The sequence below is a fragment of the Pseudoblastomonas aquimaris genome (assembly GCF_035481675.1).
Classification (GTDB): Bacteria; Pseudomonadota; Alphaproteobacteria; order Sphingomonadales; family Sphingomonadaceae; genus Alteriqipengyuania_B.
Genome location: NZ_JAYJJW010000001.1, coordinates 1 through 56543 on the forward strand (window position 1 = coordinate 1; position 56543 = coordinate 56543).

Sequence of the window (56543 nt, forward strand, 5' to 3'; positions counted from 1 at the left end):
TGGTCGAGGGCAGCGAGGAAGGCTGGTTCGCGGTGACCGCGACCGAGGTATCGGTGGGCACGCAGGAAAGCGGGTTCGATGTCGACAATGTCGACTTCGCCAACACCGAGTACGGCCGGATCGAGGGCTACAAGTACGAGGACCTCGACGGGGTGCTGGGCGGCACGACCAAGGCATGGGCGGGCGTGACGATCTCGCTGCTCGACGGCGACGGCAACGTGATCCGCGAGACCCAGACGGATGCGGACGGCTATTACAGCTTCGAGATGCTGGTGCCCGGCACCTACCAGGTGGCCGAGACGCTGCCGGACGGCAGCTATGCGATCAGCGACGAACTGGTGGTGTTCGCCGACCAGACCAGCGGGTTCGACGTCGACGCCCACTTCACCAACGTGCGCTATGGCAGCATCAGCGGGACGAAGACGGAAGACGTCGACGGGGATCTATCAACCACGGACGACCAGGTCCTGGTCGAAGGGTGGACGATCAACCTCTACGATGCCGACAACAACCTGGTCGAAACCACGCAGACCGATGGCGACGGGGCCTATGAATTCGCCAACCTGCGCCCCGGCACCTACTACGTGCAGGAGGAAACCCGCACGGGGTGGACCGCGCTGACGGCGGTGACCGTCACGCTTGCCGGGCAGGAATCCGGTTTCGATGCGACGGTGAACTTCTTCAATTTCGAGGACATGTCGGTCAGCGGCTACAAATGGGCCGATATCGACAACGACGGCACCTGGGACGAGGCCGACACGGCCGTGCTGGGCGGGTTCACCATCGTTCTCGACAACGATGACGATCCCACGAACGGCTATCTTACCACGACGGTGACGGCTGCCGACGGGTCCTATTCCTTCACAGGACTGAACCCGCTGTCCTTCGATGGCGCCTTGCTGAACGATGCCGACGGCATCCTGCATGTCTACGAGCTGCAGCACGACGGGTTCATCCAGACCTATGGCGGGTTCACCTTTACGCTGGAAAGCGGCGGCATCGTGGCCGGGGAAATCGGCGAAACGATGGACGGCAATTTCGGCAATCACATGCTGGAAGGCGCCAATCGCACGCCGGGTTTCTGGCAGTCGACGCTGGGCCAGTCGCTCTATGACGGGAACGACCTAAACAACGGCGACGCCAACGGTGACGGCAAGCCGGAAGGCAACAAGGACTTCTCCGAAGAGGGCTGGTCCGAAACCGACCTGATGACGAAATACGGCATCGATACCGATGGCGACGGCGACAACGACGCGTTCTTCCTTTGGGATGGAAACGGTGACGGGGTGTGGGATGCCGACGGCGACGGGTCAATCGACCTTGGCGACATCGTCCTGAGCGCGGAGCAGCTCGCCAGCTGGGTCGGCGGGGGCGAGAAAGGGGGCGGGCGCGACTACGCGCAGATCCTCGAACGCGATGTAGGCGCCGTGTTCCTCAACACGTTGAACAACCATTCGCTGGCGACGCCCGAAGAAACCACCGCCGACCCGCTCACCGGCATGTCGGCACTCGATCCGGAAATCGCTGAGTCCTATGCCAAGGCGATCGCCTTCATCCTCGACTACGATGGGGGCACGAATGGCGATGCCATCGCCTTCGACGGCGAGGCAGCGGGCGGCAAGAAGGCCCAGCGCGCGGACTGGATCGATGGCGGCAGCGAGGCGCATATCGAACTCGCCGCCTTCAACGAAAACGGCGATGCCATGGTCGGCGGCTCGATGGAGCAGATCCTGATGGACGGCGACGATTACGGCATGGCGCAGGCGGTCGCTTATCGCCAGATCGAAGCCAATGCGGAGGCCGCGTTGGAGGCTGCTTTCCAGAGCCCGGCGCAGACAGACGTCTCGATGGTCCCGGCCGGCATGTTCGACATGAGCAATGAACTGAGCATGGTCCAGACCACGCAGATCGCCTGAGAAGCGTTCTATCGGCGGTAGAAGTCGCTTCAGAAAGGCAGGGTCGGCGCCTTTTCGCCCGCGGCGAGAGCGGGTGCGGCTGCAGCGCGCCGGATCAGGAGGTCGGCCGAGGCGAGCGCATGCTGGAGGCCGGAGTCCTGGTTGCCGAGCGGCCTCGCGTTGCCCTCCGCATCGAGCCTGGCCCGGACGAAGGTCTCGCGGCCGTCGCAAGCCGGGAGGGGCGCAGCGAGCGCATGCGATCCCCAGTTGCATGCGGCTGCAAACGGGCGGCCGGTCATGCCGGCGAGGAGGGGCGCGAGGAACAGCCGAGCGGTGACCATCGCGCTGGTGGGATTGCCGGGCAGGCCGATGACGCTTGTGTCGCCGACCCGGCCGAGCCACACCGGCTTGCCGGGCTTGATGGCGACTTTCCCGAAAGCGAGATCGAGGCCGAGCGGGGCGAACATCGCCTTGGCGAAATCGCGTTCCCCCACGGAGGCGCCGCCGGTGACCACGACGAGATCGTGATCGGCGACGGCCCGCGCCGCTGCGCTTTCCAGCGCAGGCAGGTCGTCTCCCAACCGTTCGGCGGGCGAGGGGAGGCCGCCCCATTCGATCACGAAGGCCGCAAGGCCCGCTGACAGGCTCTCCGGTATCGCGCCCGGTGTGGCGCGCGCTTCGCCGGGCTCGGCCAGTTCGTCGCCGGTGGAAAGAAGCGCCACCCTTGGCCGGCGCCAGCAGGTTACCTGTGCATGGTCCGCAGCAGCAGCCGCCACAAGCTGCCGTGGGCCAAGGACGGTGCCGGCGGGCAGCAATGCGTCGCCGCGCGAAAAGTCGCTGCCACGCTTGCGGACGAAGCGGGCGGAACTGTGGGGCGCGGCAAAGGTCGCCGCATCGCCGGACCGCTCGACCTCTTCCTGCATGACCACGCGGTCTGCTCCGGCGGGCAACGGCGCGCCGGTGAAGATGCGCGCGCAGGCACCCTCCGGCAATGTTCCCGCATCGGCGACGCCTGCGGCATTCTCGAACGCGACCGGCAGCGTCACCGGCAAGCCGGAAAGGTCGGCCTCGCGCACCGCGTAGCCGTCCATCGAGGACACATCGGCAGGCGGGGCATCGACCATCGCCAAGACAGGTTCGGCGAGGACCCTGCCGTGCGCCTTCGCCAGCGCAACCGGCTCCCGCCCGAGCGGCCGGGCCAAAGCTTGCAGGCGCTCGGTCGCTTCGTCGAAAGAGATCATTCGCCGGACCAGCTGCCGCTCTTGCCGCCGGTTTTCGAGGTCACGCGGATCGCGCCGATGGTCATTTGCTTGTCGATAGCTTTCAGCATGTCGAACAGGGTCAGGCAGGCGACGGAGACGGCGGTCAGCGCCTCCATCTCGACGCCGGTCTGCCCTTCCGTGCGTGCCTCGGAAGTCACGCGATAGCCCGGCAATGCGGGATCAGCCTCGATCTCCACCAGCACCTTCGCCAGCGGCAGCGGATGGCAAAGCGGGACGAGGTCGCTCGTCCGCTTGGCGCCCATCACCCCGGCAAGTTCCGCCGTCGCGATCACGCCGCCCTTGGGCGTGCGGCCTTTTGCCACGGCGGCCAGCGTATCGGCCGAACAGCGCAGTTCGCCGCTGGCGGTCGCGGTGCGCGGCGCGACGGGCTTGCCCGAAATATCGACCATCCGCGCGCGGCCATCTTCGTCGAGGTGGGAAAGGCCGCTCATCCGTGGTCCTTTGCGAAACGCGGGATCATGCCGACGATGGAGCAGGGGCGATAGCGGCTGTCGAGTTCGTATTTCAGGATCTTCTCCCACCCGTCGCGGCAGGCCCCGGTGCTGCCCGGCAGGCAGAAAACGAAGCTGCTGCCGACCTGCCCACCCAGCGCGCGCGATTGCATGGTGGAAACGCCCACGGTCTCGCGGCTGACGGCGTGGAACAGGGCGGAAAAGCCATCCATTTCCTTCGTCAGTATGGGCCGGATCGCTTCCGGCGTCACATCGCGCGGGGCAAAGCCGGTGCCGCCGGTTGTCAGAACGATGTCGACGCCCTCGTTCTCCGCCCATTCGGCGACCTGCGCACGGATCGCGGGCGCATCGTCGGGCAGGATCATGCGGGCGGCGAGGGAATGGCCTGCTTCCTGCAGGCTGTCGGCAAGATACCGGCCCGACGTGTCGGTCTCCATGGTCCGCGTGTCGGATACGGTCAGCACCGCGATGCACAGCGGCTGGAATTCGCGGCTTTCGTCGATGCCGGGCATCAGCGTTTCTCCCAGGTGACGGACCCGTCGGAATAGTCGAATGTGAAAACCGTATGGCCGCAATCGCGGCGTCGGCGGTGCGCGGGCATCGGCACCGTCGGCAGCCCGGCGTCCAGGGCCGCGCGGGTCAGGATTTCCGAGATGAGCGCGCCTTCCGGCCACCCCGTGCAGAGGCGCGTGTTGCCATGCCTCCAGCAGGCCACCGTACCGTCCTCCGCGACCAGTTCCGCATCAGCCTCGCCCTCAAAATGGTCGAGCCAGCGCGTAACCGCCCAGCCGTCGCCCTCGTGCGCTATGCCGCGCCCGAGCGTTTCGGACAGCAGGATTTCTCCGCCGAGCAGGTCGGCCAATGGCTGGGCGTCGGGAATGGCGAAGTCCGGGTCGCGCGTGCCGGTGCGCGGCCCGATGACCAGCTGGCCATCGAGCTGCGCCAATCGCTGCGCAAAGCCATCCGGCAGGATCGGCAGGCACGGGATTACGACGAGCGGATACAGCGCAACATCCGCTGCCGGGCTGACGATGTCGACATTCAGCCCCAGCCGCCGCAGCGCCTCGTAGCTGCGGAAAGCGGCCCACAGGGCGGAGCATCCTTCGCCCTGCGGCTGGATCTGGGTGACCCACTCCGCATCGTAGGCGAAGACGAGCGCGGCGTGCTTCGGCGCTTCGCCCAATGTGCCGATGGCCGCGATATCCTGCGCCGATTGCGCCACTTCCCCATGGGCCGGTGCGGGCGACGCATCTGTGCGCAGGATGCCGGCGTGCATCTGTTCCTGCGCTTTCGGGAACTGGCGCCAGCGGAAATAGCTCACCATCTCCGCGCCGTGCGCCATCGCTTCCAGCGTCCACAGGCGCACCATGCCGGGTGCGGGCGCGGGATTGTGCCGTGCCCAGTTGACCGGGCCGGGTTGCTGTTCGAGCACATTCCACCGCCCGCCGTTCGTCGTCCCGCGATAAAGATCGTGGTGGAAGGCGGCGATGTCGGGATGGCCGGAGCGCGCGAATTGGCGCTTCTCCGTGTCGGAGAAGCGAAACATCTCGAGGAAGCCGAGCGGGTAGCTGTCCCAACCCATCACATCGAGATCGCGGCCGAGATCGTGGTGGTCGTATCCGGTGTAGAAACCCATCGCGTTGTGCATGATGTCGCGGCCCGGCGAACATTCGCGCAGGATTTGCGACTGCGTGCGATTGAAGTCGATCACCCGGTCGGAAGAATAGCGGCGAAAGGCGAGCCAGTGCGCCGGGTTCGCCTCGGTCACGGTCAGGTTGGGCAGCTCGATCTCGGCGAAATCGCGATATTCCATCGACCAGAAGACGTTGCCCCATGCCTCGTTCAGCGCGCCGATGCTGTCATAGCGTCCGGCCAGCCAGCGGCGGAAACCCTCTCTCGCGGCGGCGGAAAAGCTCTGTACCGTGTCGTGGCAACCGTACTCGTTATCCGTCTGCCAGCCGACGACCGCGTCATGCCGTCCGTAACGTTCCGCCACGACGCGGGCGATGCGGGCGGCCTCCGCGGCGTAGCCGTCGTGACTGAAGCAGTAATGGCGGCGGGAGCCGAAACCGCGCGGCCTGCCCTCGCGGTCTAGTGCGACCATGTCCGGCATCCGGTCGACCAGCCATTTGGGCGGGGTGGCGGTGGGGGTGCACAGGATGAGCTTGTGCCCGGCGGCGGCGAGGACCTCGATCGCCTCGTCCAGCCATTCCCAGTCGAAACTTCCCGGCTCGGGCTCGATCCGGCTCCACGCGAATTCGCCCAGGCGCACGCGGTCGATGCCGATTTCCGCCATCATCGCCGCGTCCTGCGCCCAGCGTTCGCGCGGCCAGTGTTCGGGGAAATAGCAGGTGCCGAGATGCATGGGGCGACCCTATGGAAGCGTCAGGCGAAATGCCATTGCGAAAGCGCTTCTCCCTCCCGCGAAATGCGGCCCGGCCGCCCGACCGGTTCGGTCCGGCCGTCCGTCAGCGCTGCGATGGTCGCGCCATCGTCCGCCGGCACGATGGCGAGGGTGCGCGCACCGTCCGGCGTCAGGGCAACGACGGTGCCGAGCCGCGCCGACCCGTCGCGGGCATAGTGGACGGTGAACGTCTCCAGCATCGCCGCACCTGCGTAAGTCTCGTCCAGCGGCGGCACCGCGCCGCGCGCCGCGTCGGCCCTTGCCTGTACGTCGAAATCCTGCGGGAAGGCGGCGCCGGTGGCCCGTCCCGACAGCATGATCGCATGGTTATGCGTGGCGTAGCCGCCATTGCCGAACAGCAGGCCGGTCTCGCCCGTGCCGCGCAGCGTGTGGACCATCGCGGCGATGGCGTGGCTCATGTAATTGCCGATCGGCCCGCCGCCGAACGTGAGGCCTCCGAATACAGTCGCGGGGCGCTGCGCCGGCCAGCCAATGATCCGCCGCGCCATCTTGGGCACGCAGGGGAAGCAACTGTAAAGCTCGACATGGTCGATCGCGTCGGCGGCGACATCATTGCGCGCCAGCGTTTCTTCCAGCACCGCCGCCATTCCGGGCGAGGCGTGATAATTCGCGCGGGCGAGGATGTCGGTCGGCTCGTTCGCGCCCGCGCCGTGGCCGATATGGACCAGCCGCGCTTCGTCCAGCCCGCGTCGCCGCGCTTCGGCGAGGCTCGCGACGATGAAGCCTGCGCCCATGTTCACCGCGGCATTCGCGACCTGCAGCTTGGTATAGGGAAAGGCGATCGGCCGGTTGTCCGCATCGGGCGCCACGATTTCCTGCGGGCCGAAGGGCGTGCGCATCCACGCGGCCGGATTGGCCGCCGCGACCTCGCTCATGTGCGACCAGATCGTGCCGCTTTCGTGCTGCGCGTCGGCGAGCGACTGACCCCACGCCGCGCGGCAGGCATTCTCGTAAAGCGGGTAGACGTCGACCGGCACCACCAGCCCGTGGCTCTGGGCATATCCCGTGTGCTTGCGATGCGGCGCATCGCGCAAGGCATCCTTCTTCGGCGCGTCCTTCGTCGCGCGCGCTTTCGCCAGCTGCCCTGCCGTCCGCAGCGCCTCCCCGCCGGTGACCGCGCAAATCCTTGCCTTGCCCGCGCCGATCCGGTTCGCCGCTTCGTTGAGCAGGCGGACCGGCGTTTCTCCGTGGGGCGGGGTTTGCTCGGTGGTCGCCGCTGACATGCCGAGTGCCTCTGCAACCGCGGGGTCGAGCGGGTTCAATTGCGGCCAGGAAATCTGCCCAATCACGGCGAGGTGGTCAGCCGCCGCCAGCCAGCCACCGCCCGCATCGGCATTTGCCCGGCGCAGCGCCTCGACCATCAGCCCGCCGCTGTCGAGCCCGTCCCCGGCATGCTCCGGTCGGTCGCTCACCTGCCCCACGCCAACGATGACGGGGATGCGTTCGGGATCGATGGTCACTGCGGGGTCCTCGTTGCAAAAGCGTGGCAAGGGGGGACTTTACCCGCCCCGCTCTAACGTTTAAACGATCGATTAAATTTCGCCAACCGCCAAGCCAACGGAGCCTCCCCATGTCCGCTCTCAACATTCCCGATCCCGATTTCATGCAGGACGAGGAAATCCGCATGTTCGACGATGCGGTCGACAAGTTCTTCAAGCAGCACTTGCCCGAAAAGCGCCTGAAGGAATGGGAAGAGAACGGCCAGGTCGACCGCGAGTTCTGGCACGAGGCGGGGCAGGCGGGCCTGCTCGGCGTATCGGTGCCGGAAGAATACGGCGGCCATGGCGGCGATTTCCGGCACGACCTCGTCGTCGTCAACCAGACGGCGAAGCACGGGGCGAGCGGCTTCAACGCCTCGCTCCATAATTGCATCTGCGTGCCCTACGTCGTGCGCTACGGCACGGAAGAGCAGAAGAAGCGCTGGCTGCCCAAGATGGTGAACGGCGAGCTGGTGACCGCCATCGCGATGAGCGAGCCGGGCGTCGGCAGCGACCTGCAGTCGATCACCACCACCGCGCTGAAGGATGGCAACGGCTACCGCGTCAACGGATCCAAGACCTTCATCTCCAACGGGCAGGTGGCCAATTTCGTCATCACCGTGGCGAAGACCGATCCGAACGAGCGCGCGAAGGGCATCAGCCTCGTCTGCGTGGAGACGGAGGAAGCGGAGGGCTTCGCGCGCGGCAAGAAGCTCGACAAGATCGGCCTCGACAGTTCCGATACGTCGGAGCTGTTCTACGACGACGTCTTCGTGCCCGGCGACAACATCCTCGGCGGCGAGGAAGGCAAGGGTTTTGCCCAGCTGATGGGCGAGCTTGGCCAGGAACGCCTGATCATTGCCGCAGGCGCGATGATCGCGATCGAAAAGGCGCTCGATACGACCATCGAATACGTGAAGGGGCGCAAGGCGTTCGGCCAGACGATCTGGGACTTCCAGAACACGCAGTTCGTGCTTGCCGACCTGAAGGCACGCGGCATGGCCGCCAAGGTCTTCGTCAACGATTGCATCGCGCGCCACCTGGAGGGCGAACTGACGCTGGACGCGGCGGCGGCGGCAAAGCTGGTCGCCACGGAATTGCAGGGCGAGACGGTCGACAAGTGCCTGCAGCTGCACGGCGGCTGGGGCTACATCAACGAATACCCCATCGCGCGGCTGTTCCGCGACAGCCGCATCACGCGTATCTTCGGCGGATCGAACGAGATCATGAAGATGCTCATCGCCCGCAGCATGTGATGGCGCTCAGGTGAAATGCAGCCGGCGGTACTTGCCGCCGAAATAAAGCAGCGGGTCGCGGTTCGGTTCGAAGCGCACCCGCTCCACCTCTCCCACCAGGATCATGTGATCCCCGCCGTCGTGCAGAGCGTGGCGGCGGCATTCGAAATTGGCGAGGCTGCCGGGGATGATCGGTACGCCGTAATCCCATGTCTCGAAGGCAAAACCGTCGAACCGGTCGGCGCCCTTGGTGGCGAACAGCTGGGACAGGTCCTTCTGGTCCGTGCCAAGCACGTTGACCGCGAAATGCTCCGTGTTTTCCAGGACCTTGGTGGTCCCGGCATTCTTTGCGGGGCAGACCAGCAGCAACGGCGGGTCGAGACTGACCGAGGTGAAGCTGTTGGCCGTTAGGCCGACCGGCTCGCCGTCTTCGGCCAGCGCCGTCACCACCGTCACGCCGGTGGCGAAGCAGCCCATCGCGTCGCGCAGCACCCGCGGGTCGGTCCCGGCAATGAATTCGCGCGGCGAGGTCATGGCGTGTCTCCTGCCCGCCGCGCCCTTGCGGCGCAAGTCATCAAACGGGCCATCCGGGACGGGAAGCGCAAGCAAAAGGGGCCGGACGATCGCTCGCCCGGCCCCGTTTCGCGTCCGCCGGTGGGACTTACTTGTACTTGGCGTACTGGAGGTCGAAGCGGTCGGCTTCCATGACCTTGGTCCATGCGGCCACGAAGTCGCGGGCAAACTTTTCCTCGTTGCCGTTCTCGGCATAGACTTCGGAGATCGCGCGCAGCTGCGAGTTTGAGCCGAAGACGAGGTCGGTGCGCGTGGCGCGCCACTTCTCTTCGCCTGATTTGCGGTCGCGGCCGATGAACTCCTCGTCGCCGCTCTCGTCGACCACTTCCCAGACCACGCCCATTTCGAGGAGGTTGACGAAGAAGTCGTTCGACAGCGTGCCAGGGCGCTCCGTCAGGACGCCGATTGTGTTGCCGTGTTCGGCGTGCTTGCTGACCGCGCCCAATGCCCGCATGCCGCCGAGCAGGGCGGTCATTTCGGGGATCGACAGGCCGAGCAGGTCGGCACGGTCGATCAGCATGTCTTCCGTCTTCACCGAAGCCTTGGTCTTCAGGTAGTTGCGGAAGCCATCGGCGAACGGCTCCAGCGGCTCCCAGCTTTCGGCGTCGAACTGGTCTTCGGTCGCATCGCCGCGGCCGGTGGACACCGGAACGGAGATGTCGAAGCCGCCGTCCTTGGCTGCCTTCTCGACCGCTGCGGCGCCGGCCAGCACGATGGCATCGGCCATCGACAGGTCGCCGCGCAGTTCGTCGAGCTTGGCGAGTACGTTGCCGAGTTCATCGGCATCGTTGACGGCCCAGTTCTTGATCGCATCGAAGCGGATGTGCGCACCGTTGGCACCGCCGCGGTGGTCGCTGCGGCGATAGGTGGAGGCCGAAGCCCACGCCGCCTTGACCAGTTCGCGTACCGACAGGCCGCTGTCGATGACCTTGGACTTGAAGTCCGCCACGGCGCTGTCCGAGGCTTCCTTGCCGGCGGGGATCGGATCCTGCCAGATCAGGTCTTCTTCCGGCACTTCGGGGCCTTGGTAACGGACCTTCGGGCCCATGTCGCGGTGGGTCAGCTTGAACCATGCGCGGGCGAAGGCGTCGTCCAGCGCCGACTGGTCGTTGAGGAAACGCTCCGAAATCTTGCGATATTCCGGGTCGCGCTTCAGCGCCATGTCCGCCGTCGTCATGATGGTCGGCACCTTCTTGGACGGATCGCGTGCATCGGGGGCCATGTCGGCCTCTTCCGGATCGATCGGGGTCCACTGGTTGGCACCGGCCGGCGACTGCACGAGTTCGTACTCGTACTTGAACAGCAAGCGGAAATAGTCGTTGCCCCACTCGGTCGGGTTCGGGGTCCACGCACCTTCGATGCCGGAGGTCGTGATGTGGCCCTTGCCGATTTCTTCGGGGTCGGTCAGCCAGCCGAAGCCCATGGTGTGAAGGTTTTCGCCCTCGGGTGCCTTGCCGAACGTGTCGGAAGGTTTCGCGCCGTGGCACTTGCCGAAGGCGTGGCCGCCGGCGGTCAGGGCAACGGTTTCCTCGTCGTTCATGGCCATGCGGGCGAAGGTTTCGCGCATGTCGCGGGCCATGCCTTCGGGATCGTGCGGATTGCCGCCCGGACCTTCCGGATTGACGTAGATGAGGCCCATCTGGATCGCCGCGAGCGGGTTTTCCAGCGCCTTGCCTTCATCGGGATTGATGCGCGTTTCCGCGCCCGTATCCACCCATTGTTCTTCGGTGCCCCAATAGACCGTTTCCGGCTCGAACACGTCCTTGCGTCCGCCGCCGAAGCCGAACACTGGGCCGCCCATGCTTTCGATGGCGACGTTGCCGGTCAGCACGAACAGGTCAGCCCAGCTGATGTGCTTGCCATATTTCTGCTTGATCGGCCACAGCAGGCGGCGCGCCTTGTCGAGGTTGCCGTTATCCGGCCAGCTGTTGAGCGGGGCGAAACGCTGCTGCCCGCTGGAGGCGCCGCCGCGACCGTCGCCGGTGCGGTAGGTGCCGGCTGCGTGCCATGCCATGCGGATGAAGAAGGGGCCGTAGTGGCCGTAGTCTGCCGGCCACCAGTCCTGGCTGTCGGTCATCAGCGCGGTAAGGTCTTCCTTCAGCGCCTTGTAGTCGATGGCGTTGAAAGCTTCGACGTAATCGAAATCCTCGCCCATCGGGTCGGCGCTGCGGCCTTCCTGCGTGAGGGGGGACATGTCGAGGCTGTCCGGCCACCATTCGCGGTTGGTGCGGCCGAACAGCTTGCGCATGTCGTTGTCGCCGCTGAAGGGGCAGCCGCCCGAGATCGAGCCTGTCTTGACGTCCATGGGGAATTCTCCTCTCGTTGGGGAATCGGGTCCGATTCCGAATTGCTAGGGGGCTGGTACGACCCCCTCCGGTAATCTGTCCAATCGATTGATTGAAACTTACTAATCGAATGCGCCGCGTGCTTGATTGTGCCCGCGGGTGCGCCCAAAAGTGCCGTTTATGGAACGAGCCGACATCATCATCGTGGGCAGCGGGCACGGCGGGGCCGCCGCCGCCATCGCCCTGCGCCAGCGCGGGTTCGAAGGAACCGTCGCCATCGTCACGCGCGAAAGCGAGCTGCCGTACGAGCGCCCGCCCCTGTCGAAGGAATATCTCGCCGGGGAAAAGCCGTTCGAGCGTATCCTGATCCGCAAGCCCGAATTCTGGGAGGAGCGGGATATCGCGGTGCTGCGAGGCCGCGCGGTAACGGCCATCGACCCACAGGCACGCCGCCTTACCCTGAGTGACGAGAGCGTGATGGAATACGGCCGGCTCATCTGGTCGGCTGGCGGCGATGCCCGGAGGCTCGATTGCCCGGGCAGCGAACTTTCCGGCATCCACGCCGTGCGCGACCGACGCGATGTCGATGCGCTGAAGGCAGAGCTGGACAGCGGTCTCAAACGCGTCGTGGTGATCGGCGGCGGCTACATCGGCCTGGAGGCGGCGGCCGTGCTGACCAAGCTCGGCTGCAGCGTCACCGTGCTGGAGAACCAGTCCCGCGTGCTGGCGCGCGTCGCCGGGGAAGACCTGTCGCGTTTCTTCGAAGCCGAACACCGCGCCAATGGTGTGGACCTGCGGCTGGACACGGTGGTGCAGGAAATCGTCGGCAAGGATGGCCGGGTGAGCGGCGTCATGCTGGCCGGCGGGGAGACCATCGCGGCGGACATGGTCATCTTGGGCATCGGCATCGTGCCCGCCGTGGGGCCGCTGCTGGTTGCCGGCGCAAGCGGCGCCAACGGCGTGGATGTCGACGAATACTGCCGCACCACGCTGGAAGATGTCTACGCCATCGGCGATTGCGCCGCCCATGCCAACGGCTTTGCGGACGGGCAGGTCATCCGGCTGGAATCGGTCCAGAACGCCAGCGACATGGCCACGACTGCGGCGAAGGCGATCATGGGGGAGGAAGAACCCTACGCCGCGACGCCGTGGTTCTGGTCCAACCAGTACGATCTGAAGCTGCAGACCGTCGGCCTCAATCATGGCCACGACGAAGCCGTGACCCGCGGCGATCCGGACAGCCGCAGCTTTTCGGTCGTCTATTTGCGCGGCGGCAAGGTCGTCGCACTCGACTGCGTCAACGCGGTGAAGGATTACGTCCAGGGCCGCAAGCTGGTGGAAGCGGGGGCAACCGTCGCGCCGGACAAGCTGGCCGATGCCACCGTGCCGCTGAAGGAGATGCTCTGATCAGAGCGTGGCGGGCTCTTTCGCGGCGCGGACGTGCTGCCAGATGGAGGAGACAACCACCGATCCTTCGCCCACGGCAGACGCGACGCGCTTGACCGAACCCGCCCGGCAATCGCCGACAGCAAAGATGCCCGGGGCCGAGGTGGCGTAATCGTTCGCCGCACCCGCCGCATCGCCCGTCTTCACGAAGCCGCGCTCGTCGGTTTCGGCGTGGCCTTCCAGCCAGCCTGTGTTGGGCGCCGCCCCGATCATGATGAACAGGCCCTTCGCGTCGATCGTCCGCACTCCGTCCGGCCCTGCGATCGTGATCGCTTCCAGCCGCGTGTTACCGTGCAGCGCGGTGCAACTGGTGCCGTAATCGATCGTGATGCGCGGGTCGCTTTCGAGCCGGCTGGAGAGGTAGTCGCTCATCGAATCGGCGAGGCTGTTGCCGCGGATGAGGACGTGGACGTGATCGGCGCTGCGGCTGAGATACATCGCCGCCTGCCCCGCTGAATTGCCGCCCCCGATGACCACGGCCGTGCCGCCCCGGCACCAGCGCGCCTCCATTTCGGTCGCGGCGTAGAACACGCCGGCGCTTTCGAATTCTTCCAAGCGGTCGAGCGGCAGGCGGCGGTATTGCACCCCGGTGGCAACGAGCACCGCGCTGGCGCAGATCGTGTCGCCATCGTCCAGCGTCGCGCAATAGCGCCGGTCCGACAGCCGCTCCAGCTTCTCGACCCGGCGTGGCATCGCAAAGCGCGTGCCGAACTTCATCGCCTGGATCTGCCCGCGCAGCGTCAGGTCGGCGCCGGAAATCCCGGTCGGGAAGCCCATGTAGTTCTCGATCCGGCTGCTGGTCCCGGCCTGCCCGCCGATCGCGCTGTCTTCCACGACCAGCGCCGACAGGCCTTCCGAACCGGCATAGACCGCCGCCGCCACGCCTGCCGGGCCGCCGCCCACGATGAGGAGGTCGATATCGCCCGTGTCGGTCACGTCGAGATCGAGGCCGAGCATCTGCGCGACCTTGCGCGGGGTGGGGTCGGCCATAACCTCGTCCTTGCCGACGAAAACCGCCGGTTCGTGGTCCGAGAGATTACACAGCCTCGCGGTTTCGTCCGCATCGTCGTCGAGCGCGAAATTGAGGTGGGGTATGCGGTTGCGGCTGAGGAAGCTGGCGACGCGCTGGACAGCCGGATCGCGCTCTGCGCCCACCACCTTGATCGCGCTGTCGCTGGCTTCGAAGGTGCGGCGGCGGCGGGCGGTGAACACGCCGATGATATGGTCGGACAATTCGGGAATGCGCGCCATCAGGTCGAGCATGTCCTTGCGCGGCACCTCCACCGTTCGCGTATCGACCGCGGCGCGCATCGGCAGGATCGTCGCCCCGCCGTTGAGGAAATTGATGTCGCCCATGAATTGCCCGGGGCCAAGGCCGCTTTCGAGTAGCCGGGCTTCGGAATAGGGGTCCTTCACCTCGATCTCGCCCTCGAGCACCAGGACGAAGCGGGTCAGCGCCTCGCCCGTGGCGGCCACGATTTCGCCGGCGGCATAGCTGCATTCGGTGCCGGCCTCGCGAATCGCCGCGAGGTGCTCTTCCGACAGGGGCACACGCTTCATCTGAGTCAGATCGAAACCGATGGTCTCCACTTGCGTCAATCTCCTATCGTGTTTCGGGCGGGATAGGCCGGAAGGGGGCCGTCAGCGACCGGGCAAGCGCAATATCGCCTTGGGCACGCGGGTCGGCAACCCCGATATCGATGGCGTCTTGCGCAGGCGTGTCCCTGAGGGTGCCGTGCAGGCGGTCCCAAAAGGAAAAACCGCTCGTCCAGTTGCTGTCACGTTCGGCCTTCACGCTCGAATGGTGGATCCCGTGCATCTTCGGCGTGGTGAGGGCGAGGCTCAGGCGCTCGTCCCAGCCCGCCGGCAGGCGCAGGTTCGAATGGTGGAACAGGATGCTGGCGTTGAAGAACTGCCGCCACGCGAACAGGCCTGCGGGATCGACGCCGGCCAGCCGGACCTGCACCAGCCGCCATGGCAGCGAGACCAGCATGTCGAGCGCGTGGAACCGTACCGCCGTGCTTGCGTCCATGTCCTCGTCGATATGGTGGACGCGGTGCCAGCGCCACAGGAACGGCAGCTTGTGGGTGGCGACGTGCCAGAGGTAGAAGCCGTAATCCATCGCCAGCACGCCCGCAGCGAGCGAGAGCGGTTTCGGCACGCGCTGGGCGATCCCGCGCCCGCCGGCTGCATTGGCACGGGCGATGCGCTGGGTCAGCGGTTCTTCCACCAGGGCGATCACCAGCGCACAGCTGGCGCCCATGGCGGCGTTGCGGATGTTGCGGGCAAGGTCGGGACGGGTCCGGCGGCGCAGCGGGCGCTTTCTTTCGGCAACCAGCAGCGCGCCCACGGCACCCGCGGCGAGCGCGCCGAAAAGATGCTTTCCCGACACTTTCATGACAATTGCCATGCCCGATAGCGCGGGGGCTTCCAACCCGCTAAAGGCCCGCCCGATGCAACCGCGCGTGGTCATTTTCGCAAAGTATCCGAAGGCCGGCGCGGTCAAGACGCGGCTGGCGGAAACCATCGGCGATGCTGCCGCCCTGTGCGTCTATCGCGCCTTGCTCGATCACACGCTGATCGAGGCACGATCGAGCGGTTTGCCGGTCGAGCTGCGGTACGACGGCGCGGAGGCGGCGGATTTCGCGCAGCTGGTACCGGGCGAGATCGAGCTGGTGCCGCAAGGCGGTGGCGATCTCGGCGAACGGCTGGCCCGGGTCGAAGCGCCGGCGCTGGTCATCGGCAGCGACTGTCCCGGCCTTACCGCGAAGAAGCTCCGCAAGGCGGCAAAGGCCTTGGCGGAGGACGACGCGGTCATCGGCCCGGCGACCGACGGCGGATACTGGCTGATTGGCCTCGCGCGGCAAATGCCGTTTCTGTTCGAAGCGATGCCGTGGAGCGAGCCCGGCCTCCTTGCCGCGACATTGTCGAAGCTGGACGAAGCGGGCATAGGGTACGCCATGCTCAAGGAACTCGGCGATATCGACACGGAAGACGACCTGGAGCACTGGCCCGACTTCCGCCCCTGACGCCGCGATGGCCGTCACCCTCCTGATACCTGCTCTGGACGAGGCGAAGGCGCTGCCTGCGCTGGTGACCCATGTGGCCGCGCTCGATCCGCAGCCTGCCGAGGTGCTGCTTGTCGACGGTGGGAGCGGAGACGAGACCGTGGCTATTGCCCGGGACGCGGGGTGGCGCGTCATGACGGCGCAGCGCGGGCGCGCGCGGCAGATCAACGCCGGGGTGGAGGCGGCGCGCAGCGAGCTCGTCTGCGTCCTTCACGCCGATACCGAGCCGCCGCGCGACATCGTGGCGGAAGTGGAGCGGATGCTGGCCGATCCGGAAGTGGCGCTGGGCGGGTTCACCACCATCCTGCGCGGGCCGGACGGCGCGAGGCGGTTCACCAGCTTCCACAACAGGATCAAGACCTGGTACGCGCCGCTGCTGCTGCGGCCGCATCTCTACGCAAAGGGCGTTCGGCTGCTGTTCGGCGATCACGCGATGCATTTCCGCCGCGCCGACTATCTCGCCGCAGGAGGCTGCGATCCGGGGACGCCGGTGATGGAGGAAGCGGATTTGTGCATCCGCATGGCCCGTTTCGGGCGCGTGCGGCTCAATCCGCGTAGGATCTACACGTCGGACCGCAGGGTGGCCGAGTGGGGCGAGCTGAAGGCAAACTGGATATACTTCAAGGTCGGTATCATGTGGGCGTTCGGTGCCCGCGCGCGGCTGGCGCAGCATTACCCGGATATCCGCTAGGCTGCGGGCAGGAAGCCCTCGGCAATGCAGAATTCGATCAGCCGCTGCAGGTAGGCCGCTCCGGTGGGCGGGCAGGTCCGGCCGGTGACGGCGCGCAAGCGCGCATCGTCGAAGCGTGGATCGCGCTGGAAGTAGCTCGCGTAGAGCCCGGCGACACGGCGATATAGGCGCCGTTCCAGCGCGGGCAGGGCGGCCGGGTCGAAATCTGCAGGATCGACGAGATCAGGCGCGCTGAATTGCGGGAACGCGCCGATGGCGGACGCAAAGGTCTCGACCGGCACCGGCTGGCCGGAAACAAGGTGATAGGCCGCGTTCTTCGCCGTGTCGAAATTTTCGGCCAGGTCGGCCAGCGCGCCGCAGACGTGGTCGATCGGGACGAAGTCCAGCGTGGCGCCGCGGCGGGCTTCCATGTGTTTCACCCGCCCTTCGGCGATCAGCTTGAAGGCGGCATAGATCGTATCGAAGTGCCGGATCGCACCGGTCGCGCTGTCGCCGGTGACGATGGAAGGGCGCGCGATGATCCAGTCGAGCCCGCTTTCCCGCACCAGCCGCTCCGCCGCAGCCTTGCTCGCCTCGTAGCCGTTGGCAAACCCGTTTTCCGGCAGCGGGTCGCCTTCCGCAACACGCCCGTTCCGGTCGCCGCAGACATATGCGGTGCTGACGTGCAGCAGCCGCATCCCGCCAAGCCGCGCCAGGGCGACAGCGTTGGCCGCGCCCCCGCGATTGGTCCGGTCGTATTCTTCGTCCGGCAAGTCGAAGCGCGTGGTCGCCGCGACATGGACGAGCATGTCATGCGAAGCGGCCAGCCGCCCGGCCAGCGCTTCGTCCAGCCCCAGCAGCGGCTCTGCGATATCGCACGCGATGGCATCGGCGATTGCGACCGGGGAGCCATCGTTCGCCAGCACCTCGCGGTTGCGATGGACCAGCGCCGTCACCGTGTGCCCGCGTGCCACCAGCCGCGCCGCCGTCTCCCCGCCCAGCAAGCCTGCCGCGCCCGTCATCAGGATTTTCATGAAACCGGTTGGCCTTTTGCCGCGAATATGGTGGTCGGGACGCAGGACAGCGCCTCTTGCGGCTGCTAACAGGGATGGCGATGGATTTCACCCATGACGTAATCGTGATCGGCGGCGGCGCTGCGGGACTGACCGCAGCGGGCGGCTGCGCGCTGTTCGGGCTGGAAGTCGCGCTGATCGAGGCCGGTGAGATGGGCGGCGAGTGCCTCAACAATGGCTGCGTACCGTCCAAGGCGCTGATCACGGCAGCCCGCCGCGCTGCAGAGGCGCGGGAGGCGACCCGTTTCGGCGTTACGCTGCAACCGCCGCAGGTCGAATGGAGCGGCGTGCACGGCCACATCCGCGACGCCATCGCCGCGATCGAGCATCACGACAGCCAGGAAACCTTCGAGGGCATGGGCTGCGAGGTCATTCGCGCGCGTGCCACGCTGACGGGCAAGCACACGGTCGAAGCCGGCGGCAGGAGGCTAGCCGCCCCGCGCATCGTCATCGCCACGGGTTCCAGGCCGTTCGTCCCGCCCATCGAAGGTATCGATGACGTGCCCTATCTCACGAACGAGAACCTGTGGGACGTCGGCGACCTGCCCGGGCACCTCGTCATCATCGGCGGCGGCGTGATCGGCATGGAAATGGCGCAGGCCTTCCGCCGCCTCGGCAGCGACGTGACGGTGATCGAGCCGGACAAGCCGATGGGCCGCGACGACCCGGACAATGTCGCCGTGGTGGTCGGGGCGATGGAGGAAGAAGGCGTTCGCTTCGTAAAGGGCAAGGCGAAAAAGGTCTCTGGAACCGCCGGCGCTCTCTCCGTTGAGATCGACAATGGGGAGAGCGTGACGGGCACCCACCTGCTGGTGGCCGTGGGCCGCACTGCGAACACCGCGGGGCTCGGCCTCGAGACGGTCGGTATCGACACGGCCAGGAACGGCATTGTCGTGGACGAGCGCCGCCGGACTTCGGTGAAATCGATCTACGCCATCGGCGATTGCCGTGACGGCCCGCGCCTGACCCATGTGTCGGGATACGAAGGCAGCAATGTCGCGCTGGAGATCGTCTTCGGCCTGCCGACCAAGGTCGATTACACCGCGCTGCCGTGGTGCACCTACACCTCGCCCGAAGTCGCGCAGATCGGCCTCACCGAAGGCGAAGCGCGCGCGAAGCACGGGGACAAGGTGACCGTCATCACCAAGCCGTTCGGCGACAACGAACGCGCGCTGACCGAAGGGCAGGAGAAGGGCCAGGCCAAGATCGTGTTCAAGGGCAAGAAGGTGGTCGGTGCCAGCATCGTCGGCAAGCATGCGGGCGAATTGCTGCTGCCCTACACGCAGGCGATTACGGGCAAGTCGTCCAGCTTCGCGCTGGGCAGCGCGATCATCGCCTATCCCACCCGCAGCGAGATCACGAAAGCCGCCGCGTTCGACGTGTGGGAGCCGACCGTCTTCGGCGCGATCCCGAAGAAATGGGCGGCATTCCTCGCCAGAATGCGGCGGCGCTTCGCATGAACGTGCGGACGAAGAGCCGCAATGCGCCCACCGGGCCATCGCCGTTCCAGGTCGCCGGGGCGGCCTTGCCGGCGGGCAAATTCTCCGACCCGGACGTGACGGCGAAGGGCGAGGCGCGTGCTTCGGTCCCCCTGGTGAAGCTCGAGACTCTGTGGCTCAATACCGGCACGCTGTGCAATCTGGCCTGCGCGACCTGCTATATCGAGAGCAGCCCCACCAACGATGCGCTGGTCTACCTCGCGGCGGACGAAGCCGCGCGCTTCCTGTCCGAGGCAGAGGGGTTGGGCACGCGCGAGATCGGCTTCACCGGCGGCGAACCGTTCATGAACCCGCAGTTCCTCGCCATGCTGGAGGATGCCCTGCAACGCGGGTTCGAGGTGCTGGTGCTGACCAACGCGATGAAGCCCATGCGCCGGCACGAAGCTGCGCTGCTGGCCCTCCAAGAGCGTTTTGGCAGCAAGCTGACCCTGCGCGTCAGCCTCGACCACCATACGAAGGCGGGGCATGAGGGGGAACGCGGGCCGAACACGTGGGACATCGGCTTGGGTGGGCTGAAGTGGTTGTCGCAGAACGGCTTTTCCATCGCGGTCGCCGGGCGGCTGCTTCCGGGCGAGGGGATGGAGGACGCGCGCGAAGCCTATGCCGCGCTGTTCGATGCCGAGAATATCCGCATCGACGCCGCCGACCCTTCGCGACTGGTGCTGTTCCCCGAAATGGACGCGACGAAGGACATCGCGGAAATCACGACCGATTGCTGGGGCATCCTCGGCAAGTCGCCGGAAGAGGTGATGTGCGCCAGTTCCCGCATGGTCGTCCACCGCAAGGGCGAAGACCGCCCCAGCGTCGCCGCCTGCACGCTGATCCCTTATGATCCCGGGTTCGACATGGGCGCGACGCTGGAAGAGGCGTCGGGCGCGATCAAACTGAACCACCCCCACTGCGCACGCTTCTGCGTTCTCGGCGGGGCCAGTTGTTCGGGTTAGTAAGACCAAGGCATCGGTGACCAACCTACCGCTTTCAAGGAACTGCACGTAACCCAAAGAAATCTTGACCGGCTGCATCGCTTAGGCACGGGCCAAGCATCCGCGCGTCTCCCCGACCCGCATCGTTGTAGATCGAATAGCAGTATTCTTGGGCATATTGCCAAAGCTCGGGATGATGGAAGATATTAAATTCGTTTGTGAGTGGCCCAAATTCGTGGTCGTCGACTTTCAGGCCATTACTCTGAATGAATTCTGCGTAAGAGATAGAATTGCGAGCCACAACCAATGATCGGTCTTGTTCATCAAAACAACGATCTAATAAAGATCCTTGAGGTTTTCTTCTGAAGCAGAAAGCATAAGCGCGATTTCGACTGTCAGTGAAAGTTTTCTTGTATTTGGAATCGGAAAATTTGATTTTTTTGGTTGGCCCGAGAAAAGAATTCATCTGCGCTTCGGCTATTTTGCGATCAGAAACCTTGTCACCGCTAGTGCACCCATTGAGCAATGGCAGAAAAGCCAGCATTGTAATGCAAATTGAAGGCAATCTCATCCTGGCAGACTAGGCTTCCAGTTTAGCCGCGCCAAGAGCGGTCTCAATCGATTGAAAATCGGTCAAGAGATGCAATTGCGCCTTTCATCACAAAACCCGCCCGGCCACCGCGTCCAGTTTCGCCAGTAGCGCCGGGTCGCGCGCATCGGGCGCGGTTATCAGTGCGTGGTCCAGCACCGTGTCGAGCGGGGAGGGCTCGCGCGTTTCCGGCAGCGCGGCGATGAACTGCTCCACTGCCTTGCGCGCGGTGGTGCCGTTGGCCTGCATCTGCTCGATGACGCCGCTGACTTCGACGAAAGCGGCATCCTCGCGCCAGCAATCGTAATCGGTGACCATGCCGACAAGGGCGTAGGGCAGCTCCGCCTCGCGGCAGAGCTTCGCTTCGGGCATTGCGGTCATGCCGATCACGTCGGCGCCCCATTGGCGGTAGAGGTGGCTTTCCGCGCGGGTCGAGAACTGCGGGCCTTCCATCGCGAGATAGGTGCCGCCCTGCGCCACGGCGCCACCCGCGTTCTCCACCGCCGCGCCGGCCATGGCGGACAGGCGCTGGCAGACCGGCTCGGCCATGCTGACATGGGCGACCATGCCGGTGCCGAAGAAGCTGGAGGGGCGGGATTTGGTCCGGTCGATGAACTGGTCGACCACCACGAAGCGGCCTGGCTCCAGTTCCTCACGCAGGGAACCGACCGCGCTGATCGCCAGCACGTCGGTGCAGCCGGCGCGCTTCAGAACGTCGATATTGGCGCGTGCGTTGAGGTCCGACGGGGCGATGCGGTGGCCACGGCCATGGCGGGGGAGGAAGCGCAATTGCACGTCGCCGATGCGGCCGCACAGGACCTCGTCCGACGCTTCGCCCCAGGGCGAGTTGATGCGGATCCACTGGCGGTCTTCCAGCGCCTCTATGTCGTAGAGCCCGCTGCCGCCGATGATGCCGATTGTCCAGCCGTCCGCCATTGCCATTCCTGCCTGTTGGTTGCGCCGACAGGGTAACTGGCGCGCGGTGCTTAAGGAACCCTCAAGCGCAAGGCATCGTCACGCGATTTCGCTGGCCTTGGCGATGGCGGTGATGCCGCGCTTGCCGTCCTGCCGGCCGAGCTGCACCACCACGTCGATGACGTTGGCCGCATAGGCGATCGTATCTTCGCGGGTGAGGCCGATGCCGGTCTGCATGACCATCAGGCTCAATTGTTCCAGCGCCCCGCGCAGCGAATTGGCGTGGATGGTGGAAAAGCTGCCGGGGTGGCCGGTATTGATGGCGCGCAGGAAGCTGACGCTTTCCGCGCCGCGCAATTCGCCCAGCACGATGCGGTCGGGCCGCAGGCGCAGGGCGGACTGGAGCAGTTCGTTGGCGGTGACCTTCGCCTCGCCCAGTTCGCCCTTCACCGCGACCAGCCCGACGCCGTTTTCGCCCGGCAGTTTCAGCTCGGGCGTATCCTCGACCACGATCACGCGCTCGCCGGCGGGGATTTCCCCCAGCATCGCGTTGAGGAAAGTGGTCTTGCCGGTGGAGGTGCCGCCGGAAATCAAAATCGTCTTGCGCTGGCGGATCGCCTCGCGAAGGAAGGCGACCGGCTCTGCCTGCGGATCGGGCATGTCCGGTTCTTCGGGCGGATGGAGCGGGCCTGCGTCATAGGCATCGAGCGGCAGGTCGAGCCGGCGGTGGCGGCGAATCGCCATCGCCCAGTGATCGCGCGTCGCGGGCGGGCCGCAGAACTGCACGCGCGCGCCAGACTGGCCGCGTTCGGACGGCAGCACGGCGCCCAGCAGCGGGTGTTCGCGGTTGATGCCCTGGTGGCTGACCCGCGCGACCTGTTCGGCCAGGCGCTGGACCAGCTTGTCGTCGATATGGGCCGCATCGATCCGCTGCATTCCGCCCAGCGCCGCATCCTCCACCCACACGACGCCGGGGCCGTTGACGAGGATTTCGGTGACCGTGTCCTTCTCCAGCCACGGCTTGAACGGGGCCAGATAGGCGTCGAGATAGACCGAGCCGCTCTGGATTTCCGGCGTCGCCGCGATGCCGCTGTCGGCGTCGGGCGCCAGCGAGTGGATTTCGGCAGACACGGCGGGTGCCTTACTGGACCGAACTGAAATCGAGATCGCGGGCGGTGAACACGCGGATCGGTTCGCCCATCTTTACTCGCACTGTCGGTGGGATATCGCCGTTCTGCTGCAACGCGGTGCTGGCCGCGCTCGACCCCCCGCCGAGGATGACCGAACTGCCGCCGGTGGCAAGCGTCGTCAAGCCGCCAATGACCGACAGCAGCATGGCCGAACCGAAGCGCTGGAAGAAGTGGTTGTCGACCTTGCCGGGCAGGCCGCCCGAGCCGTCGAAGCCAGTGGCGGGGCTGGCGATATCCACGCTCACCCCGTCGGGCCGGATCAGCCGCGTCCAGATGACATAGGCGCGCTTCTGCCCTGCCTGCAGCCCGCTCTGGTACTGGCCGATCAGGCGGCTGGAACGCGGCACGAGCACGCGGGTGCCATCGTAGCTGCGCACGTCCTGCGATACCACGGCGCGCACGAAGCCGGGCACGTCGGTGTCGATGGCGGTTTCCAGCACTGCGGGTATCAGCGTGCCCTGCGTGACGGTGGTCTTGGGGTCGAATGTTGCGACCGCAGATGCGGGGCCGCCGCCAACTCCGCCGACCGCGCTGGCGAAATCGCCCGCGCTCCCGGTGACCGAACCGGTCGTAGGGCGCGTACCGGCCGCTGCGGGCTCAGCACCGGGCGAGCTGACGGCAACCGGCTGGCCGCCGCCGTCGAAGACCACTGTGGGTGAGGAATAGGGGTTTACCGCCGTCACCGTGTTGGGCTGCGGCACCGTGCGCGCAAACACGGGCTGCGGCGAGGTGATGGGGGCGGGCGAGGTGCCGACCGGAGTTACCGGCACCGGCGTGGTCGTGACCGGAGTGGTCGCAACCGGCACGGTTTCGACTGCGGGCGCGGCTTCGACCGGGGCGACTTCCTCCTGCGCCTCGCGGCCGCTGTTCATGCCCCATAAGGTTGCAGCCCCCAGCAGTGCGACGACGGCGACGCCCGCAAACAGCTGCAGCCCGTCCGAAGCGCCGCCTTTCTTCGCGACCTGCGGCAGTGACTGGCGGGTGGCGAGGTCGATGACCTCCGCTTCGCCGGTTTCGCGCGGATCGTTGGCCGCTTCCGGCGTGGCTTTCAGCTTGGCATTACCAAGGCGCATCATTCCATCTCCTCGGTCGCGGCGAACTGCGCCGCGCGTTCGCGGGTCACTTCGGGCCCCGGTCCGGCGTAGACCAGCTCCGCTTCCTGCTGCCCGTTGCGCAGGATCAGCTTGGCCGGCACGCCGTCGACGACCAGCGTCTCCCCGCGCACCGCGTAATTGACCGGACCTTCCACGCCCTTGCGATTCTCGACCAGAATGGCGGGCACGGCGCGGTCGCGGTCCCACGACAGGAACACCGCATCGCCATCGTCATAGATGCGCTCCGGCATCAGCGCGGAATCGCCGCTGCGCTGCCAGGCGAAGTTGACCGCATTGGGGTCCGTCACGGCGTAGGGATCGCTGGCGGCGGCCAGTTCCACCGGGTTGGCGCGGGCCGGAGCGGGTGCAGCTTCGGCCAGCTCTTCCTCGTCCGGCATCAGCTCGATGGGATAGACGAAGCGCATGACGTAGATCGGGCGGGCCTCGCCTGCGACGAGGTCGAAGAAATAGGTGTGGCGGTTGGTGACCACGGTCATGTTGGTGAGGCCGCGCGGTTTCAGCGGCTTCACGAACAACAGGTCGGCGCGCTTGTTGGGCGTGACCTGCCAGGCGGTGGAATCGCCGATGGCGACGTTCTCGATCGTCTCGCCTTCGCCAAACTGGATCGTCGCCTGCACGTTCACCTGGCCCCGGATGATGACGACTTCGGTCGGATCGTAGAGGCGTTGCTGCAGGCGCGGATCGTCGGCGCTGGCGGGCGCTGCGGCGGCGAGCGCCAGCATGGCGGCCATTGCATGAAGGGCGGGGAGGGGGCGGAACATCATCGTTTCTCCGAAGCGCGGGCGGCGGGCCTGCCGACCGGCGCGGACTTGAAGCGGCTGCCGATACCGCGTGCGCGGCTAATTGCGGCTGAACCGGCCTGCGGGCTTTCGCCGGGGCCGGTCGCGTAAATCCTTGTGGTGCGGTTGCCGCCACCCCCGGTCGCGCCCGCACTGTCGTTGGCGACGGGGGCAAGGGCGCCTGCGGAAACGTCGATCCGGCGACTGCCGCCCGGGCCCATCGCCGCGGCTGCGGTCGAATTCGCCGGGCCGGTCACGGCGGCGGGATTGACGGTGATCGGTGCGTTTGCCGCTGCCACTGCGGCGGTGTTGATGCCGCGGTCGATATCGCGCGGCGCGGCGAGGCCGAAGATGTTCCAGCCCGCCACCATCGTGCCCGCGACTTTCACGCCCATCACCATCAGCGCGCAATGGACTGCGCCGACCATGAAGAAAGCCATCGCCGCGCGCGGGTCGATCTCTCCGGGCGTTGCGCGCAGGGCGTTGATGACCGGGATCGACAGCTCCAGCATCAGGCTGCCGCCGATGACCGCGAACAGCGGCGTGAGCGCCAGCATCATCACGCCGCGCAGCCAGCCGACGAACATGCCGTGGGTGCCGCGAAACAGCGCCATGACGAGGAAGATGGGGCCGAGTGCGACCAGCACGGCGAGCGCGATGCGCGCCGTCACCAGTACGCCGACGGTGCCGAGAAGGAACAGCGTGGCCCCGAACCACATCAGGCCGGATGGGCTGAAGACGCTGCTCGGCACTTCCGCTCCGTCCCCGCCTGCGACCTCTGCGACAGACGCGAAGACGATGTCGATCTTCTGTGCGAAGACGAGCGTGGCGCTCTGGTCCGATCCCATGAGCTGTGTCGCGATCCAGTCCGGACCGCCGCCGGCCACGTCCCACACCAGCGTCTGGAAGGCGACCCAGCTGGTCACCAGCGTGACGATGAAGCCGAGCGTCATCATCCGCGGCGTGAGCTCGGCAATGCCGAGGCGGCTGCGTCCTGTCAGAAGGAGGAAGCCAAAGACGGCGATGAACAGCGTCAGCACCAGCGTCAGGATCGGCGCCATTGCCCCGCCGCTGGCGAATATGTTGAAGAACGCGCTCTGCGTCATTTCCTGCGTGACGCAGTCGATCCCGGCGAGGCTGCCGGAAATCGAGCCGCCGACCTGCGCGGCCGCCTGCTGGCACTGGCCGGCAGCCGTCGTCGCGGCCTGAGCTGTGACCTGCGCCGTGGCAGGTGCAGCGGCGACCACGGTCATTCTGCGGCGTCCCTGATGTCGTAATCCGCGTCCGTTTCGCCCGTCCCGGGCCACGGGTGGCCGGTGAGGGCGGGGAACCACTTGGCAGGCGCATCGCCCAGCGTTTCGCGCAGCGTGTCGAGCCTGCGCACGGAGCTTTCGCGGCCCGACAGGATGGTGAGCACTTCGGGCGCGCTGCCGAGGTCGAGCCGCACCACCACGCTGGCATCGGGCTGGCGGATCAGGAAGGCGCGGCTGTGCGCGGGCAGGCTGCGGATCACCGCCAGCTCGTGCTCCGTCAGGCCGAAGCCGTCGCAGTAATCCTCCGCCTTGGCGCGGGCATTGGGCATGAACACCATCGTCGCGGTCTGTTCGACCAGCGCGGCGGCGATCTTGCTGTCCAGCGCATCGCGAGCGGACTGGGTCGCGAACCCGACCAGCGCATTGCGTTTCCGCAGCGTCTTCAGCCAGTCGCGGATACGCGCGGCGAACACCTCGTCGTCGAGCGCCTTCCAGCCCTCGTCGATCAGGATCATCGTCGGTTCGCCATCCAGCCGTTCCTCGATCCGGTGGAACAGGTACATCATCGTCGGCGTGCGCAGCTTCGGGTTTTCCAGCAGCGCGGTCATGTCGAAACCCAGCGTCTTGTGGCTGAGATCGAGCTGGTCGGTGGCGTTGTCGAACAGCCACGCGTTCTCGCCGCCCTCGATCCAAGCGGACAGGCGATCGGCCAGGTCGCCCGGCTGCGGACGGCGCGCGCCCGACAGCAATTCCCTGAAATGCCGCAGCCGCCGAAGCGACGCATCGTTCATGTAGGCCGCATCGACCGCGCCTGCGATCACGCCCTCTTCCTCCGGCCCTTCGGCCTTCAGCAGCACGGTGAACCAATCGCGAAGGAAAGCGCGGTTGCCGGGCGTGTCGGGCAGCTGGAGCGGGTTGAAGCCGGTCGGCAGGCCGCTGGCGATGCGGTCATACGTGCCGCCGATGCCGCGGATGAACAGCTCCGCCCCGCGGTCCTTGTCGAACAGGATCGTGCGCGGGCTGAATTTCTGCGCCTGCGCGGCGAGGAAGTTCATCACCACCGTCTTGCCCGAACCCGACGGGCCGATGACCGTGAAATTGCCAAGGTCGCCGTTGTGGAAATTGAAGAAGAACGGCGTGGAGCTGGTGGTCTGCAACAGCGTGACCGCTTCGCCCCAGTGGTTACCGTCCGCCTGGCCCAACGCGAAGCCGTGGAGCGAGCCGAAGCTGGCCATATTGGCGGTGGAGATCATTGCACGGCGGACGAGGTAGCCCTCGTTGCCCGGGAACTGGCCCCAGAAGGCAGGCTCCAGGTTGGTATCCTCGCGCACCGCGATGGCGCCGCTGTCGGCGAGCGCGGCGGCGGCGGAGGCTGCCGCATCGTCGAGGCCGGGCAGGTCGCGTTCGCGCACCAGAACGGTCAGGTGGTGGTCGCCGAAACCGACCGCGCCGTTGCCGAGGGCATCGCGCGCGGCGAGCATGTCGGCGCGTTCGGCGCGCGCTTCCTCGTCGGCGGACTTGAGGCGGCGCAGCGCCAGGTCCATCCGCTCGCGCGCGGTGGTCCGCTCCTGCGGGGCGAAGCTTTCGGTCACCACCATTTCGTGCGGCAGGCGCAGCAGCCCGTCGATCAGCCCGGGGCTGGTCGCGTCGGGATAGTCTTTCAGGCTGAGGATGCTGGCGAAATCGACGCCGTTCGCACCGCGCAGCTCCATTGCGTCGAGGCCGAAGCTGGCACGGCGATAGGGCAGCATGTGGCCGATATCGGCTTCCTCGTCGGGCCGGCGCACCGGGCGCATCTCGCCGTTGTAGAGCGCGCTCAGGAGCTCGAGGATTTCGGAATAGGTCTTGCCCGCATCGCCTTCGTAATCGGCGAGCATGCGCGCGCCGTAGCTCGACAGGGCGGTCGCAAGGCCGCCGGCGGCAGCGCGCAGGCCGCGCAAGTCCTTGGGATCGGCGACGATGTCCTTGCCGCGCTTCCTGAAGCGCTTGGACAGTTTTTCTGCCAGGCCCGCCTTGCCGCGCGCGGGGCGGCGGACCAGGGTCAGGAACTGGTCGTTCACGAACAGCGAACCGTTCGCCAGCCGGTCCTTCCAGCGCGCGTCGATATGCGCGGCAAGCGGATCGTCGAACTTCGCGTCGAGCTCCACCTCAACACGGCGGCGGATGACGTGGTGATAGAGCACGAAGCGCGCATCGAGCTGGCTGCGCAGCAGCACCTCGCGCGTGGCGGCGTGGGCGTTCAGCGCCTCGCTATCCTCCGTCTCGAAAAGGAGGCCGGGGACCTGCAGCGCCATCATCAGCGACCCGTCGCGCAGCATGATCGTGCTCTCGTCGATCTGGCGGGCGTAGGGCAGCCGGTCGCCGACGCGCGATTCCTTGCTGTTCCAGGCCGCCGCGCCTTTCCACTTGGTCATGGGGCCACCGCCTTCTTCGCACACTCAGGCCGCATAGGAATTGCACCCCCAGTGGCGATAGTTCTTCACCCGCGGGCAGCGGCTGACCTTGGTGATCCACAGGTCGAAGACGCGCGGTTCGCGCAGGCACGCGAAGTAGCCGATCACGTGCATCACGACTGCGGCCAGCAGGGCCCAGAAGCTTCCGGTGATCAGGAACAGTTCCGTCGTCACCAGCGCGTTGATGATGAAATAGTTGTAGGTCACGCCCGCAAACATCTGCGGCCGGGTCAATGCCCTGTGCACGGGATGGCGGACGAGCTGGGTCATCGGGGCTTAGCCTGCCGCGCCCTGAATACCGGCGACGATGCTGACGCTGCCGAACAGGATGAAGCAGCCGATGATCACGGTCGCGCCGAAGCGCCAGTTCATTCGGCCGGTTAGCATCATGAAGCCGACGGCGGCCACGGCCATTACGGCGACGGCGGTGGCAACGCTGCCGAGCAGGGTACCCTGCAGCCAGCTGAGGGCCGAGACGATCGGGCCGGAGCCTTGCGGATCGGCGGCCTGGGCCTGCGCCATGGTCGGCAGGATTGCGGCCAGCATGGCCAGGACGGGTGCTATCGCACGCATAAAATCATTCACTCCGGCTGTAGTTGGAAAGGCGGCCCATGATGGCAGCTACGTAATTCTGGGTTTCGCGGATGCGGGGGATGCCGCCGGCGCGGCGCACGCGGGCGGGCCCGGCGTTGTACGCGGCCAGCGCCAGTTCGAGATCGCCGAACGTGTTGAGCTGGATGCGCAGGTACCGTGCCGCGCCTTCCAGGTTGGCGAAGGGATCGTCGGGGTTCACGCCCAGTTCGCGCGCGGTCCCGGGCATCAGCTGGCCCAGGCCCCGGGCACCGACGGGAGAAATCGCCGCGTGGTTCCAGCGGCTCTCCTGCCACACCAGCGCCTCGATCAGCGCGGGGCTGAGGTCGTAGCGATCGGCGAGGTTGGCGACATGCGCGGCGTAGACGTCCGGCACCACGCCGGGGGCGATCGACAGGTCGGCGATGGCGACGGTGGGCACACGGATGTCGGCGGGCACTTCTGCGGTCGGGGCGGCTCCGGGTGCGGCGCTTGCCGGGGCGATGGTCATGACGCCGGATACGTCGCCCGCTCCGCCCGCGACCCAGCGCGCGCCCTCCGCGCCGATCTCGATCACGTCGGCGTGCGCAGGGCTGCCCAGAACGAGCATGGCACTGCCGGCGATCGCCATCAGGCGACGTGTTCGAATCATCGGACCCTCCAATCCCAAGCGCACTGCATACCAGACGTGACGCCCCTGTGACACTTTTCACCGTGGGACCGTCTGCCGTGCGGCACGCGCCGGGACGCAAATGGGGGCGGGCCCGCAGCGCGAACCCAGCCCCCATGCCCCGCCTCCATAAGAAATTCGGGATGAATGCGCAATAAACCGCGCAGGATCATGGTTAACCGGCGGGCGGTTTCGGTGCGGCAAAAGAAAAGGGCCGGACATCGCTGCCCGGCCCCTTCGCTTCGATCGGTGCGATCCAGTCCTAGAAGCTGATCCCCGCCGCAATGCCGTAGCGCCGCGGATCGAGAGTGAAGATATTCGTGAACAGGCCGGAGGACTGGTCCGTCACATAAAGGCCGGTCACCGCGTCTTCGTCCGTCAGGTTCTGGCCGAAGACCCGTACGAACCAGCCGTTGTCGCTGGCCAGCTGGATCTGGGCATTGACCTGCGAATAGCCGTCGATCGAGTTGATCGGGGTATTGAAGATGCTGCCGAAGCTGCTGCCGGTATAGGTATAGTCGGCGCGCGGCGTCAGCGTGACATCGTCGTTGATATAGATGTCGTACTGGATGCCGGCGGCGAACTTGTATTCCGGGGCACCGGGCAACTGATTGCCCTTGATGTTCGACGGGATGCCCGAGAGGAACACGTCGATCCCGTTGGGATCGAACGCCGCCCCGTTGGCAGCGGCCACGCCCTGCAACGCCGAGCAGATCGAGAACGCCCCGGTCGAGGCGATGCCGCCGTCGGACGGGAAGGCGGTCGGACCCTGCAGCCCGGCACCCGGGTTGACCCCCGGCAGCAGGCCGCCGTTGATCAGGTTGTTGACCGTCGTCACGAAGGCCTGGGCACCGGCGGCGTTGCCGTCCGTCCCCGGCGCGACAGCGCAGTTCGAACCGTTGGTGATGTCCTTGATGATGACCGCATCACTGCGGCCGGCACCGAAGTCGCGCGGGTTGGACAGGAACTTGTCGTCCGTAACCTCCGTGTTGAGGTAGCTGGCCGAGAAGTTCATCGTCAGCTGGGGGGTCGGGCGGACGATCGCCTCGGCCTCCGCGCCCCAGATATCGGCGCTGACGTTGTCGTTGACCGAGGTCCGGTTGACGATGCGCGACAGCTGCAGGCTGTCGTACTTGTAGTAAAAGCCCGTCAGGTTGAGCGTGCCCCAGCCGAAGGTGTTCTTGGAGCCAAGCTCGAACGCGTCGACGAATTCCGGTGCGAAGGTCTCCTCCACGCCCAGCCCGGCCTGCAACGGCGGGTTGATCCCGCCCGACTTGTAGCCGCGCGAATAGGATGCGTAGATCAAATTGTCCGGGGTCAGCTTGTAATTGATGACCCCGCGGCCGGTGATCTCCTGGAAACTGGCCTGGCGGAACGCTTCCTGCTGGATGCCGTCCGTGCCCTGGTCCGCGTCGTAGCCGCCGACGAAGGGCGAATCGAACGCATCCACGGTGCCGTAGGGCACGAGGAAGTTGAACAGGGTGGAACGGGCGCGCACTTCCTTGTCATCGTCGTTGTAGCGCAGGCCCACCGTCAGGCTGAGCTGGTCGCTGACATCGAAATACGCCTCGCCGAACACGCCGAAGCTCTTGAGGCGATAATCGGTCGTGTTGTTGCGGAAGTACGGCGAGGCCAGGAAGCTTGGCGGCAGGCCGTTCGATGCGGCCGAGAACGCACCGACGACGCCGGCGAAATAGTCGAGGCCGAAGCTGTTGACGTAATAGCTGTTCTCCGTCGTCGTGTAGTCGGCATAGATACCGCCCACGAGGAAGTTGAACGGCCCGGGAAGGTCGGAACTGACCAGCCCTTCGAACACCCACGCGTTGTTGGTCTGGTTCGAACGGTCGAACGACAGCGGGGTGTCGGCGCAGATCGCGTCGCCGCCATAGGCGCCCGTGTTGGTTTCGACGGGCGCGGACGTGCAGACCACGCCGTTCGGCCCGTTGGGGATCAGCACGTTAGCGACCGGGCCAAGGTAGGTGGAAAGGCCCGGGATCAGCCCGTCGAGCCCCCCGGCCGCACCGAAGGCAAGGGTGTTGAGCGGCACGGTGTAGGCCGCGCGGTTCTGCAGCGCGAGGTTGTAGTCCTGCGAACTGTCGACGCCGCTTTCCTGGTACTGGCCCGACAGCTTCAGGTTGAAGTTATCGCCGAGACCCTGGTTGAGCTGCAGTTGCACGATCGTCTCGTCGGCCATGTAGCGCGGGCGATAGGCGGTGGAGACCACGCGCGGATCGTCCGTGACCGACGAATTGATGAAGGCGCTGGGGCCGTAGACGCTGCCGAGCGAGAAGGCTTGCGGCAGGCCTTGGACCGCGAAAGTCTGGCTGGACGCAAGCAGGCTGGGCAGGGTTGCATTGCTGTTCGGGGCCGAGGCGCCGAGGTTGCCGTTGAGGCAGCCGAGCACGCCGGTGGGGTCGAACTGGCACAGCTGCTTCTGGTTGCGCAGGCGGTCGTCGTTCTCCTCGAAATACTGGACCATGAAATCGATGGTCGTATCGGCCGACGGTTCGATCCGTAGCGAGCCGCGGATACCGCCGAGATCGCGCCCGTCGATGTCCGAACCGTCGAACAGGTTTTCGGTGAAGCCTTCGCGGTTGACGTAGTAACCGGCCACGCGGACGGCGGCGATATCGGCCAGCGGCAGGTTGTACATCGCCTTGACCTTGAAGGCGTTGTAATTGCCGTATTCCGCCTCCACCGACGCGGCGACGTCAGACGGATTGGGCCGTGCGGTACGGAAGTTGACCACACCGGAGGTGGCGTTGCGGCCGAACAGCGTGCCTTGCGGGCCGCGCAGGACCTCCACCTGTTCCAGATCGTAGAACTCGCCTTCGAACAGTCGGGTGCCGAACAGCGGCGCTTCGTTGAGATGGATGCCGGTCGCCTGGTCGCAGGTCACGCCCACGCACAAATCGCCGATCCCGCGGATGGTGAAGCTGGACGAGGTGAAGTTCGTCTTGGTGAAGGTGATGTTGGGCAGGGCCAGTTGCAGGTCGGACGTGTTCTCGATCTGCTGGGCCTCGAGCGCTTCGGCGCTGACGGCACTGACCGACAGTGGAACGTCCTGCAGGCGCTGGGCCTGGCGCTGGGCGATCACGACGATCTCGTTGGTAGGGAATTCGGGTTCGTCCTCTTCCACCGCGTCCTGAGCGTAGGCGGGGAATGCGATTGCGCCGGCACACACGCCGGCCAGCAGGGTAAGCTTGGCCCTCATGGTATCCTCTCTCCTCAATGCCGCCACCTTTGCGGTGATCTGCGTTGCGGAATAAATCAGTAAACCAGCGGCTTGGCAATGCAATTAAACGGGCAGTTAACAGGCGCGCCCCGCAAGAAGGTTGCGCGCGTGGCCGGTGCGCTTGATTTCGGAGCCGGAGCGCGCCAACCGCGTTGGTAACGCAAGATACCAGTTCAGGAGAGTTCGCATGCGCAAGGTCGACCATTTCATCGCCGGAAACCCCGGTGGAACCGGCGGGCGGACGCACAAGATCTGGAACCCGTCGACGGGCGAGGTGCAGGCAGAGGTGCCGCTGGGCGGGGCAGACCTGCTGCAGACGGCGGTCGACGCGGCCAAGAAAGTGCAGCCCGAATGGGCCGCGACCAATCCGCAACGCCGCGCCCGCGTGATGTTCGATTTCAAGCGGCTGGTCGAAGAAAACAAGCAGGCCCTGGCCGAGCTTCTCTCCAGCGAGCACGGCAAGGTCGTCGACGATGCGCATGGCGATGTGCAGCGCGGGCTGGAAGTCATCGAATTCGCCTGCGGCATCCCCCAGGCGCTGAAGGGTGAGTACACGCAGGGCGCCGGTCCGGGCATCGATGTCTATTCCATGCGCCAGCCGGTCGGCATCGGCGCGGGCATCACGCCGTTCAATTTTCCGGCCATGATCCCGATGTGGATGTTCGGCATGGCGATCGCGGCGGGCAACGCCTTCATCCTCAAGCCGTCCGAACGCGATCCGAGCGTGCCGGTGCGCCTCGCGGAGCTGTTCCTCGAAGCCGGCGCGCCCGAGGGGCTTCTGCAGGTTGTCCACGGCGACAAGGAAATGGTCGATGCCATCCTCGACCATCCCGATATTCCGGCGATCAGCTTCGTCGGTTCGAGCGACATCGCGCAATATATCTATTCGCGCGGCACCGCGAATGCGAAGCGCGTCCAGGCCTTCGGCGGCGCGAAGAACCACGGCATCGTGATGCCCGACGCCGATCTAGACCAGGTGGTGAACGACCTTGCCGGGGCCGCCTACGGCTCGGCGGGCGAACGCTGCATGGCGCTGCCGGTGGTCGTGCCGGTGGGCGAAGACACGGCCGACAAGCTGCGCGAAAAGCTGATCCCCGCAATCAACGCGCTGCGCGTCGGCGTCTCCAACGATCCCGATGCGCATTACGGCCCGGTCGTGACGCCCGAACACAAGGCGCGCGTCGAAGGCTGGATCGACACGGCCGAGAAGGAAGGCGCCGAAGTCGTCATCGACGGTCGGGGCTTCAGCCTGCAGGGGCATGAAGACGGTTTCTTCGTCGGCCCGACCCTCCTCGACCGGGTGACCCCCGACATGGAAAGCTACAAGGAAGAAATCTTCGGCCCCGTGCTCCAGATCGTGCGCGCGAAGGATTTCGAGGAAGCTGTCAAGCTGCCGAGCGAGCACCAGTACGGCAACGGCGTAGCCATCTTCACCCGCAACGGCCATGCCGCGCGCGAATTCGCGTCCAGAGTGAATGTCGGCATGGTCGGCATCAACGTGCCGATCCCCGTGCCGGTCAGCTACCACAGCTTCGGAGGCTGGAAGCGCAGCGGCTTCGGCGATATCGACCAATACGGCATGGAAGGCCTCAAGTTCTGGACCAAGGCCAAGAAGGTCACCCAGCGCTGGCCCGACGGCGGCGGTGACGGCTCCAACGCATTCGTCATCCCGACGATGGGCTGACGGGTATGCGCGCATTCTTCGCCGTGGCGATCGCCTTGGTGCTCGGCGCGTGCGCCGCTGCGAATGCGCCCGCTACGAACGTTCCTGCCGGCGACGGCAAACGCATCGCGCTGACGTTCGACGACTTCCCGCGCGGTGCCGGTGCCTTCATGACGCCGGACGAACGCGCGGATCGCCTGCGGGCCGGACAGCGCTCAGCGGGCGTGGAGCAGGCGGCTTTTTTCCTCAATCCTGCAAATCTTGCCGACCGACCGAACGGGCTCGCGCATATCGCGGCCTATGTTGCCGACGGACATGTCATTGCCAACCACTCTGCCACCCATCCGCGGCTGAGCGAGGTTTCTGTGGCAGAATATCTCGCCGACATCGACACCGCCGAAACGTGGTTGAAAGGGCGCACGAATTACCGCCCGTGGTTCCGCTATCCCTATCTCGACGCAGGACGCGGAGATGCGGCGAAGCGCGACGCGGTGCGGGCCGGCCTGGCCGCGCGCGGCCTTGCGAATGGCTACGTTACTGTCGATGCATCCGACTGGTTCTATGAACAGGCGACGACCGACGCTGCCCGCGCGGGGGAGGCGATGGACATGGATGCGCTTCGTGACCTCTATGTGGAAAGCCACGTGGAAGCGGCGGAGTTCTACGACGCCCTTGCACGCCAGGCCACCGGACGTTCGCCCGCTCATGTCATGCTGCTGCACGAAACGGACCTGGCGGCACTCTTTATAGTCGATCTCGTGGCCGAACTGGAACGGCGCGGGTGGACGATAGTGGAGGCTGATGAAGCCTATGCCGATCCGTTCTCCACCCATGCAGCAACCTATGATACGCCGAGCGCGCAAGGCACCCTCACCGAACAGGTCGCGTGGCAGCGCGGCCTGCCCGCCCCACGCTGGTACGCGCGCAACGACACGTCGCTTGCCCGCGCCGAATTCGACCGGCGCGTGCTGGCTAAGGAGGAATGAGTGACGATGGGCATCAAACTTGGCCTTTTGCTCGCAGCGGCGTTGCCACTTGTTGCGTGCTCCAAAGAAAGCGCTGTCTCGTCCGAAAAGCCGATACCGGTCGAACCGGATGGCGGAATTGGCGATGGCGCACCGCCGCTCCCCGATAGCGGAGACGAAACGACGGGCGTCGCACAGATACCGGAGCGGTTCCGCGGCGTGTGGGATGCCGACGGCGGCACCTGCGACCCTTATTCCGACATGCGTCTCGAGATTGAGGCGGACCAGGTTCTCTTTTATGAATCCGGCGGCCAGGTTCGCTCGCTCCAGATCGAAGGCGATTCCATGCGGCTCGATCTCGCCATGTCCGGCGAAGAAGAAACGTGGCGATCGTTGCTGCAGTTCACCCTTCGCGACGACGGGACACTGCATATCGTCGATGCCGCAACACCGGACGCGCAGGACCGCATTCCGCGCAAGCGCTGTACGTGACCACGCGCCGGCGCACGCACTCCGGTTCTCCTTACGAGGCCGAGTTTGGTTTCTGCCGCGCGATCAGGGTCGGCGACCGCATCCTCGTGGCCGGGACGGGCCCGGTGCAGGACGACGGATCGACCACGCCGGGCGATGCTGCGGCGCAGGCGGAACGGTGCTTCACGCTGGCGGTCCGCGCCATCGAGGCGCTGGGCGGTTCGGCGCGCGACATCGTGCGGACGCGGATGCTGGTGACCGATTTCGACGATCAGCAGGCTGTCGGCGCCGTTCACGCGCGGTTCTTCGGCGATGCGCCACCGGTTGCGACGATGGCCGGCGTCGCATGGCTGTGCCGCCGCGAATGGAAAGTCGAAATGGAGGCCGAGGCGATTGTCCCGGCGCCCGAAACGGGAGAATGAGCCGATGAAACCTGTCCTGACCCTCGCTACCCTGCCGCTGCTCGCCGCATGTGCCGCGACCTTGCCGCCCGCCGATCCCGACCTGCCGGGCCGCCCCGCACCTGCGGGCGAATGCGATGCAAGCGGTGTGCAGGATGCCATCGGCCAGCGCGCCACGGCAGAGCTCGGCAGCGACCTCCTGCGCCGCAGCGGCGCCCGCACGTTGCGTTGGGGACCGCCCGACACCGCCTTCACGATGGATTACCGGCAGGACCGCCTCAACGTCCATTACGATTACGATTACGCCGTAACGCGCGTGGATTGCGGCTGATCGTTGCAGCGGAAACCACCGCTGGAAATGGCCGCGCAACGCCGCTAGAGCCGCGCGCATGATAGGACAGTTCCAGCTTACCGACGACCAGCTCGCCATCCAGGAAATGGCGCAGCGCTTCACTGCCGACAACATCACGCCGCATGCCGGCGATTGGGACGAGCAGCACCATTTCCCGAAGGACGTGATCAAGCGGACCGCCGAACTCGGCTTCGGCGCCATCTACGTGTCGGAGGAAAGCGGCGGCATCGGCCTCGGTCGGCTGGAGGCGGCGCTGATCATGGAGGCGATGGCCTATGGCTGCCCCACCACCAGCGCCTTCATCTCCATCCACAACATGGCCAGCTGGATGATCGACAGCTTCGGCGGGCAGGACGTGAAGGACCGCTACCTGCCGGACCTGATTTCCATGGAGAAAATCGCCAGCTATTGCCTGACCGAACCGGGCAGCGGATCGGACGCGGCGGGGCTGAAGACGAACGCCGTGCTCGACGGCGATCACTACGTGCTCAACGGCACCAAGCAGTTCATCTCCGGCGGCGGGGTCAACGATGTGTACGTCACCATGGTGCGTACCGGCGAGCACAAGACCAAGGGCATCACCTGCCTGGTGATCGACAAAGACACGCCCGGAGTGAGCTTCGGCGCACCGGAAAAAAAGCTCGGCTGGAACGCCAGCCCCACCGCGCAGGTCATCTTCGAGGATGCGCGAGTGCCGGTGGCCAATCGCGTGGGGGACGAAGGCGAGGGCTTCCGCTTCGCCATGATGGGGCTCGACGGCGGGCGGCTGAACATCGGCGCCTGCTCGCTGGGCGGGGCGCAGCGCTGCCTGGACGAGGCAGTGGCCTATACGAAAGACCGCCAGCAGTTCGGCACGCCCATCGCCGATTTCCAGAACACGCAGTTCATGCTCGCCGACATGGCGACCGACCTCGAAAGCGCGCGCGCGCTGCTTTATCTCGCCGCCGCCAAGGTGACCGACAACACGCCCGACAAGTCGCGCTTTTCCGCCATGGCCAAGCGCCTTGCCACCGATAACGGCAGCAAGGTGGTGAATGACGCGCTACAGCTGTTCGGCGGCTACGGCTACCTCAAGGATTACCCCATCGAGCGCTTCTGGCGCGACCTGCGTGTGCATTCCATCCTGGAAGGCACCAACCAGGTCATGCGGATGATCGTAGGCCGGGACCTGCTGAGGCAGTGACCGGATTATCCATGACAGCCCTACTCGTCCCGGATTACGACGAGGCGATCGACTTCTTCACCGGCGCGCTCGGCTTTTTGGTCGAAGAGGACGCCGATCTCGGCGCGGGCAAGCGATGGGTGGTCGTTCGCGGGACCCGCGGCGGCAAGCTGCTGCTCGCCCGCGCGGCCAACGACGGGCAGCGCGCGGCGGTTGGTAACCAGGCCGGCGGGCGCGTCGGGTGGTTTGTCGAGACCGATGATTTCGCCCGGACACAGGCGCGCATGACCGCATGGGGTGTGGAATTTGCAGAAGAAGCCCGGCAGGAAATTTACGGAACCGTGGCGGTCTTCAGTGACCCCTGGGGGAACCGCTGGGACCTGATCGAACCGAGCAAGGCACAATGACAGAAGACGTACTCATCCACCGCCATGGCCGGGTCGGCCATATCAGCCTCAACCGGCCCAAGGCGCTCCATGCGCTGACCCTCGACATGTGCCACGCGATGAGCGCGGCGCTGGCCGAGTGGGCGGACGATAGCGAGATCGAGGCGGTGATCCTCGACCATGCCGAAGGGCGCGGTTTCTGCGCCGGCGGCGATATCCAGATGCTGCGCAACTCCGCGCTGAACGACGGCGGCGTCTCGGGCCGCAAGTTCTTCCACGACGAATACCGCCTCAACCACCAGATGATGACCTATACCAAGCCCATCGTGGCTTTCATGGACGGCATCACCATGGGCGGCGGCGTGGGCATCGCGATGCCGTGCAAGTACCGCGTTGCGACGGAAAATACGCGCTTCGCCATGCCGGAAACCGGCATTGGCCTGTTCCCCGACGTGGGCGGCGGCTGGCACTTGCCGCGGCTCGGCGGGCGGCTCGGCCAGTTCCTCGCGCTTACCGGTGCGCGGCTGGACGGGGCGGAATGCCTGTGGGCCGGCATCGCCACCCATTACGTGCCGAGCGAGATGCTGGCCGAAGCGAAAGCGCGCATCATCGAAAAGCCGGGCCGCATCGCGGGCGTGATGTCGGAAATGGTCGGCACCCCGCCCAAGGCGCGGATCGAGGAGAATGCCGACAGGATCCGCAAGCACTTCGCCTCCGACAGGCTGGAGGACATCGTCGCCAGCCTGGAAGATGCCGCCGAAGAAGGCGACGAGTGGGCACAGAAGGAACGCGACACGCTCGGCACCAAGAGCCCGCAGACGCTGAAGGTCGCGCTGCGACAACTGGCCGAAGGCGAGAGGATGACCGATTTCGCCGACAATATGCGCATGGAATATCGCATCGGCAGCCGCGTGCTGCTGCGCCCCGATTTCGCCGAGGGCGTGCGCGCGGTGATCGTGGACAAGGACCACAGCCCGAAATGGAACCCGCCGACGCCGGACGAGGTGAGCGAGGAGCTGATCGACAGCATCTTCGCGCCGCTCCCGGATGACGAAGAATGGACCCCGCTATGAGCTACGAAACTATCACCACCGAAACCGAAGGCGCGGTGACGATCGTCACACTCAACCGTCCGGAAGCGCTGAATGCGCTGTCGAGCAAGGTGCTGGACGATCTGATCGGCGCATTCGAAGCCTACCAGGTGGACGACAGCCAGCGCTGTGCCATCATCACCGGTGCGGGCGACAAGGCTTTTGCCGCAGGGGCCGACATCAAGGAAATGTCCGACAAGGCGGCGGCCGATTTCTACCTGCAGGATTTCTTCGCCAAGTGGACCAGCCACATCGTGGAAGCGACGCGCAAGCCGTGGATCGCGGCCGTGAACGGCTTCGCGCTCGGCGGCGGGTGCGAGCTTGCCATGATGGCGGACTTCATCATCGCATCGGACAAGGCAAAGTTCGGCCAGCCGGAGATCAAGCTGGGCGTCGCGCCCGGCATGGGCGGCAGCCAGCGCCTGACCCGCGCGGTGGGCAAGGCGAAGGCGATGGAAATGTGCCTGACCGGGCGGATGATGGACGCCGCGGAAGCGGAGCGCAGCGGCCTCGTCGCCCGCGTGGTGGAGCATGACGAACTGATGACGGAAGCGAAGAAGACCGCCGCCGCCATCGCCGCGATGCCGCCGATGGCCGCGATGGTGAACAAGGAAATGGTCAACGCGGCCTACGAAACCACGCTGACGCAGGGCGTGCTGCACGAACGCCGCCTGTTCCAGATCCTCACCGCGACCGAAGACAAGGCCGAAGGCATGGCCGCCTTCGTCGAAAAGCGCGAAGGGCAGTGGAAGGGAAGATAGAATGAGGAAGGGAGAAGCGCTCCGCATTTTTCGAGAAGAACTTGCGAAAACTGGTCACGACTCTCCGCACGATTTCACCGTCAAAGACCTAAAGCGCGAAGAGGCGGCTAGATTGGAATGGTGGTATTCTAATGAGGATGACGGAGCAGGCGATACGCCTCGCAATCGAGCCTTTTTCCGCGCATACTCGCGAATTGCCGCCGACAAAAATTCTGTCACAGTCGGGACCAAGCTGCCGGCCCAAGGGCTTAAATTGGAGCCAAAGGGTAGGCTTTGGATGGACAAATATGTTGTCCGCAAAATGCATCAGTTGGGTTTTTTGAATTTTACCGAAAAGCCGCAAGGGATGTTTGAGCCAGTCTTCGAGATCACAAGCGCGGGATTCGAAAGGATCAACGAATGAAAATCGCCTTCATCGGCCTCGGCAACATGGGCGGCGGGATGGCCGCGAACTTGGCAAAGGCCGGCAATGCGGTCCGCGCCTTCGACCTGAGCGAAGCGGCGCTCGAAACCGCGCGCAGCAACGGGTGCGAGACGTTCTCCACTGCGAAAGAAGCGGTCGAGGGCGTCGAAGCCGTAGTTTCCATGCTGCCCAACGGCGGGATCGTGAAATCGGTCTATACAGATGACGTGATCGGCCATGCGCCCGATGGCGCGGTGCTGCTCGATTGCTCCACCATCGACGTTGCCACGGCGAAGGACGTCTCCGCCGCGGCGGAGGCGGCAGGCTACGCGATGGTCGATGCGCCGGTCAGCGGCGGGATCGCGGCGGCCAACGGCGGCACGCTGACTTTCATGGTCGGCGGGACCGAGGAGGCATTCGGCCGCGCCGAGCCGATCCTGCAGGCGATGGGCAAGGCGGTGATCCACGCGGGCGATGCCGGCGCAGGCCAGACGGCCAAGATCTGCAACAACATGCTGCTCGCCATTTCGATGATCGGCACGGCCGAGGCGATGACGATGGCGCAAAAGCTGGGCCTGGACCCGCAGAAATTCTACGAAATTAGCTCGCAATCGTCCGGCTATTGCTGGTCCTTGAACGCCTACACCCCGATGCCTGGCGTGGGCGTCGAAAGCCCGGCGGACAAGGGCTACGAAGGCGGGTTTGCCTCCGCATTGATGCTGAAAGACCTGAAGCTGGCGATGGAAGCCGCCGAAACCGCCGGCGCCAAGGTCGAACTGGGCGAGCATGCGAAGCGGCTGTACGAAGTCTTCGCGGTGGAAAGCGGCGGCAAGGACTTCAGCGGCATCATCGAAACGCTGTGAGGCGGCCGCGGTGACGAAGGAGCACCCGCTCGCCGGGATCAGGGTCGTCGAACTCGCCCGCGTGCTGGCCGGGCCGTGGGCGGGGCAGATCCTCGCCGACCTTGGCGCGGAAGTCATCAAGGTCGAGGGGCCCGCAGGCGACGAAACGCGCGGCTGGGGCCCGCCGTGGATCGAGAATGCGGACGGCACGCGCGATGCGGCCTATTACCACGCCACCAACCGCGGCAAGCGCAGCGTCACCGCCGATTTTACCACCGAGGAAGGCCGGGCGAAAGCGCGTGCGCTGATCGCCGGCGCGGACGTGGTGATCGAGAATTTCAAGCTGGGTGGCCTCGCCAAATACGGGCTCGACTACGTCAGCCTCGCGGCCGATCACCCCCGCCTCGTGTGGTGTTCGATCACCGGTTTCGGGCAGGATGGCCCCTATGCCCCGCGCCCCGGCTACGACTTCATCGTCCAGGCGATGAGCGGGATTATGGACCTGACCGGCGATCCCGAAGGCGCGCCGCAGAAGATCGGCGTTGCCTATGCCGACATCATGACCGGCCTCTATTCCGCCATCGGGATCCAGGCCGCGCTGTTGCAGCGGGAGCGGACGGGGAAGGGCCAGCAGGTCGACATGGCGTTGTTCGACGTGATGACCGGCACGCTCGCCAACCAGGCGATGAATTACCTCGCCAGTGGCACCAGCCCGACGCGCATGGGCAACCGCCATCCCAATGTGGTGCCCTACGAAGCCTTCCCGTGCAGCGACGGCTGGCTGATAATCGCGGTCGGCAACGACCGGCAATTCGCGCGGCTGGTCGACCTGCTCGACCTGCCGCGGCGCGAGGATTGGGCGACGAATGGCGGTCGTGTGGAACACCGCGCCGGCCTGTCAAATGCGATCGCCGCGAAGACGAAGGGCTACACTCGCGACGGGCTGCTCGCCGCGCTGGAGGGCGCGAACATCCCCGGCGGCCCGATCAACACCGTGGCAGACGCGCTGGAAGACCCGCAGATCGCCGCGCGCGGGATGCGCGTGACGCTGGAGCGCGCCGACGGCGTCAGCGTGGAGGGTATCCGCACGCCCATCCGTTTCTCTGACGCGGCATTGCGGCTGGAAACCCCGTCCCCCGTAAAGGGACAGGACGACTGACCTAGAACGCGGCGATCCCGGTGATCGCACGGCCCAAAATCAGCGCGTGAACGTCGGCGGTGCCTTCGTAGGTGTTGACCGTTTCCAGGTTCACCATGTGGCGGATGACCTGGTATTCTTCCGAAATGCCGTTGCCGCCGTGCATGTCGCGGGCGTGGCGGGCGATTTCCAGCGCCTTGCCGACATTGTTGCGCTTCACGATGCTGATCATCTCGGGCGCGAACTTGCCTTCGTCCATCAGGCGGCCGACCTGCAGGCTGGCCTGAAGGCCCAGCGAAATGTCGGTCATCATATCGGCAAGCTTCTTCTGGTAGAGCTGCTTGCTGGCGAGCGGCACGCCGAACTGTTGCCGGTCGAGGCCGTATTGCCGTGCGGCGTGCATGCAGAACTCCGCCGCGCCCAGCGCGCCCCAGCTGATGCCGTAGCGCGCGCGGTTGAGGCAGCTGAACGGTCCCTTCAGCCCCTGCACTTCGGGTAGCAGCGCATCGGCGCCGACCTTCACATCGTCCATCACGATCATGCCGGTGGTGCTGGCACGCAGCGAGATCTTGCCTTCGATCTTGGGGGCGGAGAGGCCCTTCATGCCCTTTTCGAGCACGAAGCCCTTGATGCCGCCGCCGTGCTCCTCGCTCTTGGCCCAGACCACGAAGACATCGGCGAAGGGCGCGTTGGAAATCCAGGTCTTGCTGCCGTTCAGTACGTATCCGTCGCCGTCCTTCTTCGCGACGGTCTTCATGCCGGCGGGGTCGGAACCGGCGTCCGGCTCGGTCAGGCCGAAACAGCCGATCAGCTCGCCCGAACACAGGCCGGGAAGGTACTTGGCGTGCTGTTCGGGCGTACCGAACGCGTGGATGGGATAGGCGACCAGCGAGCTCTGCACGCTCGCCATCGAACGGTACCCGCTGTCGACCCGTTCGATCTCGCGCGCGACGAGGCCGTAGGCGACATAGCTTGCGCCCGATCCGCCAAAGTCTTCGGGGATGGTGACGCCCAGCATCCCGGCCTGGCCCATCAGCGGGAACAGTTCCGGTGCGTCGATCTCGTTGGCGAAAGCCTCGATCACGCGCGGCTGCAGCTCGCCTTGCGCGAAACCGTGCGCGGCGTCGCGGATCATGCGTTCTTCTTCGGTAAGCTGGTCTTCCAGGCGGAAGGGATCGGACCAGTCGAAAGGTGCCATTTCGGCCATGCTCGGGTGTCTCCTGCTATGCAGGCGGCCCTAGCGCCATGGCGCGGTCAAGCCAAGCGGCGTGCAGCCGTCAGGCGGTCTCCTGTTCCTTCACCGTGGCGCGGATGATGTCGAGCAGCTGCGAGGGCGGGCAGGGCTTTTCGCACAGCTGCGCATCGGGATAACGTTCCTGCAACTCGTGCATCTGCCCGTGGGCGGAATGGAAGATGATCGGCACGTGGGCGGCCTGCAACTTGTCGGCCAGCGGGAAGACATCGTGGTCGTACAGGTTGATGTCGAGCACCGCGCAATCGGGCGTCACTTCGGTGAGCGCTTCTTCGGCCGTCTGCACCGTGGCGTGCGGCCCTTCGATGCCGAAGCCGGCAATCTCGACCGTTTCGCTCATGTCGAGCGCGACGAGGAATTCATCCTCTGCAATCATCACCACGGGACGGGCTTTGGTGTCGGCGGGACCGTGCATAGTGTTCTCCCTCGCGCGCTTGCGCGGCTGTTCGACCCATTAGGAAGCACAATGCGCGATGAAAGCGCCGGTTCCCGCGGATCTCGGGAGGCGCTGGTTCAAAGCTTGCCGAACTCCGCCTCGTAAGCGGCGCGGTCGCCGCTCGCGAGCATGCGGGCCTGGTCGACCCAGCGGTCGCGGCGAACGCGGCCCTTGAAGTTCATCCGCTCGTCGAATTCGTCGATGTCGGCTTCGCTCCAGCCGGCGATCTGCGCGAAGCTGGTGACGCCGGCCTCCTGCAAACGGGCGGAAATCCGCGGGCCGAGGCCTTTGATCTGCGTCAGGTCGTCCGCACCTGCGGGAACCGGCTCGCTTGCAGAGGCCGGTTGAGCCTCCGGCGTGGGTACCGCGGCCACACGCTCGGGCTCGGCCTCCGGCTCGGATTTCGTGGCAAGCTGGGTCGCGGCCATGGCGACCCCGCCCATTCCCGCGACGCTGGGCGCGATCGCCTCTGCCGCCGCGCCGCTATCCTGCGTGGTTTCGCGCGGGGAATCGATCAGCGCCTGGTTGCGCTTCGCCTTGCCCGGCTCGCCGACGTCGGGCGCTTCGTCCCGTGTTACCGTGGTCCGACGCGTGGAGGAGAATATCCACCATGCAACCAGCAAGCCGATCAGCAGCGCGGCAACGACCAGCCACCAGTTTTCCGCGAGCATCGTATCCATTACCTGATCCCCTTGCAGCGGAAGCTTCCTCCGCCCTTGTTATTCAGTCGTCGAGCGCGCCCGGTCCGCCCGTGCGCCCCCACAGGCCCCAGCCGATGGCGAGGCCGATGGCGTAGGCCAAGAGTAGCAGCACGACCAGTTCGATGACAATCGGCACGATTACAGCCCCTTATCCGTCATGGTTCAGCGCGGCCCCGGCGTGTCGATCGGCGTCGGGCGCAGCGGCACGGTGGCCACCACGTCGAATTCGATGCGGCGGTTGGCCGGGTCGGCGGGGTCGAGGCCCTCGACCGGTTCGCGGCTGCCGACCCCGCGGATGCGCAGCCCGTCCGCCGGGATGCCGCGCCGCATCAGCGCGTCGCGCACGGCTGCGGCGCGCTCGCCAGACAGGGCGATGTTGCCCGGTTCGGGGCCGGAGCGGTCGGTGTGGCCGGTGATGGCGATGATCGCGCCAAGGCACGGGCGCAGCGCTTCCGCCACCTCGTCCACCAGCGCGACGCTGCCTCTCTCGATGGCGGCGGAGGATTCCTCGAAGCGGATGGAACGGGCACGCAGCAAGGCCTCGACATCTTCCTGGCAGTGGAGCGGGCTTTGCGCCGCAGCGGCCTCCACCGCGCCGGGCGTGCCGCCATTGCCCCAGCTGATGCCGCCCACGCCCGGAATGGCGTCGACCGCCCGGGCGATATCGGCGCGCACCGCATCGGGCAGCCGCTCCCCGCCTTCCAGGATGGGGTGACGGGTCAGCCAGCTGTCGCCCAGCGTGAAATCGGCCGTCACGCCGACCCCGCCGTTGGCCGCGATTTCCCTTGCCGCCGCAGCCTCGAGCGGGGCGACGATGTCGGGCCCGCTGCGCGCCGCACCCAGCCAGCCGAGTGCGATGACGAGCACCGCACCGCCGGCGATTTTGCCGATGTTGCGGGCCATCATGGCACGGCCTCCGCATCCTTTCGCACCTTGCGACTGAACAGCACGCGGTCTTCCGGCCCGAAGCCCCGGAACCAAATCACCGCACCATAGGTGCCGAGGATCGCCGGGATGCCGACCAGCAGCTCGAGCCATTCGGGCAGCAGCGTGGCGAGATAGCCGACCACCACGGCCGGCGCGGCGGCATAGACCAGCGCCCAGCGGAAGTTGTTGACCGAAAAGCCGAGCAGGCGGCCGAGCATGAAGCTTTTCACCAAGCTCGCCGTACCGAGGGTGATGAACAGCGCGGCAGCCGCGGCAGGCGCTTTCAGCGATTCGCGCATGCCATAGTGTTCAATCGCCAGCATCGCGCCGATCGTCAGCGCGGCCTGCAGGCCGATGGTGAATAGCGACACGTAGAGGTTCTTCATCCGCGCCATGTAGATCAGCGCCGCTTCAGAAACCACGGCCAGCGCGGCGACCACCTCGGCGGCCAGCAGGATCGCGAGCGCGCCAGTGCCGCTGACGAATTCCGGTCCGATCAGGCCCATCACAGCCTCGCCCGGAATGCCGAGCGCCAGCGCGATGCCGGCCTGCATCGCGAGGATCCAGAAGCCGACCTGGCACACCTGCTTGCCGATGGCCTTGTAGTCCTTTTCCTTCAGCTTGCGAGTGATGACTGGGCCGAGGATAGGCTCGAAACTGGTCTTCAGCTTGCTGGGGAGCGAGGTGACTTGCTGGACGGCGTAGTAGATGCCGATGGTGGACAGGCTGGCGAACTGGGCAAGGATCGCGATGTCGAGCTTGCGCGTGCCCCATTCGACCGCGTCGGCACCGGCCAGCGGCAGGCTGTTCCACGCCAGCCGGCCGATGCGGCCCGGATGCGGCGTCCACCCGCGCGGCAGGCCATAGGCGCGGTAGAGCGGGATGAAAGTTGCGAAACAGGCGGCGAAGATCGACAGGACGTAGGCAAGCTCTAGCCCGGCATCGGGGGTGAGGTAGAACAGCACGCCCGCGGCAATGGAGATCGTCCACGGTTCCACCACCGCGCGCGCCTTTACCGTGGTGCCGATGTCGTAGCGATAGGCGCATCCGGCGAGCGCGATCTCCGTCAGGCAGAAGGGCAGGATCGAAAGCGGCAGCAGCAACGCAAGATCGTCGTTCCGGCCGCGCGGGAACATCGGGTCGGGAAACAGCGACAGCAGGACCATGAAGCACGCCGCGACGATGGCGCTCATCACCATGCCATCGGCGATCACATGCGACGGGTGGCGATCCTCGTCCTGGCTCAGTTGCTGTGCGAGGCCGCGTTTCTGGCCGAGGCAGGCGAGCTGGCTGGTCAGTTCGATGATGACGAGCGCGGCTGCGAAGCGGCCCATCGCCTCGTCCCCGTACATGCGCCCGGCGATGAACAGGAAGGGTATGCGCGCGGCGAGGCGCAGCAGGAAACCGAAGAAATTGGTTTGCCCGCCCTTCGCCAGCGCGGCGATATCGCCGCCCGCCGCATCGGGACCGGGCTTCGTCGCGGGATTGGCCGGCGGTGCGCCCTTGCCGTCGGGATCGCTCAAGCGCCTTGCCCTTCGGTGGTGAGCGGCCGGGCGAGCAGCTCGGTCACGATGTCGCGCGCCGCCGCGCCTTGCAGCAGGCGATCGACCGCCGCCACGATGGGCATGGCGATACCGCGTTGTTCCGCGAGGCCGGCCAGGACCGGCGCCGTATGCGCGCCCTCTGCCACGGTGGTGCGGTTGGCCATCAGGACCGCGGCCGACTGGCCTTCGCCCAGCGCCTTGCCGAGCGAGAAATTGCGGCTGGAGGTGGAAGAACAGGTCAGGACGAGATCGCCGAGGCCGCACAGCCCGGCCAGCGTTTCCGGCTGCGCACCCAGCGCCACGCCGAAACGGGTCATTTCGGCATAGCCGCGCGCGATCAGCGCGGCGCGGGCATTCTGGCCGAGGCCGAGCCCGTCGACCACGCCGCAGGCAATGGCGAGCACGTTCTTGACCGCACCGCCGATTTCCGCCCCGGTCACGTCGTCGGAATAATAGGGGCGGAACGCGGCCCGCGCGATCACGGGGGACAGACGCTCCCACTGCTCTCGCCCGCCGGCGCAGGCGAGGGTCACGGCGGTCGGCAGGCCGGCGGCAACCTCGTGCGCGAAGGTCGGCCCACTGAGCACCGCGATGGCGCTTCCGGGGGCGGCTTCGCGCGCGACGTCGTTCATCAGCTTGCCGGTGCCCGCTTCGATCCCCTTCGAACACAGCACGAGATCGCGCGGGTTCGCGCCCATCGCGCCGATCACGCTGCCGAGATGCTGGGCGGGCGTGACCGCGAGGACCGTGTCGATCCCTTCGAGCGCGGCCAGATCGCCGGTCGCCCGGATCGAAGGCGCAAGCTCGGCCCCGGGCAGGAAGGCGGAATTGCGTTGGGCGGAATTGATCTCTTCCACCACTTCCGCCTCGCGCGCCCACAGCAGCACATCGCGCCCGTCGCTGGCGAGCATCTGCGCCAGCGCGGTGCCCCACGCACCGCCGCCGATCACGGCGACCGAGGTCATGCCTTCACTCCCGCACCGCGCGCCGGGGCGGCATCGGGGTCGAGCGGCCAGCGCGGACGGGCGGACACGTCGAGCGGGTCGGCGGCAAATCCCGCAGCCAGCCGTTCCTGCCCAGCCCAGGCGATCATCGCGGCGTTATCGGTGCACAGCGCCATTGGCGGCGCAGAGAAGGGAAGGCCGAGGGTGGCGGCGAAATCTTCCAGCGCCCCGCGCATTGCGGCATTCGCGGCGACGCCGCCTGCCACCACCAGCGCGTAGACCGGCGGCATCGTCTCGAATGCGACGCCGAGCCGGTCGATCACGCAGTCGATCGCGGCCTGCTGGAAGCTCGCGGCAATATCGGCATCGGCATGCTCGCCGCTTTCGTGCACGCGCATAACCGCGCTCTTGAGCCCAGCGAAGCTGAAATGCGGTTCCCCGCTGCCAACCAGCGGGCGGGGCAGGGGGACAGCGCGCGGATCGCCGCCGCGCGCCAGCTTCTCCACCGCCGGACCGCCGGGATAGCCGAGGCCGAGGATCTTGGCGGTCTTGTCGAACGCCTCGCCCAGCGCGTCGTCGATGGTCGTCGCAAGGCGGCTGTACCGGCCGACCCCCTCGACGCGCAGGATCTGGCAGTGCCCGCCGGATACGAGCAACAGGGCGTACGGGAATTGCAGTGCCGCGTCGGCCAGGCGGGGGCTCAGCGCGTGACCTTCCAGATGGTTGACCGCCAGCAGGGGCTTGTCGCCCGCCATCGCCAGCGCCTTTGCCGTGACCAAGCCGACCATGACCCCGCCGATCAGCCCGGGGCCGGCGGTGGCGGCGATCGCATCGCAATCGGCGAGAGTGAGGCCCGCGTCGTCCAGCACCTCCTGCACCAACGGCGCGAGCCGTTCGGAATGGGCGCGTGCGGCGATCTCCGGCACCACGCCGCCATAGGGCGCGTGTTCGTCCACCTGCGAAGCGATACGCTCCGCCAGGATCCGCCTGTCATGGGTGACGAGCGCTGCTGCGGTTTCGTCGCAGCTCGATTCAATGCCAAGGACAACCCCCATCGCCGCTTTCCCTTAGCCGATATGCCGACTAGGGCAAACGCATGTCCGATGGAGTGCAGATCAGGCTCGGCACGCGCCGTTCGCCACTGGCGATGGCGCAGGCGGAGGAAACGGCCCGCCGCCTGTGCGCGGCGCACGGCTGGAGCGGGGAAAAGGTGGAGCTGGTCCCCGTCATTTCCAGCGGCGACAAGATCCAGGATCGCCCCTTGGCGGAGATCGGCGGCAAGGCCCTGTGGACGCGCGAGCTCGACCTCTGGCTCGCCGAAGGGCGCATCGATGCGGCGGTCCATTCGCTGAAGGATGTCGAGACGATCCGTCCGCAGGAAATCGCCATTGCCGCCATGTTGCCGCGCGCCGATGTGCGCGACCGGCTGGTCGGTGCGCGCAGCATCGCCGCCATTCCTTCGGGCGCGGTCGTGGGCACCTCCGCACCGCGCCGGGCCGCGCAGCTCCTTAATGCCCGGCCGGACTGCAAGGTCGTCTCCATCCGCGGCAACGTGGCAACCCGGCTTGCAAAGCTCGCGGCGGAGGAGGTGGACGCAACTTTTCTCGCTGCAGCAGGGCTGGAGCGGTTGGGCGAGACAGGCGTCGGCCACGCGCTCGACGCGGAAGAATGGCTCCCGGCCCCGTCGCAGGGGGCTATCGGGATCGAGTGCCTTGCCGCGAACCCGCGGGCGATGGAATTGCTGGCGCCGCTCGACGATGCCGATACGCGGGCAGGCGTTTCGGCGGAGCGCGCGCTGCTCGCAGCCTTGGGCGGCACGTGCCACAGCCCGATCGCCGCGCTGACCGAAGTCAAGGGCGAGGCGATCGTGCTGACAGCCGCGATCTTCAGCCCCGACGGCGCCCACCGCGTGGAAGGCACGGCAACGATGGCGCGCGGCGATCACGGTCCGGCGCACCGCCTCGCACGCGACCTGCTGGACCGCGCGGTGCCCGCCATCCGCTCCGTTTTCGAGGCGGCGTGACCCGGGTGTTCGCCTTCAGGCCGGAGCCGGGATTGTCCCGCACGGTTGCTGCCGGGCGAGATGATGGCATCGAGATTGAAGGAGCACCGCTCGGCGAAGTCGCGGCCCTGCCCTGGGATGCGCCGCCCGCGCGTGAATACGACGGCCTGCTGGTCGGCAGTGCCAATGTCTTCCGGCACGGCGGCAGGGCCTTGCAAGGCTTGCGCGCGCTTCCGGTACACTGTGTCGGCGAAGCGACGGCCGAAGCCGCACGGGCGAAAGGGTTTTCGGTCGCAACGACAGGCGAGGGCGGCTTGCAGACAGTGCTCGACGGCTTGACCGGTCAGGATATCCACCTGTTGCGCCTGTCCGGAAGCGAGCGAGTGAACCTCAGCCCCACCGCCAAGGTCGAGGTGGACGAGATCGCGGTCTACGAAGTCTGGCCCCTGCCTCTGGACGAGGTCGTGGCACAAGGGTTGCCGGGCGGCATCGCGCTGCTCCATTCGGCCGCCACCGCGCGCCACCTTGCGCAGGAATGCGACCGGTTGGGGGTCGACCGCGCGGGGGTCGCCGTGGCTGCGCTCGGCTCGCGGATTGCTGCTGCCGCAGGGCCCGGCTGGGCGGCAATCCACAGCGCCGAACGGCCCGACGACGCCCATTTGCTGGCGCTGGTGTCGCAAATCTGTAAAACGGCCTGAGGGACGGGATGCTGCCGCGGCAGCCAATGGGATCGGCAAGCCTTAATTCATGATCGAAGATTACCCTGCGCGCATGCGGAACGAGCGGGCTCCGAAATCGAAAACCCGGCTGATCGCCACCGTGGCGCTGGTCGGCTTCCTCGTCGGCGGGGCGGCGGCCGGCATCGCCGCGTGGCAGACCGGCCTGTTCGACCGGCCGACCGAATATGTGGAGGTGCCAACGCCCGAAGAGCTGGACGCGGCGCTGCCCGATGCGACGATAGACCCCAGCCCCACGCCGTCCGCCACCGCCAGCGAGCCTGCCACTGCGCGCCAGGTGGACCAGGTGGTGCGCCAGACCGGCGGCCTCGACCAGCGCATCGCCGCGCTCGAACAGCGGCTCGCCCGGCTGGATTTGCAGGCCGAGGCGGCCGCCGGCAACGCAGCGCGCGCGGAAAGCCTGCTCATCGCATTTTCCACCCGCCGCACGCTGGAACGCGGCGGCGACCTGGGCTTCCTTGCCGACCAGTTGCGCCTGCGCTTCGGCGAGGCCAAGCCGCGCGCCGTGCGCACCATCCTCGACCTCAGCCGCGAACCTGTCCGGCTGGACGAGCTCGCCGCGCGCCTCAACGGGATGGAGGACGACCTCGTCGGCAACCCGGAAGGCGAGGGGCTCTTCGCCAACCTTTCGCGCAACCTGGGTTCGCTGTTCATCATCCGCCGCACCGATACGCCTTCGCCGCAGCCCGAACGCCGGGTCGAGCGGGCGAAAGAGGCGTTGCAGAACGGGCGGGTCTCAATCGCGATCGAGGAGATTCGGCGGCTCCCTACCGCGGGCATCGCGGAAGACTGGCTCGACGATGCGGAACGGTATGTCCGAATGCAGGATGCCTTGGAGCAGCTCGAAAGCGCAGCCATCCTGGAGCCTGAATTGCTGCGCGATGCCGATGGGCAGAACGTCACGCAACCGGGCGTCACTGCATCGCCCGCGGCCAGGCGAAACTAGCCTTTGAGCAGCTCGGGCAAGTCGCCCGATACGCCGCGCGCCTCGTCCATGAAGAAACGCTTCAGCATGCCGCTGCGCTGGACGCCGGCCATACCGAGTCGCCGGACCGCGCTCGCCGCCTTGCCGGGGATGCCGAACAGGCGGGTGAGCCCGTCGGTCGCCAGCGCGACCGAGAATGCGTCGAGCCCACGCCACGTCTCGTAGCGCTTGAGCAGTTGCGCGTCGCCGGGTTCGAGCCCCAGCCGCCGCCCTTCGTCCAGCACCTCGACCAGTGCGCCCACGTCGCGCAGGCCGAGGTTCAGTCCCTGGCCTGCGATCGGGTGGATGCCGTGGGCCGCGTCGCCGACCAGCACCAGCCGCTCCTCCGTGATCCTGGCCGTGTGATGGAAGCCGAGCGGCCACGCCGCGCGCGAACCTTCGAGCGAGAGCGAGCCGAACATGCCGCCCATGCGCTTTTCCACTTCGTGCAGGAACGCGCGGTCGTTGAGGCCGACATAGGCCGCCGCCTCGTCCGCCGCGACGGTCCACACCAGCGCGCTTCGATGCTGCCCGTCCGGCCCGTCGAGCAGGGGCAGGAGGGCGAAGGGCCCGTCGGGGTAAAAGATTTCCCAAGCGACGTTGTCGTGCGGTTTCGCGTGGGCGAGGCCGGTGACGATGGCGGCGTGGCTGTATTGCCATTGGGCCATGCCGATGCCCGCTTCGTCGCGGGTGGGGGAGCGGCGCCCCTCGGCGGCGACCATCAGGCTGGCGGAAAGTACCGTACCTTCCGCCAGCGTGGCCGAAACGCCGTGCGCGTCACGCTGGCGCGAGGTTATCTCCGACTTGGCGTGCCAGGCGATCTTGGGCTCTTTCGCGGCGGCTTCGAACAAGGCGGTGCGCAAAGTGCGGTTGGCGAACATGCGCCCGAGCGATCCTTCGTGCGGCTCGGGCTGGAAGTCGATCCGGCCGGGGCGCTGCTGGTCCGTCACCGCGATACTGGCGATGGGGCAGGCATGTGGTTCCAGCGCCGGGGCGAGGCCGATGTTCTTGAACAGGTTCCAGCTGGCCGTGCTGATCGCGGTGGCGCGCCCGTCATACCCCTCCGCCGTCAGTTCCGCCGGATCGGCGCGATCGACGACATGGCTGGTCAGGCCGCGGCGGGCGGCGGTCAGCGCCAGTGTCATGCCGACGAGTCCGCCGCCAAGGATCAGGAGATCGCGCCGGTCCGGGGGGGAAGGATCGCTCATTCGCAGCTGCTTCCCGCCCCGGCCAAGATATCGCGGCACACGCCGTCCAGCCCTTCGGCTGCCGGCATGCCGAGCACGCCCATCAGCGTCGGCAGGATGTCCGGCGTCACGATCGGCAGCGATTGTTCGAAATTCGCGATGCCGGTCCGCCAGAACAGGATCGGCACGCGGCGGTCGTAATCCCACGGGCTGCCGTGCGTGGCGATATAGCTGCCGGGATCGGGGATCGGCGTGACTTCGGGCTGCAGCAGGACGAGGAGATCGCCCGAACGGCCGGGGTAATGCGAGGCGCGCAGCCGTTCCAGCAGCGACCAGCCGCGCGGATCGCCCACGGGGATGTCGACTTCCATGATCTGGGCGCTGGTATAGGTCTGCGCCACATCCGGATGCGCCGCGTAGAGGCCCTGAGCCATAGAGAGCACTTCTGCGCGTCGCTCGGCCGGGACCAGCGGGTGGACGTAGACGTCGCCGAAGGGCGAATCGCCCGCAAGTGCCGGTACCTCGAAGCCCATCGCTTCGGAAATACGCGCGCCGACGGCTTCGGGCGCGAGGACCGGATCGACCCGGCGCGCGTCGGGCGCGCCTTGCGCGGTGGCGCGTTCGGGAATGTCGAGCCCGCCATGGTCGGCGGTCAGCACCACGACATAGTCCGTGCCGCGGGCATCGAGCGCGGCGAAGAAATCGCCCAGCTCGCGGTCGATATTGGCGACCGTGATGCAGGATTCGACGCCGTTGGTGCCGTAGCCGTGGCCGACATAGTCGGTGGCCGACAGGCTGATCGAGAGGACATCGACCACGCCGCGCCCGCCAAGATCGTGTTCAGCCACCAGCCCTTCGGCGATATCGAGCACCGCGCTGTCGCTGCGCGGGGAGGCGAGGAAGCCGCGTCCGTCATCCGCAGTGAGCGCGAAGCTGCCCGTTCCCACGGTGCGCTCGCCCACCGCGAAGGGAATGCTGCGGCTGTCGCAATAGGACGGGACGGGCAGGGCAGGGGCACCGCTCGCAAGCGTTGCCGCCACTTGCGCATTGACCCGGTCGACCGACGCGCTCGGCCCGCTGGCGCCGAAATTGCCGAAGCCCTTGCCGGTCCACCAGAAGATCGCATCCGCCGTCGGCCCCGCCATCATCAGCGCGGCGCGATCCTTGCCGGAAATTGCGACATTGCGGCTGCCCGGCGAAACCGCTTTCAACCGCCCGCCCAGCGTGGGGACAAGAAGGTTGATGGAACTGGCGACAAAGCGTTCCTCGCTTAACTGCGGGACCCTGGCCGGGTCTTCCGCGCAGTAGATTTCCTTGTTGTCCCGCGCCACGGTGAAATCCGCCCAGCCATTGGCGATGATGCCGGTGTTGGCGGGGTAGAAGCCGGTCAGGATGGTCGAGTGGCCGGGACACGTCTCGGTCGCCGCCTGCGCCTGGTATCCGTTGGGGAAGACCGCACCGTTCAGCAGTCGTGCAAGCCCGCCCGTGTAATGGGCGCGATATTGTTCGAACAGGTCCGAGGAAAGCTGGTCGACGGAGATCGCCACCACCAGCGTGGGCGAGTCGCCGGTCGACGGCACCACTGCCGGGGGCGTGCTGGCCGCAGGTTCCTGTGCGGCGGCGCAACCACCGGCAAGCAGGGCGAAAGCTGGGATCAGGGCGGCTAGCGGCTTCATGACGGTCTCCAACATATGCGGCAGTGCTTTACAGAGGCGGTTGCCGAGGGCAAGCGCGCCCTGATGTATCCGCGAATGATGACGGTTGTTCGGCTGATGGCGCTGGCGCTGCTGCTGGCCTGCGGGCTGGCGCAGCCTGCTTCCGCGCAGGTGCAGGCACAGGCGCCAGCGCAGGCGCAATTGCGCAATCCGGCGACGCTGGCGGTCGAAGGCCCGGTGCTGCCGGGCGAAACGGTCGAGGTCGCCATCGCCTTTGCGCCCCGCGAAGGCTGGCACGGATACTGGTTCAACCCCGGCGATGCGGGCAAGGGCATGGAACTGCGCTGGGACCTGCCGCCCGGCTGGCGGGCGGGCGAACCGCGCTATCCCGTGCCGGAGACGCTGTTCGCCTTCGGCTTCATGAACCACGTCTACAAGTCGCCCTATGCCGTGCTTGTGCCGCTTACCGTGCCGGCCGACGCGGCGGAGGGCCCCACACTGATCGGGGTGCGGGCGGAATATCTTGCCTGTTCGGATTCGCTCTGCGTGCGCGAAACTGCGGAGTTAATCGGCAACGTAGTGGTGGGCGCGGATGGGCGGCGCGATCCGCGCTTCGCCCGCTGGGAAGCGAAAATCCCGCCGCGCATTGATGCCACGGCGCGGGTCGAACGAGAAGGCGAGACCCTGCGTATCGCGATACCCCTGCCCCAAACGCAGGCGCTGGGCCGCCCGCATGTCTTCATCGCGGAGGACGGCCTCGTCCAATATGGCGAGCAACAGGCATTCTATCGCGGCGAGGACCGGCTCGTGGCGGTGCTGGCGGCCAAGGGCGATGCCAATCCGAGCAGCCTTTCGGGCGTCCTGCGTTTCGGCAACAGCGGCCGCGGGATCGCCTTTACTGCGGAGCGCGGGCCGGTGGGGCTGGGTTCGACCACGCCGCTGGAGGCCAGCAACGCACCGTCGATCGGGTGGCTGTTCCTGGCAGCCTTCGTCGGCGGGATCGTGCTCAACATCCTGCCCTGCGTGTTCCCGATCCTCAGCCTGAAGGCGCTCCACCTCGCCCGCGCGGGTGAGAGCGAGAGCGCCGCGCGGCGCGATGCGTTGGCGTATACGGGCGGCGTGATGATCGCCGTGCTTGGCCTCGGCGTGCTGCTTCTCGCCTTGCGGGCGGGCGGGGAGCAGGTGGGCTGGGCGTTCCAGCTGCAGCAGCCGGGCATCGTCCTCGCCCTGCTGGTGCTGGTCACCGCCATCACCGCGAACCTTGCAGGTGTGTTCGAACTGCCGACGCTGGCCGGGCGGCGTCAGGCCAGCGGATCCTTTGCCACGGGGCTCCTCGCCGCCTTCATCGCGACGCCGTGCACCGGCCCCTTCATGGCGGCAGCGCTGGGCGCGGCGCTGATCCTGCCGACGCAGTATGCGCTCGGCCTGTTCGCCGCGCTGGGCCTCGGGTTCGCGCTGCCTTTCCTGTTGCTCGGCTTCGTGCCG

At 66.6% G+C, this 56543-nt stretch carries 53 protein-coding genes (1 of these 53 running past the window's edge); 23 read left to right on the top strand and 30 right to left on the bottom strand.

Annotated elements, in window-relative coordinates:
* On the top strand, window positions 1-1916 hold a 1916-nt coding region (locus VCJ71_RS00005; protein ID WP_324638230.1), incomplete at its 5' end, for an MSCRAMM family protein.
* Between the two features lie 29 nt (window positions 1917-1945).
* Here the strand turns inward: VCJ71_RS00005 and VCJ71_RS00010 are convergent.
* The 5 genes from VCJ71_RS00010 to VCJ71_RS00030 are packed head-to-tail and all read right to left on the bottom strand — an operon-like array spanning window position 1946 to window position 7515.
* Window positions 1946-3136, bottom strand: a complete 1191-nt coding sequence (locus tag VCJ71_RS00010; protein WP_324638233.1) for a molybdopterin molybdotransferase MoeA — start codon at window positions 3134-3136, stop codon at window positions 1946-1948.
* Window positions 3133-3609 carry a cyclic pyranopterin monophosphate synthase MoaC gene (gene moaC / locus VCJ71_RS00015; RefSeq protein WP_324638235.1) on the bottom strand — a complete coding sequence of 159 codons (477 nt, stop codon included), beginning with the start codon at window positions 3607-3609 and terminating at the stop codon, window positions 3133-3135. The genes VCJ71_RS00010 and moaC overlap by 4 nt, the downstream gene beginning before the upstream one ends.
* Entirely contained in the window at window positions 3606-4142 is a 537-nt protein-coding gene (gene moaB / locus VCJ71_RS00020) for a molybdenum cofactor biosynthesis protein B (protein ID WP_324638236.1), read from the bottom strand. Before moaB ends, moaC begins: the two co-directional genes overlap by 4 nt.
* Window positions 4142-5995 carry a beta-galactosidase gene (locus VCJ71_RS00025; protein ID WP_324638237.1) on the bottom strand — a complete coding sequence of 618 codons (1854 nt, stop codon included), beginning with the start codon at window positions 5993-5995 and terminating at the stop codon, window positions 4142-4144. Before VCJ71_RS00025 ends, moaB begins: the two co-directional genes overlap by 1 nt.
* Before the next feature lie 20 nt (window positions 5996-6015).
* Window positions 6016-7515: an acetyl-CoA acetyltransferase gene (locus tag VCJ71_RS00030; RefSeq protein ID WP_324638238.1), complete on the bottom strand. Its 1500-nt coding sequence runs from the start codon at window positions 7513-7515 to the stop codon at window positions 6016-6018.
* A 110-nt stretch (window positions 7516-7625) separates the two neighbouring features.
* Here VCJ71_RS00030 and VCJ71_RS00035 point away from each other — a divergent pair, with 110 nt between their 5' ends.
* A complete protein-coding gene (locus VCJ71_RS00035; protein ID WP_324638239.1) occupies window positions 7626-8789 on the top strand; it encodes an acyl-CoA dehydrogenase family protein in 1164 nt (387 codons plus the stop codon).
* A 6-nt stretch (window positions 8790-8795) separates the two neighbouring features.
* Here the strand turns inward: VCJ71_RS00035 and VCJ71_RS00040 are convergent, their stop codons facing one another.
* Window positions 8796-9302 carry a flavin reductase family protein gene (locus VCJ71_RS00040; RefSeq protein WP_324638241.1) on the bottom strand — a complete coding sequence of 169 codons (507 nt, stop codon included), beginning with the start codon at window positions 9300-9302 and terminating at the stop codon, window positions 8796-8798.
* 127 nt (window positions 9303-9429) lie between these two features.
* Window positions 9430-11646, bottom strand: a complete 2217-nt coding sequence (gene katG / locus VCJ71_RS00045; protein WP_324638242.1) for a catalase/peroxidase HPI — start codon at window positions 11644-11646, stop codon at window positions 9430-9432.
* 160 nt (window positions 11647-11806) lie between these two features.
* Here katG and VCJ71_RS00050 point away from each other — a divergent pair, with 160 nt between their 5' ends.
* Window positions 11807-13033: an NAD(P)/FAD-dependent oxidoreductase gene (locus VCJ71_RS00050; protein WP_324638244.1), complete on the top strand. Its 1227-nt coding sequence runs from the start codon at window positions 11807-11809 to the stop codon at window positions 13031-13033.
* On the opposite strand, the gene VCJ71_RS00055 is transcribed toward VCJ71_RS00050, so the two are convergent.
* Window positions 13034-14632 carry an FAD-dependent oxidoreductase gene (locus VCJ71_RS00055; RefSeq protein ID WP_324638246.1) on the bottom strand — a complete coding sequence of 533 codons (1599 nt, stop codon included), beginning with the start codon at window positions 14630-14632 and terminating at the stop codon, window positions 13034-13036.
* A gap of 43 nt (window positions 14633-14675) precedes the next feature.
* Window positions 14676-15470 (bottom strand): sterol desaturase family protein, encoded by a 795-nt coding sequence (locus VCJ71_RS00060; protein WP_324638248.1) that lies wholly within the window; start codon window positions 15468-15470, stop codon window positions 14676-14678.
* Window positions 15471-15537: 67 nt separating this feature from the next.
* Here VCJ71_RS00060 and VCJ71_RS00065 point away from each other — a divergent pair, with 67 nt between their 5' ends.
* The gene (locus VCJ71_RS00065; RefSeq protein WP_324638249.1) at window positions 15538-16101 is read left to right on the top strand and encodes a TIGR04282 family arsenosugar biosynthesis glycosyltransferase; all 564 of its coding nucleotides are present in this window, start codon (window positions 15538-15540) and stop codon (window positions 16099-16101) included.
* A 7-nt stretch (window positions 16102-16108) separates the two neighbouring features.
* Window positions 16109-16831, top strand: a complete 723-nt coding sequence (locus VCJ71_RS00070; protein WP_324638251.1) for a glycosyltransferase — start codon at window positions 16109-16111, stop codon at window positions 16829-16831.
* Here the strand turns inward: VCJ71_RS00070 and VCJ71_RS00075 are convergent.
* Entirely contained in the window at window positions 16828-17844 is a 1017-nt protein-coding gene (locus VCJ71_RS00075; protein WP_324638253.1) for an SDR family oxidoreductase, read from the bottom strand. The genes VCJ71_RS00070 and VCJ71_RS00075 overlap by 4 nt on opposite strands.
* 80 nt (window positions 17845-17924) lie before the next feature.
* Here VCJ71_RS00075 and VCJ71_RS00080 point away from each other — a divergent pair, with 80 nt between their 5' ends.
* Both VCJ71_RS00080 and VCJ71_RS00085 read left to right on the top strand, forming a co-directional pair.
* Window positions 17925-19343, top strand: coding sequence for a dihydrolipoyl dehydrogenase family protein (locus tag VCJ71_RS00080; protein ID WP_324638255.1), 1419 nt, complete (start codon window positions 17925-17927; stop codon window positions 19341-19343).
* Window positions 19340-20326: a radical SAM protein gene (locus VCJ71_RS00085; RefSeq protein ID WP_324638256.1), complete on the top strand. Its 987-nt coding sequence runs from the start codon at window positions 19340-19342 to the stop codon at window positions 20324-20326. Before VCJ71_RS00080 ends, VCJ71_RS00085 begins: the two co-directional genes overlap by 4 nt.
* Before the next feature lie 34 nt (window positions 20327-20360).
* Here VCJ71_RS00085 and VCJ71_RS00090 read toward each other — a convergent pair whose 3' ends face one another.
* From VCJ71_RS00090 to VCJ71_RS00140, 11 genes are all read right to left on the bottom strand, one after another.
* Window positions 20361-20849, bottom strand: a complete 489-nt coding sequence (locus VCJ71_RS00090; protein WP_324638258.1) for a hypothetical protein — start codon at window positions 20847-20849, stop codon at window positions 20361-20363.
* 114 nt (window positions 20850-20963) lie between these two features.
* Window positions 20964-21830, bottom strand: coding sequence for an S-methyl-5'-thioadenosine phosphorylase (locus tag VCJ71_RS00095; protein WP_324638260.1), 867 nt, complete (start codon window positions 21828-21830; stop codon window positions 20964-20966).
* A gap of 78 nt (window positions 21831-21908) precedes the next feature.
* A complete protein-coding gene (gene virB11, locus VCJ71_RS00100; protein ID WP_416379133.1) occupies window positions 21909-22940 on the bottom strand; it encodes a P-type DNA transfer ATPase VirB11 in 1032 nt (343 codons plus the stop codon).
* A 10-nt stretch (window positions 22941-22950) separates the two neighbouring features.
* Window positions 22951-24075: a TrbI/VirB10 family protein gene (locus VCJ71_RS00105; RefSeq protein ID WP_324638261.1), complete on the bottom strand. Its 1125-nt coding sequence runs from the start codon at window positions 24073-24075 to the stop codon at window positions 22951-22953.
* On the bottom strand, window positions 24072-24878 hold the full coding sequence (locus VCJ71_RS00110) for a TrbG/VirB9 family P-type conjugative transfer protein (protein WP_324638263.1): 807 nt from the start codon (window positions 24876-24878) through the stop codon (window positions 24072-24074). The genes VCJ71_RS00105 and VCJ71_RS00110 overlap by 4 nt, the downstream gene beginning before the upstream one ends.
* On the bottom strand, window positions 24875-26146 hold the full coding sequence (locus tag VCJ71_RS00115; RefSeq protein ID WP_324638265.1) for a type IV secretion system protein: 1272 nt from the start codon (window positions 26144-26146) through the stop codon (window positions 24875-24877). The genes VCJ71_RS00110 and VCJ71_RS00115 overlap by 4 nt, the downstream gene beginning before the upstream one ends.
* A complete protein-coding gene (locus VCJ71_RS00120) occupies window positions 26143-28560 on the bottom strand; it encodes a VirB4 family type IV secretion/conjugal transfer ATPase (RefSeq protein ID WP_324638267.1) in 2418 nt (805 codons plus the stop codon). The genes VCJ71_RS00115 and VCJ71_RS00120 overlap by 4 nt, the downstream gene beginning before the upstream one ends.
* A gap of 24 nt (window positions 28561-28584) precedes the next feature.
* A complete protein-coding gene (locus tag VCJ71_RS00125) occupies window positions 28585-28869 on the bottom strand; it encodes a VirB3 family type IV secretion system protein (RefSeq protein ID WP_290134674.1) in 285 nt (94 codons plus the stop codon).
* 6 nt (window positions 28870-28875) lie between these two features.
* The gene (locus VCJ71_RS00130; protein WP_290134675.1) at window positions 28876-29172 is read right to left on the bottom strand and encodes a TrbC/VirB2 family protein; all 297 of its coding nucleotides are present in this window, start codon (window positions 29170-29172) and stop codon (window positions 28876-28878) included.
* 4 nt (window positions 29173-29176) lie between these two features.
* Window positions 29177-29821 carry a lytic transglycosylase domain-containing protein gene (locus tag VCJ71_RS00135; protein ID WP_324638271.1) on the bottom strand — a complete coding sequence of 215 codons (645 nt, stop codon included), beginning with the start codon at window positions 29819-29821 and terminating at the stop codon, window positions 29177-29179.
* A gap of 280 nt (window positions 29822-30101) precedes the next feature.
* Entirely contained in the window at window positions 30102-33053 is a 2952-nt protein-coding gene (locus VCJ71_RS00140; protein WP_324638273.1) for a TonB-dependent receptor, read from the bottom strand.
* Window positions 33054-33261: 208 nt separating this feature from the next.
* Between VCJ71_RS00140 and VCJ71_RS00145 the strand changes: the two genes are divergently transcribed.
* The 12 genes from VCJ71_RS00145 to VCJ71_RS00200 are packed head-to-tail and all read left to right on the top strand — an operon-like array spanning window position 33262 to window position 42730.
* Window positions 33262-34758: a CoA-acylating methylmalonate-semialdehyde dehydrogenase gene (locus tag VCJ71_RS00145; RefSeq protein ID WP_324638274.1), complete on the top strand. Its 1497-nt coding sequence runs from the start codon at window positions 33262-33264 to the stop codon at window positions 34756-34758.
* 5 nt (window positions 34759-34763) lie between these two features.
* The gene (locus VCJ71_RS00150; RefSeq protein WP_324638275.1) at window positions 34764-35723 is read left to right on the top strand and encodes a polysaccharide deacetylase family protein; all 960 of its coding nucleotides are present in this window, start codon (window positions 34764-34766) and stop codon (window positions 35721-35723) included.
* A complete protein-coding gene (locus VCJ71_RS00155; RefSeq protein ID WP_324638277.1) occupies window positions 35724-36194 on the top strand; it encodes a hypothetical protein in 471 nt (156 codons plus the stop codon).
* Entirely contained in the window at window positions 36191-36595 is a 405-nt protein-coding gene (locus tag VCJ71_RS00160) for a RidA family protein (RefSeq protein ID WP_324638279.1), read from the top strand. Before VCJ71_RS00155 ends, VCJ71_RS00160 begins: the two co-directional genes overlap by 4 nt.
* A gap of 4 nt (window positions 36596-36599) precedes the next feature.
* Window positions 36600-36905, top strand: a complete 306-nt coding sequence (locus VCJ71_RS00165; RefSeq protein ID WP_324638281.1) for an I78 family peptidase inhibitor — start codon at window positions 36600-36602, stop codon at window positions 36903-36905.
* A 58-nt stretch (window positions 36906-36963) separates the two neighbouring features.
* Window positions 36964-38109 (top strand): acyl-CoA dehydrogenase family protein, encoded by a 1146-nt coding sequence (locus VCJ71_RS00170; RefSeq protein ID WP_324638282.1) that lies wholly within the window; start codon window positions 36964-36966, stop codon window positions 38107-38109.
* 11 nt (window positions 38110-38120) lie between these two features.
* A complete protein-coding gene (locus VCJ71_RS00175) occupies window positions 38121-38495 on the top strand; it encodes a VOC family protein (protein WP_324638283.1) in 375 nt (124 codons plus the stop codon).
* Entirely contained in the window at window positions 38492-39547 is a 1056-nt protein-coding gene (locus tag VCJ71_RS00180) for an enoyl-CoA hydratase/isomerase family protein (RefSeq protein WP_324638285.1), read from the top strand. Before VCJ71_RS00175 ends, VCJ71_RS00180 begins: the two co-directional genes overlap by 4 nt.
* Window positions 39544-40326, top strand: coding sequence for an enoyl-CoA hydratase-related protein (locus VCJ71_RS00185; RefSeq protein WP_324638287.1), 783 nt, complete (start codon window positions 39544-39546; stop codon window positions 40324-40326). The genes VCJ71_RS00180 and VCJ71_RS00185 overlap by 4 nt, the downstream gene beginning before the upstream one ends.
* Before the next feature lies 1 nt (window position 40327).
* The gene (locus tag VCJ71_RS00190; RefSeq protein ID WP_324638290.1) at window positions 40328-40729 is read left to right on the top strand and encodes a hypothetical protein; all 402 of its coding nucleotides are present in this window, start codon (window positions 40328-40330) and stop codon (window positions 40727-40729) included.
* Entirely contained in the window at window positions 40726-41592 is an 867-nt protein-coding gene (gene mmsB / locus VCJ71_RS00195; protein ID WP_324638291.1) for a 3-hydroxyisobutyrate dehydrogenase, read from the top strand. The genes VCJ71_RS00190 and mmsB overlap by 4 nt, the downstream gene beginning before the upstream one ends.
* A gap of 10 nt (window positions 41593-41602) precedes the next feature.
* A complete protein-coding gene (locus VCJ71_RS00200) occupies window positions 41603-42730 on the top strand; it encodes a CaiB/BaiF CoA transferase family protein (RefSeq protein WP_324638293.1) in 1128 nt (375 codons plus the stop codon).
* A 1-nt stretch (window position 42731) separates the two neighbouring features.
* On the opposite strand, the gene VCJ71_RS00205 is transcribed toward VCJ71_RS00200, so the two are convergent.
* The 7 genes from VCJ71_RS00205 to tsaD form a co-directional block, all read right to left on the bottom strand.
* Window positions 42732-43907 carry an acyl-CoA dehydrogenase gene (locus VCJ71_RS00205; protein WP_324640842.1) on the bottom strand — a complete coding sequence of 392 codons (1176 nt, stop codon included), beginning with the start codon at window positions 43905-43907 and terminating at the stop codon, window positions 42732-42734.
* 79 nt (window positions 43908-43986) lie between these two features.
* Complete coding sequence (locus tag VCJ71_RS00210) at window positions 43987-44376, bottom strand: response regulator (protein ID WP_324638295.1); 390 nt, start codon at window positions 44374-44376, stop codon at window positions 43987-43989.
* 98 nt (window positions 44377-44474) lie between these two features.
* Window positions 44475-45077, bottom strand: a complete 603-nt coding sequence (locus tag VCJ71_RS00215) for a hypothetical protein (RefSeq protein WP_324638297.1) — start codon at window positions 45075-45077, stop codon at window positions 44475-44477.
* Window positions 45078-45260: 183 nt separating this feature from the next.
* Window positions 45261-46004 carry an OmpA family protein gene (locus VCJ71_RS00220; RefSeq protein ID WP_324638299.1) on the bottom strand — a complete coding sequence of 248 codons (744 nt, stop codon included), beginning with the start codon at window positions 46002-46004 and terminating at the stop codon, window positions 45261-45263.
* Window positions 46001-47548 carry a lipopolysaccharide biosynthesis protein gene (locus VCJ71_RS00225; RefSeq protein ID WP_324638301.1) on the bottom strand — a complete coding sequence of 516 codons (1548 nt, stop codon included), beginning with the start codon at window positions 47546-47548 and terminating at the stop codon, window positions 46001-46003. Before VCJ71_RS00225 ends, VCJ71_RS00220 begins: the two co-directional genes overlap by 4 nt.
* Window positions 47545-48534 carry an NAD(P)H-dependent glycerol-3-phosphate dehydrogenase gene (locus VCJ71_RS00230; RefSeq protein ID WP_324638302.1) on the bottom strand — a complete coding sequence of 330 codons (990 nt, stop codon included), beginning with the start codon at window positions 48532-48534 and terminating at the stop codon, window positions 47545-47547. The genes VCJ71_RS00225 and VCJ71_RS00230 overlap by 4 nt, the downstream gene beginning before the upstream one ends.
* On the bottom strand, window positions 48531-49568 hold the full coding sequence (gene tsaD, locus VCJ71_RS00235) for a tRNA (adenosine(37)-N6)-threonylcarbamoyltransferase complex transferase subunit TsaD (protein WP_324638304.1): 1038 nt from the start codon (window positions 49566-49568) through the stop codon (window positions 48531-48533). The genes VCJ71_RS00230 and tsaD overlap by 4 nt, the downstream gene beginning before the upstream one ends.
* A gap of 41 nt (window positions 49569-49609) precedes the next feature.
* Between tsaD and hemC the strand changes: the two genes are divergently transcribed.
* The 3 genes from hemC to VCJ71_RS00250 are packed head-to-tail and all read left to right on the top strand — an operon-like array spanning window position 49610 to window position 52198.
* Complete coding sequence (gene hemC, locus VCJ71_RS00240) at window positions 49610-50536, top strand: hydroxymethylbilane synthase (protein ID WP_324638305.1); 927 nt, start codon at window positions 49610-49612, stop codon at window positions 50534-50536.
* A complete protein-coding gene (locus VCJ71_RS00245; RefSeq protein WP_324638307.1) occupies window positions 50533-51213 on the top strand; it encodes a uroporphyrinogen-III synthase in 681 nt (226 codons plus the stop codon). The genes hemC and VCJ71_RS00245 overlap by 4 nt, the downstream gene beginning before the upstream one ends.
* Window positions 51214-51262: 49 nt before the next feature.
* Window positions 51263-52198, top strand: coding sequence for a hypothetical protein (locus tag VCJ71_RS00250; RefSeq protein ID WP_324638309.1), 936 nt, complete (start codon window positions 51263-51265; stop codon window positions 52196-52198).
* Here the strand turns inward: VCJ71_RS00250 and VCJ71_RS00255 are convergent.
* Window positions 52195-53424 (bottom strand): FAD-dependent monooxygenase, encoded by a 1230-nt coding sequence (locus VCJ71_RS00255; RefSeq protein ID WP_324638312.1) that lies wholly within the window; start codon window positions 53422-53424, stop codon window positions 52195-52197. The genes VCJ71_RS00250 and VCJ71_RS00255 overlap by 4 nt on opposite strands.
* Window positions 53421-55094, bottom strand: a complete 1674-nt coding sequence (locus VCJ71_RS00260) for an alkaline phosphatase family protein (RefSeq protein ID WP_324638315.1) — start codon at window positions 55092-55094, stop codon at window positions 53421-53423. The genes VCJ71_RS00255 and VCJ71_RS00260 overlap by 4 nt, the downstream gene beginning before the upstream one ends.
* 60 nt (window positions 55095-55154) lie before the next feature.
* On the opposite strand from VCJ71_RS00260, the gene VCJ71_RS00265 reads away from it, so the two are divergent.
* Window positions 55155-56543 carry the 5' portion of a protein-disulfide reductase DsbD family protein gene (locus VCJ71_RS00265; protein WP_324638317.1) on the top strand. It continues 678 nt past the right edge of the window, so 1389 of the gene's 2067 nt are visible here — the first part of the coding sequence; it begins with the start codon at window positions 55155-55157; its stop codon lies beyond the right edge, outside the window.

Coding starts and splice junctions, on each gene's coding strand:
- VCJ71_RS00010 (WP_324638233.1), bottom strand. CDS start 3,136: ATGATCTCTTTCGACGAAGCGACCGAGCGCCTGCAAGCTTTGGCCCGG.
- moaC (WP_324638235.1), bottom strand. CDS start 3,609: ATGAGCGGCCTTTCCCACCTCGACGAAGATGGCCGCGCGCGGATGGTC.
- moaB (WP_324638236.1), bottom strand. CDS start 4,142: ATGCCCGGCATCGACGAAAGCCGCGAATTCCAGCCGCTGTGCATCGCG.
- VCJ71_RS00025 (WP_324638237.1), bottom strand. CDS start 5,995: ATGCATCTCGGCACCTGCTATTTCCCCGAACACTGGCCGCGCGAACGC.
- VCJ71_RS00035 (WP_324638239.1), top strand. CDS start 7,626: ATGTCCGCTCTCAACATTCCCGATCCCGATTTCATGCAGGACGAGGAA.
- VCJ71_RS00040 (WP_324638241.1), bottom strand. CDS start 9,302: ATGACCTCGCCGCGCGAATTCATTGCCGGGACCGACCCGCGGGTGCTG.
- katG (WP_324638242.1), bottom strand. CDS start 11,646: ATGGACGTCAAGACAGGCTCGATCTCGGGCGGCTGCCCCTTCAGCGGC.
- VCJ71_RS00050 (WP_324638244.1), top strand. CDS start 11,807: ATGGAACGAGCCGACATCATCATCGTGGGCAGCGGGCACGGCGGGGCC.
- VCJ71_RS00055 (WP_324638246.1), bottom strand. CDS start 14,632: ATGAAGCGTGTGCCCCTGTCGGAAGAGCACCTCGCGGCGATTCGCGAG.
- VCJ71_RS00060 (WP_324638248.1), bottom strand. CDS start 15,470: ATGAAAGTGTCGGGAAAGCATCTTTTCGGCGCGCTCGCCGCGGGTGCC.
- VCJ71_RS00070 (WP_324638251.1), top strand. CDS start 16,109: ATGGCCGTCACCCTCCTGATACCTGCTCTGGACGAGGCGAAGGCGCTG.
- VCJ71_RS00075 (WP_324638253.1), bottom strand. CDS start 17,844: ATGAAAATCCTGATGACGGGCGCGGCAGGCTTGCTGGGCGGGGAGACG.
- VCJ71_RS00080 (WP_324638255.1), top strand. CDS start 17,925: ATGGATTTCACCCATGACGTAATCGTGATCGGCGGCGGCGCTGCGGGA.
- VCJ71_RS00085 (WP_324638256.1), top strand. CDS start 19,340: ATGAACGTGCGGACGAAGAGCCGCAATGCGCCCACCGGGCCATCGCCG.
- VCJ71_RS00090 (WP_324638258.1), bottom strand. CDS start 20,849: ATGCTGGCTTTTCTGCCATTGCTCAATGGGTGCACTAGCGGTGACAAG.
- VCJ71_RS00095 (WP_324638260.1), bottom strand. CDS start 21,830: ATGGCGGACGGCTGGACAATCGGCATCATCGGCGGCAGCGGGCTCTAC.
- VCJ71_RS00105 (WP_324638261.1), bottom strand. CDS start 24,075: ATGATGCGCCTTGGTAATGCCAAGCTGAAAGCCACGCCGGAAGCGGCC.
- VCJ71_RS00110 (WP_324638263.1), bottom strand. CDS start 24,878: ATGATGTTCCGCCCCCTCCCCGCCCTTCATGCAATGGCCGCCATGCTG.
- VCJ71_RS00115 (WP_324638265.1), bottom strand. CDS start 26,146: ATGACCGTGGTCGCCGCTGCACCTGCCACGGCGCAGGTCACAGCTCAG.
- VCJ71_RS00120 (WP_324638267.1), bottom strand. CDS start 28,560: ATGACCAAGTGGAAAGGCGCGGCGGCCTGGAACAGCAAGGAATCGCGC.
- VCJ71_RS00125 (WP_290134674.1), bottom strand. CDS start 28,869: ATGACCCAGCTCGTCCGCCATCCCGTGCACAGGGCATTGACCCGGCCG.
- VCJ71_RS00130 (WP_290134675.1), bottom strand. CDS start 29,172: ATGCGTGCGATAGCACCCGTCCTGGCCATGCTGGCCGCAATCCTGCCG.
- VCJ71_RS00135 (WP_324638271.1), bottom strand. CDS start 29,821: ATGATTCGAACACGTCGCCTGATGGCGATCGCCGGCAGTGCCATGCTC.
- VCJ71_RS00140 (WP_324638273.1), bottom strand. CDS start 33,053: ATGAGGGCCAAGCTTACCCTGCTGGCCGGCGTGTGTGCCGGCGCAATC.
- VCJ71_RS00145 (WP_324638274.1), top strand. CDS start 33,262: ATGCGCAAGGTCGACCATTTCATCGCCGGAAACCCCGGTGGAACCGGC.
- VCJ71_RS00150 (WP_324638275.1), top strand. CDS start 34,764: ATGCGCGCATTCTTCGCCGTGGCGATCGCCTTGGTGCTCGGCGCGTGC.
- VCJ71_RS00165 (WP_324638281.1), top strand. CDS start 36,600: ATGAAACCTGTCCTGACCCTCGCTACCCTGCCGCTGCTCGCCGCATGT.
- VCJ71_RS00170 (WP_324638282.1), top strand. CDS start 36,964: ATGATAGGACAGTTCCAGCTTACCGACGACCAGCTCGCCATCCAGGAA.
- VCJ71_RS00175 (WP_324638283.1), top strand. CDS start 38,121: ATGACAGCCCTACTCGTCCCGGATTACGACGAGGCGATCGACTTCTTC.
- VCJ71_RS00180 (WP_324638285.1), top strand. CDS start 38,492: ATGACAGAAGACGTACTCATCCACCGCCATGGCCGGGTCGGCCATATC.
- VCJ71_RS00185 (WP_324638287.1), top strand. CDS start 39,544: ATGAGCTACGAAACTATCACCACCGAAACCGAAGGCGCGGTGACGATC.
- VCJ71_RS00190 (WP_324638290.1), top strand. CDS start 40,328: ATGAGGAAGGGAGAAGCGCTCCGCATTTTTCGAGAAGAACTTGCGAAA.
- mmsB (WP_324638291.1), top strand. CDS start 40,726: ATGAAAATCGCCTTCATCGGCCTCGGCAACATGGGCGGCGGGATGGCC.
- VCJ71_RS00205 (WP_324640842.1), bottom strand. CDS start 43,907: ATGGCACCTTTCGACTGGTCCGATCCCTTCCGCCTGGAAGACCAGCTT.
- VCJ71_RS00210 (WP_324638295.1), bottom strand. CDS start 44,376: ATGCACGGTCCCGCCGACACCAAAGCCCGTCCCGTGGTGATGATTGCA.
- VCJ71_RS00215 (WP_324638297.1), bottom strand. CDS start 45,077: ATGGATACGATGCTCGCGGAAAACTGGTGGCTGGTCGTTGCCGCGCTG.
- VCJ71_RS00220 (WP_324638299.1), bottom strand. CDS start 46,004: ATGATGGCCCGCAACATCGGCAAAATCGCCGGCGGTGCGGTGCTCGTC.
- VCJ71_RS00230 (WP_324638302.1), bottom strand. CDS start 48,534: ATGACCTCGGTCGCCGTGATCGGCGGCGGTGCGTGGGGCACCGCGCTG.
- tsaD (WP_324638304.1), bottom strand. CDS start 49,568: ATGGGGGTTGTCCTTGGCATTGAATCGAGCTGCGACGAAACCGCAGCA.
- hemC (WP_324638305.1), top strand. CDS start 49,610: ATGTCCGATGGAGTGCAGATCAGGCTCGGCACGCGCCGTTCGCCACTG.
- VCJ71_RS00250 (WP_324638309.1), top strand. CDS start 51,263: ATGATCGAAGATTACCCTGCGCGCATGCGGAACGAGCGGGCTCCGAAA.
- VCJ71_RS00255 (WP_324638312.1), bottom strand. CDS start 53,424: ATGAGCGATCCTTCCCCCCCGGACCGGCGCGATCTCCTGATCCTTGGC.
- VCJ71_RS00260 (WP_324638315.1), bottom strand. CDS start 55,094: ATGTTGGAGACCGTCATGAAGCCGCTAGCCGCCCTGATCCCAGCTTTC.